Raw genomic sequence first — 46,530 nt, forward strand, 5'->3', positions numbered from 1 at the left:
AGCGGGGCGGCCACCGCGACGAGCGACGCGCATGCGAGCGCCGCCGCTAGGACGCGGGCGGGGCGGGACGGTCGGCGCATCGCCGCGGCCCCCTCAGCGGAGCGGGCCGACCACTTCGACGCGCCCGCTGTCGGAGCGCGCGCGGAGCTCCGGCCGGTACATGTCTTCGACATGCGCCGCCGGATGGGCGAAGACGCCCGGCGACACGGCGCGGACCACGTAGGCGAGCTGGAACCGGGTCGGCTCCTCCGGGCTCCTGTCGAGCGCGGCGGCGAAGCGGTCGGCGCGGAACTCGACGTGGCTCGTCTCGGCCGGCGCGTCGAAGGCCGCGAGATCCGGCACCTGGCCGGCGGCGAGGAGGTTCGGGTTGTCGATCTCGAACCCGCCGGGAAGCGGATCCTCGACGAGGAGGCGGCCGCCGCCGGCCTCGCTCGTCGTTACGGTGAGGATCGTCACCAGCCGAGTGCCCTGCGCCACGCTCGCCGGGTCGGCCGGCTCGCCCTCGAGCGTGAAATAGGCGCGGGCGATCTCGTAGCCGTTTCCCGAGGCCGGTTCGGGCGCCGACGGCACGCCGCGGATGGTGACGGCGAGGTCGGCCGGACGGCCGGACCGGTTCTCCAATTCGGGCGGACGGGAGAGCGCGGCCTCCGCCGGAATGCTGCGGAAGAGCGGACCGCCGATCTCCCGGCCGTCGAGAAGGAACCGCAGCGGCTCCGCCCGCTCCATCAGCGCGTGGGCCGCGAGCAGCGACCAGGCATCCTCCTGCGTGCTCGTATGCGCCGCCGCGGCGCGCTCCGCCCCGACCCGTTCGGCGAGCCGGCGGTACTCGACCGCATCGCTCCCGGTCTCGGAGGCGAGCGTCAGGATCGCCGCGCCGTCGCGCAGCCCTGTGCCGTAGTCGGAGCGCCAGCCGCCCGTATCGCCCGTCTGGTCGAGCAGCCCGAGCGCCGCGCGGAACGCCTCGTCGGCGCGGAGCCTGTCGCCGTAGAGCGCGAGCGCCGCGCCGATCTGGGCCTTGGCGAGCGGCGTGCCGAAATCCGCGAGCTTGGTGTCGGCGTAATAGCGGAGGTCCCCGATCGAGGCGCGGCCGTTCTTCGCGAGCACGTAGAGGCCGTAGGCCACGTCCTCGCCGCCGCTCTCGAAATCGGGGGCATAGGCGAGCCTGTTCCTGAGGTTGTCGAGCGCGAGGTCGAAGGCCGCGTCCGGGACCGCGAAGCCGGCCTCCCTGGCACGCGTCAGGAAGTCCGTCACGTAGGCGTCCAGCCAGAAATCGTCGCCGCCCGGCCCCCACAGCCCGAACCCGCCGGAGGCGGCCTGATTGCCGAGAATGCCGGCGACCGCCTTCTCGATGCGGGCGCGCGCATCGGGATCGTCCCCGAGCCCGACGGCGAGCGACACCGAATCGAGATAGAGGAGCGGCAGGGCCCGGCTCGCGAGCTGCTCGGTGCAGCCATAGGGATAGCGGTCGAGCCCGCGCACGATCGCCGGGACGTTGAGCGGGCCTGCGCCGCTCGCCGAGAGGAACAGCGATGCCGTTTCCGGCACGAGCCCCGAGAACGCGTCCGCCCCGATCGTGAACCGGCCGCCATCGGGCATCCGGACCTGGCTCACGCGCACGACCGGCGGCTCGCCATAGCGGACGGGAACCGTGAGGCGCTTGTCGAGCGTGCTGCCGTCGGGGAGCGTGAGCGTGACCGCGATCCCCGCATCGCCGGCAGAGCCGGCCTCGACGGGGACCAGGACCGTCCGGCGCGCCCCGGCCTCGACCGCGAGGTCGCGCCCGGCCTCCGCTTCGCCGATGCGGATCGCCGGCCCGTCCGAGGCGACGGCGAGGCGGACATTTCCCGCCACGTCCTCGACCGCGTGCAGGTCGAGCGCGATCCGGGACCGGTCTCCGGGCGCAAGGATCCGGGGCGCGCTCGCGGAGACGACGATCGGGTCGCGCAGGACGGCATCGCGCTCGGCATGGCCGACTCCGCTCTTCGTCCAGGCCATCGCCATCAGCCGGACGGTGCCGGTGAAGTCGGGGATCGGGATGGAGAAGCGGGCGCGGCCGTCGGGACCGGCACGAACGATGCCGGAATGCCAGGCAAGCAGCGCTTCCGTCGGCGGCGGACCCGCGAGCGCGAGCCCGCCGGCATCGCCGCCGGAGCGGACGATGCCGCGCACGCCCTGCATGCGGTCGATGAGCTGGTCGTAGAGGTCGCGGATGGCGACGCCGAGCTGGCGCTGGCCGAAATACCAGTCGTCCGGCGCCGGCGTCTCGTAGCGCGTGAGATTGAGGATGCCCACATCGACGGCGGCGAGCGTCACATAGGCCTCCTCGCCGGCCGCGAGATTGCCGATCGCGAGATCGACGTCGAGCGGCCCGCGCGGGCGCGAGACCGCCGGTGCGGAGAGGTCGAGGTCGAGCAGGCGGTCGCCCGGATCGACCGCCGCCCAGGCAAGGCCGAGCGCGCGCGCCGGCATGCGGCGCGCCGCGATGTCCATCGGCCGGTAGAGCGAGGCGGTCACATAGGCGCCCGGCCCCCAGTCGCGCGTGACGGGAAGCGTCACGTCGGTACCTTCGGCCGCGACCTCGACGGCCTTCGTCGCGATCAGCCGGTCGTCGGCGACCATCAGCAGCCCGACCCCGGGAAAGCGCGATTCGAGATGGATGGTGGCGGTTTCGCCGACCCGGTAGGACGGCTTGTCGAGCGAGACCTTCAGCCCTTCCGGCGTGTCGAGCGCCTTCGGCTCGACGTACCAGCCGGCCTCGAAGGAGACCGATGCCGGCAGCGCCTCCCCGGCCGCAGCCACCTCCAGCTCGTACTCGCCCCATTCGACGGGGGCCGAAATCCGCCCGGCCTCCTCGGCGCCGGCCGCGACCGTGCCGCTCGCCACGCGGTTGCGCGACCTCGTCGTCTCGTAGTCCCACCGGCCGTCGCTGCGGAACCACTGAAAGTCGGTCCGCACCTTGTAGAGCGACCAGGAAAGGTCGCCGGCGGCCCGGCTTCCGTCCGCGCCGACCAGGATCGCGTCGAACCGGGCGGTGCTGTTCTCGTCGACCGCATCCTCGAAGAGCGGGCGCAGGCCCGCCCGGCTCTCGCTGCCCGCGACCGGGAGCGTCAGCGAGCGCTCGACCGGGCGCCCGCCCGGATCGAGCACCCGGACGTTCACGATCGCCTCGAGCGGATGGCTCACCCGCGTGAGCGGAGGCATCTTCAGCGCGAGCGTCGCGCGGCCGTCCTCGTCGGTGCTGGTGCCGGCGAACGGCTCGCTCACCTGGTCGAACGGCTCGCTCGCCAGGCCGAACCGGTAGCCCGGGAAGGCGGCGAGCGCATCCGCCGATCTCACCTGCGTCTCGCCCTCGACGTCGAGGCCGCCCGCGGGGGCGCCGTAGAGGAAGCGCGCATCGACGGTGACGGCGGGCGGTGCCTCGGGATCGAGCGCCGCGGCGTCGCTCGCGAGGTCGAAGGTCAGGCGCTCCGGCTGGAAATCCTCGACGAGCAAGCTCTCCTCGGCGAGCGCCTTTCCTTTCGGATCGGCGTGGATGGCCGCGCGCCACGTGCCGCGCATGGCGTTCGGCGCGAGAGAGACCTCGGCGAGGAGACCGCCGAGGCCCTGGTCGGAGAGCCGGCGCCGCTCGCTCTCCTTGCCGTCGGGACGGGTGACGATCAGGGTGAGAGGCACGCCGGTCACCGCCTCGGCTCGCGGATCGCGGACGAGCGCGGTCGCGTGGACCGTCTCCCCCGGCCGGTAGACGCCGCGGTCGGTCGACAGGAACACGTCGAGCGGCCCGGGCGGCGGCCGCCCCTCCACGCCGCGGTCGGTGAGATCGAAGCCGGAGCGCGTGAGGTCGAGCACGCTGTAGTCGCCTGCGCCGGTCTCCGCCACGACGAGCGCGGGCGACATGCCGCCGGTGCCGCGCGTCAGCCCCGGCGCGAAGCGGGCATAGCCGCCGGCATCCGTCTCCGCCTCGCCCAGGATCTCGTTGTTGAGGGCGACGAGCCGGAGCTTCGCGCCGGCGACCGAAGCCGCCGAGCCGAGCGAGCGCACGAAGACGTGCAGGCCGTCATTGCCGTCGAGGGTGGCGATGCCGAGATCGGTGACGATGAACCATTGCGTCGCCTCCGGGCCCCATTCCTCCCGCGCGCCGGCGGCGCGGGCGACGAGCACGTAGGCGCCCTTGGCGAGCCGGGCCACCATCGCGCCGACCGGGATCGCGGTGGTCTCCTCGCGGTTCAGCTCGCGCCTCACCTCGACGCTGCCCTTCCACACCTCCTCGCCGGTCTGCGCCGCGATCTCCTCGCCCTCGTAGCTCGACAGCTGGCGGAGAAAGCTGCCGTCGCCGACGGTGCGGGCAAGCTGGCGGTCGCCGACCCGGTAGAGCGACGCCTCGATGCGGTCCGTGTTGACCGAGACGACCGGGATCGTGGGCTCGCCGCCGGCGGGAAGCACGTAGGCCGTGCCCGGAAACCGGACCGACGGCGCGCGGTCGCGGACATAGATGTCGAGATCCACCGTCCGGGCGAGCGTCTCGCCGTCGGCCGCCGGCAGGCCGGCGCGCAGCGAGACGCGGTAGCGCGCGCCGTGCTCGGCGCCGTCGACGCAGATCTGCCGGCTCTCGACCTCGACGGAGAGGCTGCCCGGCCCCTCCGCACGCACGAAATCGGCGAGGTCGGCGCGGCCGGCCGGCAGCGGATCGGAGAAGAGGACGCAGATCCGCGGGCTCGCGGCATCGGAATCGACCTGATGCTCGGTGATCCGGAAGCCGTGCTGGGCGACCATCTCGTCGAGCCGGGTCGCGAGCCCCGCATCCGCCCGGATCGCGAGGCTCGCACGCAGGGCGGCGATCGCCGGCCGCCAGGCCTCGCGGGCGGCGAGCGCATCGCTCAGGAGGACGAGGCTCCCGGCCCGGTCGGCGGCCGCGTCGGCACGGAGATAGGCGTTGATCGCACCGGCGGTCCGGTCCCTCAGGATCTTCTGCTGCGCCTCGTAGAAGCTGGAGGTCTCGCCGGCGGCCGCGCGCGTGAAGGCGAGCCAGAGATCGACCCGCTCGGGGCGGAGCCGGAGCGCGGTCCGGTAGAGCGCCGCGGCGCGCCCGTGGTCGCCCGCGGCGTCGGCGCGCCGGGCATCCGCCGCGATCGCCTCGGGCGAGCCCTCCATGGCCGGCTGGAACGCCTCGCCGGCGAAGCGGCGGGCTTCGTCGAGATAAGGCTGCGGCAGGAACCGGAGTTCGGCCGTCCTCACCGCCGCGCGGTCGACGGTGGAAGGCTGCGGCCCGGCTATCCGGCCCGACACCGCGCCGGCGACCGCCCTCAGTTCCCCGACCCCGTTCTTGAGGAAGCACCAGCCGGCCCTGGTGTTGAACGTGAAGGCCTGGCACTGGGCGTCGCCGACGCAGGCGGCCTCGCAGGCCTCGAGGTCTACGCCCTTCCGGACGTCGTAGTCCGAGCCGAAATAGTCCGCCCCCTCGGTCACGAGCAACCGGCGTTCCTGGGCGGAAGCCTGGAGGGAGAGCGCAAGGAGCAGCGCGACGGCCAGAGAGCCGCGCAGCGCGCGCGCAAGAGCGACCATGTTCTCCTCCCCTCGTCCCGCCGGGTTCGGGGGTCCCGCCGGGTTCGGGCGAGTCTATGCCCGGTCCGGAAGCCGGTAAAGCACGCAGCACGGCGGCCGGAAACGCGCCGCGGCGGGCACCGCCATTGCGAATTGCCGATTTTCGGTGTCGAATGGTCCGATCGCCGAAACACGTTGCAGCTCAAACCATCTCGTGCCTAAACGGGGACAGGGTTGGAGTCGGCGGCCGGGCGGCAGCGAAGGCGCTCGGAATGCCGGCGCGCCGGCCGGACGGATCCCGCTGGGGGGAAAACAATGATCGATCGCCGCAGATTCATGACGACGACGGCAGCGGCGCTTGCCGCGCCCGCTTTGTTGAAGGCGACGCGCGCCCGCGCGGCGGAGGTGACGCTGAAGCTGCACCATTTCCTGCCGCCCGTCTCGAACGTGCACAAGAACTTCCTGGTGCCGTGGTCGGAGCAGATCAAGAAGGACTCCGACGGCCAGCTCGAGATCCAGCTCTTCCCCGCGATGCAGCTCGGCGGCGCGCCCCCGCAGCTCTTCGACCAGGCGCGCGACGGCGTGGTCGACATGGTCTGGACCCTGCCCGGCTACACGCCCGGCCGCTTCCCCAAGCTCGAGACCTTCGACCTTCCCTTCGTGGCGGCGAAGCGCGGCATCGTGAATTCCCCGGCCATCCAGGAATTCGCCGACAACAATCTCGCCGAGGAACTTGGCGAGGTGCATCCCGTCGTCGTCTGGGCCCAGGACCACGGCGTCATCCATTGCAAGAAGGCGATAGAGAGCCTCTCGGACATGAGCGGGACCAAGCTCCGCTCCCCGACCCGGCTTGCCGCGGAGGCGCTGAGGGCGCTCGGCGCGACAGTCGTCTCGATGCCGGTCCCGCAGGTTCCGGAGGCGCTCGCCCAGGGCGTGATCGACGGCGCCGTGGTGCCGTGGGAGGTGGTGCCTTCGGTGAAGCTCCACGAGCTGACCAAGTTCCACACGCAGATCCCCGGCACGCCGACGCTCTATACGACCGCCTTCCTCGTCGCGATGAACAAGCCGAAATATGAGAGCCTTCCGGACGACCTGCGCAAGGTTCTCGACGCCCATTCCGGCCAAAGCGCATCCAAGCAGGCGGGGAAGACCTTCGACGACCTCAACGAGAGCGTCGTCGCGCTCGCCGAGAAGAGCGGCGGTCAGGTCCTCACGCTCGCGGAAGACGAGAAGGCCAAGTGGGTCGAGGCGACGCAGCCGGTGATCACCGCCTGGCTCGGCGCGATGAAGGACAAGGGCATCGACGGCCAGGCGCTCCTCGACGAGGCGCGCGCGCTCGTGGCGAAATACGACCAGGCCGCATGACGCAAGAAACGGGGGTCGGCCATCCGGCCCCGACGCGCCCCGGCCACGGGCCGGCCGAGCGCCTCGTCGAGGCGCTCGCTTATGCCGCCGCCGCAATCGGCGGTCTGTTCCTGGTCGGGGTTTCCCTGCTCGTGACGGCCAGCATCCTCGGGCGCTGGCTGTTCAGGTCTCCCATCAACGGCGATTACGAGCTGGTCCAGGTGGGGATCGCCATCGCGGCCTTCCTGTTCCTGCCGCTGTGCCAGCTGCACAACGAGAACATCATCGTCGACGCCTTCACCACCCGCGCGCCGAAATGGGCGGTCTCGGCCCTCGATGCGTTCTGGGCGCTCGTCTACGCGATGGTGGCCGCCTTCCTCGCCTGGCGGCTCGCGGTCGGCGCCGCCGACACGATGCGCTCCGGCATGACCACCCCGATGCTGCAGCTTCCCTATGCCTGGGCCATGGTGGTCGGAGCCGCGGCGCTCGGCTTCCTCGCGCTCGCCTCGCTGCTTGTCTCGATCCGCCACGCCAGGGACGCCGGCCGGTGAGCGGGCCAACCATCGCGGCGATCGGCTTCGCCGCCATGCTGGTGCTGATGGCGATCCGCATGCCGGTCGGGCTCGCCATGCTGGTCGTCGGCGCCGGCGGCTACGCCTGGCTCGCCGGGCCGCTGGCGCTCATGAATCTCGTCAAGACGACGCCCTACTACCTCTTCAGCAACTACACGCTCTCGGTCATCCCGCTCTTCATCCTGATGGGCGCCTTCGCGGAGCGCTCCGGCATGTCGCGCGCGCTCTTTTCGGCCGCCAACATGCTCGTCGGCCATTTCCGCGGCGGGATCGCGATGGCGACGATCGTCGCCTCGACCCTCTTCGGCGCGATCTGCGGCTCCTCGGTCGCGACCACCGCGACCATGAGCCGGGCCGCGCTGCCGGCCTTCAAGGAATACGGCTATGCGGATCGCCTCGCGACCGGCACCTGCGCGGTCGGCGGCACGCTCGGCATCCTCATCCCGCCCTCGGTGATCCTGGTCATCTATGCGATCTCGACCGAGCAGAACATCGCCAAGCTCTTCATGGCCGCGATGATCCCCGGCCTCATGGCGGCCGCCTTCTATCTCGTCACCATCAGGCTGCTCGTCGCGCGCGATCCGACGCTCGGCCCCGCCGCCGATCCGGTCGGGACGAAGGCGAAGCTCGAGGCGATCGCCGCGGTCTGGCCGGTGCTCCTCATCGCCGCCGCCGTGGTCGGCGGCATCTATGGCGGCATCTTCACGCCGACGGAGGGTGCCTCCGTCGGCGCCGCAGGCACGCTCCTCGTCGGGATCGTCCGCCGGACCCTCGGCTGGAAGGAGATCCGCGAGAGCCTGATCCAGACGGCCGGCACCTCGGGCATGATCTTCCTGATCCTGCTCGGGGCCGAGTTCTTCAACGGCTTTCTCGGGCTGTCGCAGCTGCCGACCGCGGCGGCGGAGTGGATCGCCGGCCTCGGCCTGCCGGCCTACGGCGTGCTTGCGGTGCTTCTCCTCTTCTACATCCTGCTCGGCGCGGTGATGGACGAGATGGCGATGATCCTGCTCACATTGCCCGTCTTCTTCCCGATCGTATCGGCCCTCGATTTCGGCCTCACCGGCGAGGAGACCGCGATCTGGTTCGGGATCCTCGTCCTCGTCGTGGTCGGCATCGGGCTGACGGCGCCCCCGGTCGGCCTCAACGTCTTCGTGGTGAGCGCCCTCGCCCGCGACGTCCCGATCACGCGGATCTATCGCGGCGCGCTGCCGTTCCTTGCGACCGACGTCGTCAGGCTCTCGGTGCTCGTCCTCTTTCCCGGGCTCTCGCTGGCGCTCGTCAGGCTCCTCAGCTGAGGGGCTGCGCGACGAGGATCGCCGCGGGAAAGCGGGCGAGCACCTCGCGGAGCGCGAGCGTGCCGGCCGAGCCGTGCTCCGCGCCCGTCACCGCGTCCCGCCAGGTCCGGCCGGCGAGCGCCGCCGGCAGCACGACCGCCGCGTCGCTCCAGGCCCCCGGAGGGACGAGCGGCAGATCCGCGCTCCCGACGAGCGCGGTGGCAAGGCGGCTCGCCACCACGATCACCGCGTCCTCGCCGTGGCGGCGGGCGAAGGCGAGGGCATGGCCCTCCGCGCGGCCGGCAAGATCGAGCGGAAAATATTCCCCCTTGCCGAAGAGGTCCGGCCGCTCCCGCCTCAGCGCGAGCCCGGACCGCATCAGGCGGAGCTTAGGTGCGCCGGAGCGCCAGTCGGCGAGCGGGTCGCCGCCCGGGGCCTCCGCGGCCGTCAGGAGCGCCTGCAGCGCGTCGTAGGCGACCGGGCGCCGGTTGTCGGGGTCGACCAGGCTCAGATCCCAGGTCTCGGTGCCCTGGTAGATGTCCGGCACGCCCGGCGCGCAGAGCTTGATCGCGAGCTGCGAAAGGCCGTTCAGCGCGCCGGCCGTCCAGATCGGCGCGCAGGTGGCCGCGAAATCGGCTGCGAACCAGTGGTCGGGCGCGAGCGCGCCCTTCACGAACCGGCTGACCGCATCCTCGTAGGTGGGCGACGGCGTCGTCCAGCTCGTGCGGAGCTTCGCCTCGCGGACGACCTTGGTCATGTAGGCGTCGAGCCGCTCGGCAAGGGCCGCCAGGCCGTCGCGGTCGCGCGGATCGAGATCCGCCGGCCAGGCGCCTGCGAGGGCCTGATAGAACAGCCATTCCATGGCGGGTTCGGGCGCCGTGCCGTCGTCGAGCTCGGTCCTGAGGCCCGAATTCACGACGCGCCAGCGCTCCGCGGCCGCCGCCCAGCGGCCCGGAACCTCGCCGAGCACGTAGAGCCGCGCACGCGCATCCTCGCCGCGCTTGGTGTCGTGCGTCGCGGTGGCGCTGAGGCCCCCGGGCTGGTCGCCGAGCCGCGTCCGCATCGCCTGATGGAAATCTTCGCGTGAGGCCCCGAAGCGATCGGGCTCGCCGCCGACCTCGTTCAGCGCGACGAGCCGGTTGAAGCGGTAGAAAAGCGTATCCTCCAGCGCCTTCGCCATGACCGGGCCGGTCGTCTGCTGGAACCGGGTTGCGAATTCCAGTGCGGTCGCCTGGCTTGCCGGATCGGCGAAATCGAGCCGCAGCATGCGGCCGACGAAGTCGATGGCGCTCTCGTCCTCCACCTCCCGGCCGGTCCTGGCCGCCGCCATCGCATTCTCGATGAGCGCGAGATCCTCCGCGGCCGGCCCCTCGACGTTCACGTAGGTGCGGTAGACCGGGAGCGCGGCCGCGATCTCCATGACGGCGCGGCGCAGGCTGTCCGCCCCGATGTCGCGCGTCATCGGATCGCCCGCGGAAAGCGTGCAGCCGAGCTGCTTCAGGAATTCGAGCTCGCCGGCAAGGTTTCGCGACAGGATGCGGCGCTTGGTGTCGAGCACCATCGCCTCGTAGTCGACCGCGCTGCCGATGAAGCGCTCGTACGCCGCCGTCGCCTCCGCCGCACGGGCGGGATCCATGAAGAGCCCGGCGAGCGCGGTGATGAACTCGTAGCCGGTGGTGCCGGCGATCGGCCAGTCGTCGCGGAGCGTCTCCCCCGGCCCGAGGATCTTCTCCACGAGCAGATAGAACGGCGCTTCGGACCCGATCGCGCCCTGCAGCCGGACGAGATAGGTCTTGGGATCGGCCAGGCCGTCTATGTGGTCGAGGCGGATGCCGTCGACCGCCCCCTCGGCGACGAGCCGGAGCAGCAGGGCATGAACGTCCTCGAACACCTTCGGCCGCTCCACCTTGATGCCGACGAGGTCGGCGATCTCGAAGAACCGGCGATAGGTGAGCGTCTCCCGCGCCGCGCGCCAGAAGGTGAGGCGCCAGAACTGGTCCTCGTGCAGGTCATGGAGCGCGGCGTGATCGGCGACGACGGCATCGATCGCGTGCCGGACCCGCTCGGCAACCGCCCGGTCGGAAACGAGCCGGGCAAGCTCCGCCTTCAGCTCCGGCGCCGTATCCGGGTCGGCGATCGCGAAGCGCCGCGCAAGCTCCGGGAACGACTCCTCCTCCAGCCTGCCGAGGATGCGCGCATAGGAGGGCGGCGCGATCGGCAGGCGGAGATCGCCATAGGAGAAGGAGACGCCGCCATCCGCCTCGTCGAGATCGAGGCCGAGCTTCCCGTCCGCGAGCGCCCGGCCATAGGCTTCCCCGAGCACCGGAACGATCAGCTTCGGCGCGCTCCAGTCGATGTCGAAATGGCCGGCGAACGGACTCGCCTGGCCCCATTCCAGGACGTCGCGCCACCACGGATTGAAGGGCGAGGCACCCATGTGGTTCGGCACGAAATCGAGGATCAGGCCGATGCCTGCGCTCCTCAGCGCCGCAGCGAAGGCGAGGAAGCCCTGTTCGCCGCCGATCGCGGGTTCGATCTCGCCGAAATCCGCGACGTCGTAGCCGTGGGTCGAGCCGGGCGCCGCCCGGAAGATCGGGGAAGCGTAGACGTGCGACACGCCGAGCCGGGCGAAATAGGGCGCGAGCGCGGCCGCCTTCCCGAAGTCGAAGCCGTTCCGGAACTGGAGCCGGTAGGTGGCGGTCGGGAGGGTCATGCCTGTTTCGGGCGCTCCTCGCGAACCGCGCGGCAGATCGCGCGGTAGAGCGCGGTCTCGACGAGGCGCTCGACCGGCACTTCGAGCTTCATCTGCCAGTTCGGATGCTCGTCGGTGGTGCCGGGTATGTTGACCTGCTCGATGGCGCCGACGAGGTCGTCGAGGGGGATCGCGAAGAGCCGCGACGGCGTGCGGGCCATGAACCGGTGGAGCGCGACCGCGACCTCGGGCGGCAGGGCGCAAGGCGCGTCGACGTCGCCCCGCATCATCGCCTCGGCCTCCGCCGGCAGGAGGCCGGCATCCGCGAGTGCGCCCAGCATGCGCCTGCGCTCGTGCGCCCGGCTCTCCTGCTGCGCGGGAAGGTCCTCCGGCGCGTTCATCCCGATCGCCGCGCGGGTCTCCAGATCGTGCCCGGCCCACCAGCCGGCGAGCGGGGGCAGGTCGTGGATCGAGATGCAGGCCATCGACGCATGCGGATAGGCGTCCGGGGGCAGGAAGAAATCGTCTCTCCGCTCGAAGAAGAAGACCCGGTACGAATGGATGTCCATCGCCGCCATCACGTCGCGGAACCCTTCCGGGACGACCCCGAGGTCCTCGCCGATGACGATCGCGTGGCGCGCCTGCGAGATCTCGGCGAGGCTCTGCAGCATGTCCTGGAACGGATAGCGGACATAGACGCCGTCGGCGGCGGAGAAGCCGGACGCGATCCAGTAGAGCCGGTAGAGGCTCATGGCGTGGTCGATGCGCACGGCCCCGGCGCGGCGCAGAACGTCGTCGAGCGCCGTGCGGTAGGGCTCGAAGCGCCGCTGCACCAGGGTCGCCGGCGAAAGCGGCGCAATGCCCCAGTCCTGGCCGGCGGCATTGAAAAAATCGGGCGGCGCGCCGATCCGGGCATCGGGCACGGTGAGCGCGGGGTCCGACCACGTCGCGGAGCCGTCGGATGCGACGCCGACCGCCAGGTCGACATAGAGGCCGATCCGCATTCCGGCCGCGATCGCCCGCCGCTGCGCCTCCGCCAGCTGCCGGTCGGCGATGAACTGCAGCCAGGCATGGAACGTGACCCTGTCCTCGTGCTCCTCGGCGAAGTTCCGCACCGCGAGGCTGCCGTGATCCTGGAACTCCGCGGGCCAGCCGTGCCAGCCGCTCCAGCGCCCGTCGGCCACCATCCGCTCGGAGATCGCCTCGAACAAGGCATGGAGATAGAGCGGCTGCCCGTGCTCGGCACAGAAGGCCTGGAAGGCGGATACGTTCGCCTCGTCGTCGCCGAAGGCTTCGAAGAGCGCCTCCAGCGCCCGCTTCTTCGCGAGCGCGACGAGCGGATAGAGAACCCGGTCGGACGCCCGCAGCTCGTCGAGCTCCGCGGCATCGAGGTCGAGCGCCGCGGCGCCCGGGACGCCGTCGACGGCGATGTAGAGCGGATTGAGGAATTGCCGGTTCGACGGCGAGAACGGGCTGAAGCGCCGGGCGTCCGCCAGGAAGAGCGCATGGAGCGGGTTGACGCCCACGAAATCGGCGCCCTCGGCGGCCGCGATCTCCGCAAGCCGGGCGAGATCCTCGAAATCGCCGATCCCCCAGTTGCGCCCGGAGCGGAGGGCGTAGACCTGGCACGTGACGCCCCAGGTCCGGCCGTCCTTCAGCCAGGGCGGCACGAAGCAGCGGATGCCGGCCGGGGCCTCCATCGCGCCGAAATCGATCGGCATGGCGCAGCGGGCCGCCTCCGCGATGTCCTGCTCGGTCTCCGTCCAGACGCCCATGGCGCGGAGGATCGCACGCTTCGCCTCGTCGCGGACGTCGCGGCGCTTGCCGTCTATCCCGACATAGGTGGATTCGATGCCGTAGAGACCGGCAAGCCGGTCGAGATCGGGGTTCATGCGTTGGGCAGGGCTTTCGCGCCCTGTTCCAGGTAGAAGGCGACCGAAAGAGGCGGCAGCTTTCCCTCGCGCAGCGCGGGATCGGCCCCCGGCCGCCAGTCGAAGATCAGACGGCCGTCGGGAACGTCCGGCACGGGGCAGACCTCTTGCTCGAAATTGGCGTAGAGCGACAGGCGCGAACCGTCCCCCAGGAGCCAGCGGACGAGGAAGGCGTCGCCGTCGAGCATCTTCCACGCGCCGGCGTTTCCGCCGATGCCGGCGAGCCGCGGCGCGATCTCGTCGCGCCTGAGCTTCAGAAGCCGCTTCACAAGGTCGAGCCGCCGGGCATGCGCGGTGTCGAACCTCAGGCTCCAGTCCATCCGCGACGACGTGAAGGTCGTTTCCGCGTTCGGATCGGGGATGCGCGCGCGGTTCTCCTCGCTCGCGAATTGCGGCCACTTGCGGAACTCGTTGCGGCGCCCTTCGCGGACCGCATCGCCGAGTTCTCCGTGGAAATCCGTGAAGAAGCCGAAGGAGCGCGTCTCCGCCCATTCCTCCCCCATGAAGAGGAGCGGGATCTGCGGGCTCAGAAGGAGGATCGCCGTCAGGAGCTCGAGCATCCGCCCGGGCGCGAGCATGGTGAGGCGCTCGTTGAAGGCGCGATTGCCGATCTGATCGTGGTTCTGGAGAAAGTTCACGAAGGCGGTCGGCGGCAGGATCGCGCTCGGCTCGCCGCGCGGCTCGTTGTCCCGGAAGACGGACGGCTCGCCCTGGAACACGAAGCCGGTGGCGAGCGCCTTGGCGAGCTTCGCGGCGTGCTCGCGCGTGTAGTCGGCGTAATAGCCTTCGCTCTCATGGGTCGCCATGACATGCGCCGCGTGGTGGAAGTCGTCGTTCCACTCGCCGTCGTAGAGCCGGATCCGGCCCGCCTCGTCGCGGACGTGGAGCCGGGTGATGTTGCGGTCGTCCTCGGTCGTCAGGTGGATCTCGCGATCGGTGATGCGGCTCCGCACGGTGAGCGCCAGCTCCTCCAGAAGCGGCTCCTCCGTGTCCTGGTCGATCTGGTCGATCGCATCGAGGCGGAGCCCGTCGAAGCGGAACTCCTCCAGCCAGTAGAGCGCGTTCTCGATGAAGAAGTCGCGGACCGGCGGCTTCTCGTAGGCGATGGCGCCGCCCCAGGGCGTCTGGCGCTCGGGGTGGAAGAAGTCCGGCGCGACGAGATGCAGGTAGCTGCCGTCCGGACCGAAATGGTTGTAGACGACGTCGAGGAACATCATGAGCCCGCGCTCGTGCGCGGCGTCGACGAGCGCCTTCAGCCGCTCCGGGCCGCCATAGGCGGGGTGCGGCGCATAGAGCAGGACCCCGTCATAGCCCCAGCCCCGGTTTCCGCCGAACTGGGCGACCGGCATCAGCTCGACCGCGGTCACGCCGAGCTCGGCCAGGTAGTCGAGCTTCTCGTTCACGCCGTCGAACGTACCCTTCCCGGTGAAGGTGCCGGTATGCAGCTCGTAGAAGACCGTCTCGCCCCAGGGACGTCCCTTCCAGTCGGCCGTCCTCCAGACATGGGCCTTCGGATCGACGAGACGGCTCGGGCCGTGGACGTCGCCGATCTGGGCCCGCGCCGCAGGGTCGGGAATGGCGAAGCCGTCGGGCAGGACGAAGCGGTAGCCGCCCCCGACCGGCACGGCATCGGTCTCGAGCTCGAACCAGCCGCCCTCCGCCTGGCGCATCGGGAGATCGCCGCGCCCTTCGGCCCGCAGCGTCATCGCGGAATGCGACGGAGCCCAGATCCGGAAGCGCGCTCCGCCGCCTTCGGTCGGAATCGCACCCCAGCTCGTCTCGAAGCGGAAGCGGGTCATTTCGGCTCCTGCCCGGATGTCGCCCCAGGGGCCTTTGCACCGAAGAGAAGAAGGCACCGCCCACCGAGCTCGATCTCCGTCTCCGCCGGGACCGGATCCGCCTCCGGCCGGACGAGACCCTCCGCCGTGTCGACGAGGAGCTGCCAGCTCTCCGCGGTCGCGGCCGAAGGCAGCTTGAACCCGATCGGCTCGTGATAGGCGTTCGACAGCAGCAGGAGGCGGTCGGCCTCGCCGCAGAGGAGCATTCCGACCACCTTGGCGAGCGGGTCCGACCAGGCGCCGGCATCCATCTCCTCGCCGTCGGGCCTCAGCCACACGACGTTGCGCGTCCCGTTATCGTCGATGGCCTGGCCGTGGACGTACCTGTTCTGCCGCAGCAGCGGTTCGGCGGCGCGCAGGCCGATCAGCCCGTGCGCGAAATCGAAGAAGGCCTGGTCGCGCGGCCCGATATCCTCCCATTTGAGCCAGGCGATCTCGTTGTCCTGGCAATAGGCGTTGTTGTTGCCGAACTGCGTCCGTCCCACCTCGTCGCCCATCAGGATCATCGGCGTGCCCTGCGACAGGATCAGCATGGCGAGGAGGTTGCGCCGCATGCGGTCGCGCAGGTCGAGAATCGCCTCGTCCTCCGTCGGGCCTTCCGCCCCGCAGTTCCAGCTGCGGTTGTCGTCGTGGCCATCGCGGTTGCCCTCCTCGTTCGCCTCGTTGTGCTTCTCGTTGTAGGAATAGAGGTCGAGAAGCGTGAAGCCGTCATGGGCGGTGACGAAGTTGACGCTGGCCCAGGGCTTCCGGCCGCGCTTCTCGAAAAGGTCCGAAGAGGCGAGGAGCGCCCGCGAGAAGGCCGGAAGCAGGCCGTCGTCGCCCTTGGCGTAGCTGCGCATCTCGTCGCGGTAGCGCCCGTTCCACTCCGCCCAGCCCGGGGGGAAGTTGCCGACCTGGTATCCGTTCGGACCGAGATCCCAGGGCTCCGCGATCATCTTCACCCGCGAGAGCACCGGGTCCTGCCGGACCACGTCGAAGAAGACCGCGTTCGGCTCGAAATTGTCGTACTCGCGCCCGAGCGAGCTCGCGAGGTCGAAGCGGAACCCGTCGACGTGGCACTCCTCCACCCAGTAGCGGAGCGAATCCATCACCATCTGGAGCACCCGGGGATGGCGGAGATTGACCGTGTTGCCGCAGCCGGTCGTGTCGAAATAGTAGCGGGGGTCCTGCGCCAGCAGGTAGTAGCTCGCATTGTCTATGCCGCGGAAGGAGAGCGTCGGGCCGAGATGGTTGCCTTCCGCGGTGTGGTTGTAGACCACGTCGAGGATGACCTCGATGCCGGCCGAATGCAGGCGGCGGACGGCGAGCTTGAACTCGTGGAGGTCGCCGCCCGGCGAGACGTAGCGCGGCGCCAGCGAGAAGTAGTTGACGGTGTTGTAGCCCCAGTAGTTGGTGAGTTTCTTCGCCACGAGGTAGCGGTCGTCGAAGAAGGCCTGCACGGGCATCAGCTCGATCGCCGTCACCCCGAGCTTCACGAGATGATCGACCACGCGCGGGTCGGCGAGGCCGGCGAGCGTGCCGCGGATCTGGTCGGGCAGCTCGGGATGGAGGGCCGTCAGCCCCTTCACGTGCGCCTCGTAGATGATGGTCTTCGACCACGGCGTACGGGGCCGCCGATCGTCTCCCCAGGTGACCGCCGTGTCGATGACGACGGATTTCGGCATGACGAATGCCGAATCGCGCTTGTCGAAGGAGAGGTCCTCGCGCGGCGAACCCACCCGGTAGCCGAAATGGGCGTCGTGCCAGCGGAGATCGCCATAGAGCTCCTTGGCATAGGGATCGATCAGGAGCTTGTTCGGATTGAAGCGGTGGCCCCGGCGCGGATCATAGGGACCGTAGACCCGGTAGCCGTAGAGCTGGCCCGGCCGTACGTCGGGAAGATAGCCGTGCCAGACCTCGTGCGTGTATTCGGGCAGCGCGATGCGCTCGAGCTCCCGCTTGCCCTTCGGATCGAACAGGCAGAGCTCGACCTTCTCGGCATTCGCGGAAAACAGCGCGAAGTTGACGCCGAACCCGTCCCAGGTCGCCCCGAGCGGATGGGGGGACCCGGGTTCGACACGAAAATTCGCCATGCAGATCGAACTCCTAGCGGGCGAGCTCGAAGACGAGTGTGCCGAGTGGAGGAAGCGTGAGGTCGAGGGAGACGGGGCGGCCGTGCCAGGGCACCGGCTCGGCGGAAACCGCCCCGCCATTGCCGACATTCGAGCCGCCATAGACCGCAGCGTCGGTGTTCAGCCGCTCGATCCAGGTGCCTGCGGCCGGCGCCCCGACGCGGTAATGGTGCCGGACGACCGGCGTGAAGTTGCAGATCACCAGGGCCGGCGGGTCCTCCGGCCCGCCCTTCCGCAGATAGGCGTAGACGCTTTGGTCGGCATCGCCCGCCTCGATCCACTCGAAGCCCTGCGGATCGGCGTCGCGCACATGGAGCGCACGGCAGCCGCGATAGAGGCGGTTCAGGTCGCGGACCAGGCTCTGCAGCCCGGAATTCTGCGGATCGGCCAGCAGGTGCCAGTCGAGGGAGCGGTCGTGGCTCCATTCGCGGTCCTGGCCGAACTCGCCGCCCATGAAGAGCAGCTTCTTGCCCGGATGCGTCCACATGAAGGCGTAGTAGGCGCGCAGATTGGCGAATTTCTGCCAGCGGTCCCCCGGCATCTTGCCGAGCAGCGAGCCCTTTCCGTGCACCACCTCGTCGTGGCTGAGCGGAAGAACGAAGTTCTCCGTGAAGGCGTAGAGCAGGCCGAAGGTCATCTCGTGGTGATGGTGCTTGCGGTGCACCGGCTCCTTGGACATGTAGTCCAGCGTGTCGTGCATCCAGCCCATGTTCCATTTGTAGCCGAAGCCGAGCCCGCCCATGTCGACCGGGCGGGACACCTGCGGCCAGGCCGTGGATTCCTCGGCCATCGTGGTGGCGCCGGGCGCATCCGCGAAGACCCGCGTGTTCATGGTCTTCAGGAACGCGATCGCCTCGAGGTTCTCGCGTCCGCCATGGACGTTCGGAATCCATTCGTCGGCGGGCCGGCTGTAGTCGAGATAGAGCATCGAGGCGACGGCATCGACCCGCAGGGCGTCGATGTGGAAGCGCTTCAGCCAGAAGAGCCCGTTGGCGAGCAGGAAGTTCGACACCTCGCGGCGCCCGAAATTGTAGATGAGCGTGTTCCAGTCGCGGTGGAAGCCGAGGCGCGGGTCCTCGTGCTCGTAGAGCGCCGTGCCGTCGAAGCGGGCGAGCCCGTGCGCGTCCGTGGGGAAATGGGCGGGCACCCAGTCGATGATGACGCCGATGCCCGCCTGGTGCAGCCGCTCCACGAAGCGGGCGAAGCCCTCCGGCGGGCCGTGGCGGCTCGTCGGCGCGAACAGGCCGATCGGCTGATAGCCCCAGGAGCCGGAGAACGGGTGCTCGCTCACCGGCATGCATTCGACATGGGTGAAGCCGAGATCGCAGAGATAGGGGACGAGTTCGTCGGCGATCTCGTCATAGCTCATCATCTGGTCGCCGTCCTTGCGGCGCCAGGATCCGAGATGCAGCTCGTAGATGGAGATCGGCGCGTCGAGGGCGTTCCGCCGCTGCCGGTTCGCCATCCATTCGTTGTCCTGCCAGTCGTGCTCCGGCAGGCCGTGGACGATGGAGGCGGTCGAAGGGGGCTGCTGCTGGGCGAAGGAGACCGGGTCCGCCTTGAGCGGCAGCAGCTGGCCCTGCGCGCCGAGGATCTCGAACTTGTAGAGCGCGCCCGGCCCGAGACCGGGGATGAACAGCTCCCAGAGGCCGGCCTCGATGCGCTTGCGCATCGGGTTCCGCCTCCCGTCCCAATAGTTGAAGTCGCCGACGACGCTGACGCGCTTCGCGTTCGGAGCCCACACCGCGAAGCTCACCCCCGCGACCCCGTCGATGGTGACGGGATGGGCTCCGAGCCGCTCGTACATCTCGCGGTGCGTGCCCTCGGCGAGCAGGTGGACGTCGAGGGCCCCGAGGACGGGCGGAAACCGGTAGGGATCCTCGGCCTCCCAGACGCGCTCGCCCGCCGTCATCCGCAGGCGGTAGCGAAACAGGCGGCGCCGGCGCGGGACCGGCCCGGCGAAGAATCCCGCCGGGTGCAGGAGCTCGAGCTCCGCGCACCGCTTGCCGGAATCCGCATCGACGACGCTGACGGTCTCCGCGCCCGGCCAGAAGACGCGGACGGTGATCGGCTCGTCCCCGCGGGCATGCATTCCGAGAAGCGCGAACGGATCGCCGTGGCGGCCCTGCACGAGCGCTTCGACGGCGCGCGGATCGGGCCTCCAGGCAATATCTGCCGACGCTTCCGCCACGTTCATCAGGCCACCTTCGTCTCAAGAATGTCGAGGACTCCCCTCACCGGAATGGTGAGCCAGGCCGGACGGTTCCCCGCCTCGTAGCCGATTTCGTAGAACCCTTTTTGAAGCAGGAAGAGCGCGAGCAGCCCGTCGCGCGTGGCGGCATCCTGGGGAACCGAGGCGACCCCCTCCACCGTCGCCCAATAGGCTGCGAGGAATTCCTCGACCGAGCGGTCGCGCCACGCGAAGGCCCTCGCCGTCACGGCCTCGCCCGGATCGCCGCGGCGGAGACGGAACCGGTCGAGCGCGGCCCAGGCCGCATAGTCGAACGAACGCAGCATGCCCGCAACGTCCCGGAGCGGCGAGGCCTTGGCCCGCCGTTCGGCGAGGCTGCGCTGCGGCTCGCCCTCGAAGTCGATGATCATCACGTCCGCCTGCGCGACGAGCACCTGGCCGAGATGGTAGTCGCCGTGGATGCGGATCTTCGCGCCCGACGGGGCCACCGCGCGGAGCGCGGTCAGCCGGTCGAGAACGTCCTGCCGTCCCTCGAGAAGCCGGTCGACCGATGCGAGGACGGCGTCGGGCAGGACGGAACGCGCGCGCTCCAGCGCCGCGATCGTCTCGCGCGCCTCGAGCGCCGCCTCCTCCGCCCAGCGCCCGATATCGGCCGCGGTGACGGGCTCCGGCGCGAAGGCCGGGTCGCCGGCCCCGGTGCTGAGCGCGGCATGCAGCTCGCCGGTCCGCCTCCCGAGCAGGCTCGCGAGGTCGAGCGGGAAGGAGAAGATCGCGGCCGGCGCCTCGCCGGCAGGCGCGAGCTCGGCGCCGAGCGCCAGGTCGTCGAGCTCGCGGTCGAGCGCGTCGATGATCACGCTCCAGGCGTCGCCCTGGTTGAGCACGAAGCCGAAGGCGGAGGCGAAGGCGACCGGCTCGCCGTCGTCCGGGACGTATTCGGCGGCGCCGAGATAGGCCGGGGTGTTCGGGTATCCGGCCCTTTCGGTCAGGAACCGCGCCATTTCGAGCTCGGGCTGCTCGCCCGGGCGGAGACGGCGGTAGACCTTCAGCATGATCTCCTCGCCGAGGATGATCGAGACGTTGCTCTGCTCGACGGCGACCGGCCGCACCGACTCGACGTTCTCGATCTCCCGCAGGCGGTCGGTGGCTTCGTAGCGCAGCCTGCCGCCCGGAGCGGCGGCGTCCGTGCCGGCCTTCATGGCCGCGACCACGCTGCGGGCGAAGTCCTCGTCCCCGGCGGCATCGACGAGCGCCCCGACCTTCGGGCCGGACCGGATCTTGGCGAGCGTGTAGGAGAGCTTCGGCGCGCCGAAGCGGAGATTGGCTTCGCCCCAGCTGACGCCGAGCGGCAGGAAATAGCACTGGCCGGCGCCGTCGCCGGTCGTCACGTCGGCGATGCCGAGCCGGTAGCCGGGCGCGAGGTCGCCAAGGCTGCGCAGCGCGACCGACTGGATCTTCTGGCTCTTGCCGGCGAACCAGCGCTGCCGGGCAAGGTATTCGGGCAGGGCATCGCGCTCGAGATTGCGCAGGTCGCGGCCGTCGAGCGCCCGCTCCAGGCTTCCGCCCGGCGCCGTCAGGGTGACGAATTCCGGCAGCGGATCGGGAGGCGCGGCATGCCATTGCGGCGCCGCTTCCTGGTCGGCCAGCACGAACCAGAAGAAGCCGTAGGCCGGCAGCGTCAGCATGTAGGGGAGATCGCCGACGGGCGGAAACGCGGCCCGGCCGGTGAGCTCGATCGGAACGGCGCCCCGCCAGGGCGAGAGGTCGAGCTCCACCGCCTGCGCGCTCCGCGCAAGGTTGGCGACGCAGAGGATGCGCTCGTCCTCGTGCTCCCGGATATAGGCGAGCACCTTCCTGTTGCGCGGATAGAGGAAGGTGAAGCTGCCCCGGCCGAACGCCTTGCGCTGCTTCCGGACCCCGATCAGGCGCCGCATCCAGTTGAGCAGGGAGGACGATTCGTTCTGCTGGGCTTCGACGTTCACCGCCTCGAAGCCGTAGACCGGGTCCATGATGGGGGGCAGGTAGAGCTGCTGCGGGTTCGCCCGCGAGAAGCCGCCGTTCCGGTCGCTCGACCATTGCATCGGCGTGCGCACGCCGTCGCGGTCGCCGAGATAGTAATTGTCGCCCATGCCGAGCTCGTCGCCGTAATAGATGATCGGCGTGCCCGGCATCGACATCAGCAGGGCGTTCATGAGCTCGATCTTGCGCCGGTCGTTCTCCAGGAGCGGCGCGAGCCGGCGGCGGATGCCGAGATTGATGCGGGCGCGGGCGTCGCGCGCATAGGTGCGCCAGAGATAGTCGCGCTCCTCCTCCGTCACCATCTCGAGCGTCAGCTCGTCATGGTTCCTGAGGAAGATCGCCCATTGGCAGGGATCGGGGATGTCCGGCGTCTGCCGGATGATGTCCGTGATCGGGTGCCGGTCCTCCTGGGCGAGCGCCATGTACATGCGCGGCATCAGCGGGAAGTGGAACGCCATGTGGCATTCGTCGCCCTCCCCGAAATAGGGCCGCGTGTCCTCCGGCCACTGGTTCGCCTCGGCGAGCAGCATGCGGTCGGGATATTTCGAATCGAGCTCGGCCCGGATGCGCTTCAGGACCTCGTGGGTCTCCGGCAGGTTCTCGTTGTTGGTGCCGTCCCGCTCGACGAGATAGGGGATGGCGTCGAGCCGCAGCCCGTCGACCCCCATGTCGAGCCAGAAGCGCATGACGCGCAGGACCTCCGCCAGAACGCGCGGATTGTCGAAGTTGAGATCGGGCTGGTGCGAATAGAAGCGGTGCCAGAAGAACTGCTGGGCGACGGGGTCCCAGGTCCAGTTCGAGGTCTCGGTGTCGAGGAAGATGATCCGCGTGCCCTGGTACCTGTCGTCCGTGTCGCTCCAGACATAATAGTTGCGGACCGCCGAGCCGCGCCGCGCCAGCCGGGCCCGCTGGAACCACGGATGCTGGTCGGAGGTGTGGTTGATGACGAGCTCGGTGATGACGCGGATGCCGCGCTTATGCGCCGCCGTGACGAAGCGCCGGAAGTCCCGCATGTCGCCATAGGCGGGGTTGATGGAGCGGTAGTCGGCGATGTCGTAGCCGTCGTCCCTCAGCGGCGACGGATAGAAGGGCAGCAGCCAGATCGTGTTGACGCCCAGGCTCTCCACGTAGTCGAGCTTCTGGAACAGGCCGTCGAAATCGCCCATCCCGTCATTGTTGCCGTCGAAGAACGCCTTGATGTGCAGCTGGTAGATGATGGCGTCCTTGTACCAGTAGGGGTCGTTCCGCGTGATTCCGCCATGCTGCTCCTCGCCCTCGTCCGGACCGGGCGCCACGCTGATCGTCTTCATGTCCATCAATAGGGCTCTCCCGGCCGAATGAGGCGCCAGATGGCGTAGGGACGCTCGCGCGGGTCGAGCCAGACATGCTGGACCTTGCCGCTCCAGGTGAAATACTGCCCCGTCACCAGGTCCTCGCCGTCGATCGAGGCATGGTCCGGAAGCCCGAACTCCCAGAGCGGAACCTCGAAATCGGCACCTTGCGGATTGTGCGGGTCGAGATTGACCGCGAACAGAAGGAAGTTGTCCTTCGCCTCGGTCATCTTCCCGTAATAGAGGATGTTGTCGTTCCAGGCGTTGTAGAAGACGAGATTGGCGAACTGCTGCAGCGCGGGATTGTTCCGCCGCAGCCGGTTCATCAGGTGGATGTCCTTCCGGATATGGCCGGGACGGTCCCAGTCCCAGGCGCGGATCTCGTACTTCTCGGAATTGAGGTACTCCTCCTTGCCGGGGATCGCTTCCGCCTCGCACAGCTCGAAGCCGTTATAGACGCCGTAATTGCCGGCGAGAGAGGCGGCGAGCACGAGCCGCGTCTGGAAGCCGGCGCGGCCGCTCGTCTGCAGGAAGAAGGGGTTTATGTCCGGCGTGTTGACGAAGAAGTTCGGCCTCATGACGTGCCGGGCGTCGGTCCGGGTCAGCTCGGTCATGTACTCCGTCAGCTCGGACTTCGTGTTGCGCCAGGTGAAGTAGGAATAGGACTGCGTGAACCCGACCTTGGCGAGCCGCTTCATCATCTTCGGCCGGGTGAACGCCTCGGCGAGGAAGATGGCGTCGGGATACTTGTCCTGGACCTCGCGGATCATCCACTCCCAGAACGGCACGGGCTTGGTGTGGGGATTGTCGACCCGGAAGATCCGCACGCCCTTCCCGGCCCAGAACAGCACGACGTCGCGGAGCGCGTACCAGAGCGAGGGCAGCGCGCCGCGATAGAAGTGGACGTTGACGATGTCCTCGTACTTCTTCGGCGGGTTCTCCGCGAACTTGATGGTGCCGTCCGGCCGCCAGTCGAACCATTCCGGATGCTCCTTGATCCAGGGATGGTCGGGAGAGCACTGGATTGCGAAGTCGAGCGCGACCTCGAGCCCGTGCTCGCGGGCCGCGTCGACGAGGCGTGCGAAATCGTCAAAGGTCCCGAGCTCCGGATGGATCGCGTCGTGCCCGCCCTCCTCCGAGCCGATCGCGTAGGGGCTGCCGGGGTCGGTGGCCGCGGCCGTCAGCGCGTTGTTGCGGCCCTTCCGGTTCTTGCGGCCGATCGGATGGATCGGCGGGAAATAGAGCACGTCGAAGCCGAGATCGCGCACGTAGGGAAGGCGCGCGATGACGTCGTCGAAGGTCCCGTGGCGCGCCGGATCGCCGGATTGCGAGCGCGGCATCACCTCGTACCAGGCGCTGAACACGGCGGCGCGCCGGTCGACGACGAGTTCGAGCTCCTTCGGATAACGGCTGAGATTCGTCCGCAGGCCGACCCGCTTCATCAGCGCGGCGGCCGCATCGCCGAGAAGGTCCGCCAGCAGGTCGGCATCGTCGAGCTCGTGCGTCAGGCGCTGGACCAGGCGCTCCATCACCAGCCGGTCGCCCTCGCCGATCCGGTCGCTCTCCTCGAGCGTACGCTCGATCAGCTCGCGTCCCTCGATCAGCTCGAGGCGCAGGTCCTGGCCGGCGGCATGCTTCTTCGTGGCGCCGTCGCGCCAGGAGGCGAAGAGGTCGCGCCAGGCGACGATGGTGTAGCGGTAGCGGGTGTTCGCCTCGACCGTCGTCTCCGCCCGCCAGCGGTCGTTCCCGAGCGGGGCCATCCGGACCTCGCTCCAGTCCTCCTGGTCCGCGCGCCACATGAGAAGCGCCGCGTCGATCTTGTCATGGCCGTCGCAGAAGATGTCCGCTTCCACGGCGAAGCGGTCGCCGACGGCGGCCTTCGCAGGGAAGCGCCCGCCATCGATCTCGGGCGAGACGCCCTCGATCACCACCCGGTCTGCGGCGAGCGCGAGGAGACGTTCGTCTTTGATGGCTGGGGAGCGGGATGCGGCGGGCTGGGTCGGCGTCCTAGATTGTTGCAGCGTCGGGCTTGTCTTCATAGCGGATCGTCTCGGTCCGTGTCGGAGGCTTCGGGCGCGGCACCAGCTCGCCGCTTATCGATACCGGCTGGGCGTGGCCCCTCCGTGACGCCCGCAGCGCCTCCAGGAAGCGGTTCCGCCACCAGGCGATGTTCTGCGTCGTCACATTGTCCCAGAGCGCCGCGTGGCGGGCGCGGCGCTCGCCGAGCGGCATTTCGAGCGCGCGGCGGATGGCGTTCGCCACGTCCTGCGCGTCGTGCGGATTGACGATGAGCGCCTCTTCGAGCTGCTCGGCGGCGCCCGCGAACTGCGAGAGGACGAGCACGCCCGGATTTTCCGGATCCTGCGCCGCGACATATTCCTTCGCGACGAGGTTCATCCCGTCGCGAAGCGGCGTCACCAGCCCGACCCGGCTGCGGCGGAACAGGCCGGCCAGCACCGGCCGCGGCACGGGCCGGTTGATGTAGCGCACCGGCGACCAGGCGAAATCGCCGAAGCGGCCGTTCACCTGGCCCGTCGCGCGCTCCAGCTCCTCCCGGATCGCGTCATAGGCCTCGACGCCCTCGCGCGTCGGCGGAGCGATCTGCACGAACTGGATCTTGCCGGAATATTGCGGATAGGATTCGAGCAGGGCCTCGATGCCGTAGACGCGCTCCGGCAGGCCCTTGGAATAGTCGAGACGGTCGACGCCGATGATCAGGTGCCGGGATTCGACGGACCGCGCGATCGGACGCAGGTCCGGGAGCCGCGCGTTCTTCTCCGCATCGGCCCGGAACTGGACGGCGTCGATGCCGATCGGGAAGGCCTCGATCGAGAGTACGCGGCCGAAGGCCTTGAGGCGGCCGTCGTCGAGCCGGCGGCACCCCAGGTGCTCCTCGGCGTAGCGGGCGAAGTTCTCCCGGTCGCGCACGGTCTGGAAGCCGACGAGGTCGTAGGCGAACAATGTCCGCATGAACTGCGTGTGATGCGGCAGCGCCGAGACGATCTCCGCGGGCGGGAACGGGATGTGGAGGAAGAAGCCGATCGGATTGTTGACCTGCTTCTGACGGAGATAGGCGGCGAAGGGGATCAGGTGATAATCGTGCACCCAGAGCAGGTCGTCGTCTCGCAGGAGGGGCCGGAGCTGCATCGCGAACCGCTTGTTCACCGCGAAATAGCAGGCTTCGAGCTGGCTGCTCATCTCCGCCAGGTCGAGCCGGTAATGCAGCAGCGGCCACAATGTCCGGTTGGCGAAGCCGAGATAGTATTTCTCGTGCTCGTCATGCGTCAGCGCGACGGTCGCGGTCCGCACGTCGCCGTAGCGGGTGACCTCCGGCTCGCGGCGGCGGGCGTCGTCGCTGCGCTCGCCGCTCCAGCCGAACCATACGCCGCCGGAGTCGCTCAGCGCCTCGCCGACGGCAACCGCCAGCCCGCCCGACTGAAAGCCGGACGACAGGTCCGCCACCCGGTTCGACACCACCACCAGCCGTCCGCGCGCGGCATGGCCCTTGCCGGATGAAGCCGCTGGTTCTGCTGATTGCCTGGTCGGCGACGACATTGACGCTCCCCCTCGCCCGCCGGCGGAGTTCTTAACCGTTGCACAAGGGAACTGGATCGGGCTCCCGTCAGTTCCCACGTCTGCCCCGGGCGGGCGCAAGATTCTGCCGCACCCCGCAGGGCCGGCGGATCCGCCCCCTGCCTGGCCCGAGATTTCGCGAGAGGCGGATAGGGGGCAGCATAACGTCACGAGCAGGTGGCGCAACCGCCAAGGGCCGATGGCGGAGATGGCATCGGGCGGCTCGGAACCCGCCGCGCGGAATTCCGTTAGCCATCTCCAAGATGCCGCGCTCTGAACCCAACCAGGGTCACGCGAATGAACGACAGAATCACGTTCGAACTGCTGCAGGCGGCCCGTGCGTACCGGGTCAGGTCGGCCAAACTACTGTCACGTGTCGGCCTTTATCCTGGGCAGGACAGTCTGTTGAAGCTCCTTCATGAGCGCGGCCCGCTCACGATGGGGGAGGCGGCCGCCGCGCTCTCCATCCAGCCGCCGACCGTAACGAAGATGGTCAACCGGCTGTCCGCGTCGGGCCTGATCCGGACCGACGGCGCCACCACCGACCGGCGCAAGACCTTCATCGCGCTCACGGAAGAGGCGAGGGCCAAGGTCGACGAGATCGAGCGCATCTGGAACCGGCTCGAGGCGGAAGCCCTCGAGGAGGTGGAACTCACCCGCGAGCTTTGCGACCAGCTGGCCACGATCACGCGCAATCTCTCGCGGTCCGGACCGGCCGGAACGAGAGAGCACGAGATCGCCCATTCCGACGCCGCCTGACGCGCAAGTCGTTCCGGCAAATAGACTTTGCCAGTCGCGGAACCGAGCCGCCGATCGGGTGTTGTGATCTCGAGGTCCGCAATTTGGGCGCGGACATGAAATGATCCGGGGAGTCGGACGTTGAACGCGATCATATACCTGATCGGCCTTGTGGTCGTGATCCTCTTCATCCTCCAGCTTCTTGGTTTGAGCTGATTCATCAGGCCTGGAGTCAAGAAATGGCATCGAACATGAGTGGCCCGGAGAGCCCCCGCGGGGCATCTTCGGCGGGGGGCTCAGGCTCGCAGAGCCCGTACGCACGCGGTTCCGAAAGCGAGATCTCGCAGGACCTCGACGCGCTGCAGAAGGACGCCCGCGAGCTGCGCGACAGGGCGCAGCGCGAGGGCGAGGCGCTCGGCGCGACGATGCGCCACGGGCGCGAGGCGGTCACGGAGGAGGCGATGGCCTTCGCCCGGAGCGCGAAGGACCGCGCCGCCGGCTTCGCCGAGGACCAGAAGAGCGCCGCCGCCGGCGCCCTCGGCGATTTCGCCAGGGCGGTGAAGCGCGCGAGCGACGAGCTCGAGAAGTCCGACCAGACCATGGCCGCCCGGCTCGTCCGCGAGGCGGCATCGAGCGTGGAAGGCCTGTCGGACTCGCTTTCGAGCCGGAACATCGACGGCATGATCGGCTCGCTGCGCGATTTCGGACGCCGCAATCCGGCCGCCTTCATCGGCGGCGCCGTGCTGGCCGGCGTTGCGCTCGGCCGGTTCGCGCGGAGCTCGAGCGAGCGCCGCAGGCTCTATGAGCGGCACGATTTCGACTATGGCGCGACGGGAAGCCGGATGGGCCAGGACACGCGGACGCCCGCGCCGATGCGGCACGGCGAGAGCGTCGGCGAGGCCGGCGGATCGGATGCCTCCGGGGCGCGGCCGCGCCATTACACGGAAGGCGCCGCCTATGCCGGCGCGACGAGCGCGGCCGGAATGCGTTCCGGCGGATCGGGCCCGGCGACGCCGCGGCCGTCGAGCACCGTCGGGTCCTCGGCGCCGACCTATGGCGCGGCGGGGTCGTCCTCCGCGGCATCCTCGCCGCTTTCGCCGTCGCCGACGGGGCTGGGTCCGGCGATGGGATCGGCCTCCGCTTCGGGGACGGGCAGCTCGTCCGGCTCCGGTTCCTCCGCCGCGTCGGGATCGCCGGCGGGGTCTGGGACCGGCGGCTTCCGCTCCGCCGGCTCGGCCGGCGGTTTCAGCACGGCCTCATCCGGCGGATCGGCCGGCGGGTCGGCCAAGGCCGGCGGCGCAGGCGCAAGAACGGCCGACGAGCCCGGCCTCAACGTGATGCCCGACAAGTCCGGCTCGGTCGGCAGCAGCTCGACCTGGGCCGGCACCAACGAGAGCGGAGGCGGCCATGGCGAATCCCGTTGACACGCAGCGCACGGCCGCGGCCGACCCGCGCAGCGTTCCGCAGCTCCTCGGCGAGCTCGCGCGCGACCTGACGACGCTCTTCCGCAAGGAAGGCCAGCTCGTCCGGGCGGAGCTTGCCGACAAGATCGCCCAGCTCGAAATCGGCGCGGGGTCGCTTGCGGCCGGCGCGGTCTGCCTGCTCGCGGCGCTCCTGGTGCTGCTGCAGGCGCTGGTGATCGCCCTCTCCAACGTGATGCCGCCCGGCTGGGCGTCTCTCGTCGTCGGCGTCGTCGTCGCCATCGTCGGCGTGGTCCTCCTGAAGGTCGGCGCGAACCAGATGAAGGCGGCCAATCTCGCACCGGAGCGCACGACGCATCAGTTGAACAAGGATGCCGAGCTGGTGAGGGAGCAGGTACGATGAGCACTGAGACAGACCGGATCGAGCGCGAGGTGGAGAACACGCGCGCGCAGGTCGAAGAGACGGTGGACGCGCTCCGGGAGAAGCTCTCGCTCGGCCAGATGGTCGACGAGGCCGCCCGCTACTTCCAGAGCAGCGGCGGCGGCGAGATGGTGAGCAATCTCGGGACGCAGGTCCGGGCCAACCCGATCCCGCTCCTCCTCGTCGGCGTCGGCCTGGCCTGGCTGATGTCCGGGCGCGGACAGCCGAACATGGAGATCCCGCATGTCGGCTTCCGGCACGACGGATCGCGCCACGAGCCGCGCTACGATCCGCGCTATCCGCCGGGCAGCGCCTACGGAAGCTCGGAGGCCGGCATCCGCGGCAACGGTCACGAGCGCCGCTCCTGGCCGGCGGGCGAAGGAAGCGCGATGGGCGGGACCGCGTCGGGAATGGCGTCCTCCGCGGAATCGGCCGCGCACCGCGCCGGCGAGGCGGCCCATTCGGCCGCGCAGCGGGCCGGCGAAGGCGCCTCCTCCGCGATGCATCGCGCCGGCGACGCCGCGTACCGGGTCGGCGAGGCGGTCTCTTCGGCCGCCGGTTCCGCCGCGGGCGGCGTCTACCACGCCGGCAGCGCGGCGGCGTCGGGCGCCCGCTCGATGGCGGAAGGCGCTCTTTCCGGCGGCCGCTATGCCGGCGAGGCCGCCTACGGCGCCTATGACTGGGGCAGCCGCAACGCCGCGTGGATCGGCGGCCGCGCCCGCCGCACCTTCGCGCGCATGCTCGACGAAGAGCCGCTGGCGATCGGCGCGCTGGGCCTAGCCGTCGGCGCGGCGATCGGAGCGATGCTCCCCCCGACCGAGATGGAAGACGAATATTTCGGCGAGACCCGCGACAGCTGGAAGCGCAGCGCCGAGGACTATGCCCGCGAGCAGCTGGACCATGGCGTCGAGATGGCCGAGGAGGCCTATGCGGCGGCCAAGGACGAGTTCCGGAGCGAGGACAGCGGAACGACCTTCGCCGAGCGTGCCGAGCACGCCGTGAAGGCCGCCGCCGAAAAGGTGAAGGGCGAAGATTCCGAAGCGGGCACCTCCTCTGCCGGCTCCACCCCGGGATCGGCATCGTCGGAAGGCTCGTCGGCGCCGGCGCGAAACGGGCTCGGAACCTCGTTCTGACCCGGCGCGGAACGGTCGCCTTCCCCAACCGGCATCCGGAGAGCGGCGCGATGGCGCCGCTCTTCCCGCTTGTGCCGCTGCTTTCGCAGCGGCCCTGCCGTCCTTCGTGCCCGGCCGGCGCTCTCGCGCCCGCGGACGTGAAATCACGGGCAGCTCCCGTCACGATCGTTCCGGTCTTCAGCACTCGTTAACCATAATGATGAGAAAATCAGGCTTCTGATTTCCGGAGAACACGGATGTTCGTGCGTCGCGCGGTGCGCAGGATGCTGAGCGAGATCGCGGCCGATTCGGGCGTGCTGGCCGTGGACGAGGTCGCCGACAGGCTGAGCCGGAGCGGCGCGTCCGGGATTGCCAGGCTGCCGCGGCGGCGGCTCGTCGAGCTGCTGATCCGCGAGGGGATGCGGGCACGGCTGGTGCTCGAGGTCTGACGGCAGGCCGCCGAGCCGAATGCGCTGTCATCGGGCGGCGCGCCGCCCTATCTGAGCGTGATGCGCTTCACCGACCTGGTCTGCCGGACCGAGAAGGGCATCTACTGCCCGCCCGGCGACTTCTATATCGACCCTGTTCGCCCCGTCGCCCGTGCTCTCGTCACGCACGGGCATTCCGACCACGCCCGCGCCGGACACGAGGCGGTTCTCGCGACCCCGGAAACGCTCGCGATCATGGCGGCGCGCTACGGCGAGGACTTTGCCGCCACGCGACAGGAGGCCGTGCTCGGGGAGGTGCTCGAGATCAACGGCGTGAGCGTCACCTTCCATCCCGCGGGCCATGTCCTCGGCTCCGCGCAGATCGCCGTCGAGAAGGCCGGCACCCGCATCGTCGCCTCGGGCGACTACAAGCGGCGGGCGGATCCGACCTGCACCCCGTTCGAGCCGGTACCGTGCGACGTCTTCATCACGGAGGCGACCTTCGCGCTGCCGGTCTTCCGCCATCCCGACGACAGGGCCGAGATCCGCAAGCTCGTCGCCTCGGTCGGGCAGTTTCCGGATCGGACCCATCTCGTCGGGGCCTACGCGCTCGGCAAGGCGCAGCGCGTCATCGCCCTCCTGCGGGAGGCCGGCTACGAGGAGACGATCTACATCCACGGCGCGCTGCAGCGGCTCTGCGACCTCTACGAGGAGGAGGGCATCCGGCTCGGCCCGCTCGCGCCGGCGACGGTCGAGAAGGGCGGGCGCAAGGACTTCGCCGGCGCGATCGTTCTCGGGCCGCCCTCCGCCTTCGCGGACCGCTGGGCGCGCCGCTTCGCCGACCCGGTCGCCGCCTTCGCCTCAGGCTGGATGCGGATCCGCCAGCGCGCGCGCCAGCGCGGCGTGGAATTGCCGCTCATCATCTCGGATCATTGCGACTGGGATGAGCTCACCCGGACGATCGGCGAGATCCGTCCCGCCGAGGTCTGGGTCACGCACGGCCGGGAAGAGGCGCTGGTCCGCTGGTGCGAGCTCAACGGAATCGCCGCGCGGCCGCTGCATCTGGCCGGCTACGAGGAAGAGCCGGATTAACCCGTTCCCCGGCCGATCCCGACATATTCCCTGTACGTTCCCGTCGGTGTAAACGGAAGCCGGCGAATTTGAACCTATCTCGCCTTTTTGCGTCAGGGTTAAGGGGCCGCGCGATCCGGTCGTCAGTCCGCGATGGCGGTCGGATCCTCGAGCGCCAGGCGCACGGCAGCCAGCGTGACGAGCGCGGCGTGGAGCGAAGCCGCCGCGAGCACGCCGGAGAGGGTCGCATCCCGGCCGAACACGGTCGCGGCGAGAATGGCGCACAGGAAGACGAGATGGACGCTGATGCCGCCCAGGAGCACGCCGGCGCTCCGGCGATTGACCTGGACGAGGGCCGGCGTGACCTTGTAGCGCCCATCGGCCGTGGTCGGCCCGAACAGGCGATGGAGAAGCGCCCGGTCGGAAATGCCGGTCAGGTCGCGGAGCATCGCATAGGAGGCGGAACCGCGCGTGACGCTCGCCCAGGCATGGCCGGTAATGAGCACGGCGCCCACGTAGAAGCCGGTCAGCAGGATCGCAATCCCGTCGACGACACCCATTCTCTTGCCCCCAGCTTCGTCCCGTCCCGCTCCCATCCTAACGGAGCGAGGTGATTCGCACCATTGATGGGAACCATGGCGGAGTGTGGGCGTTTGAATCGATTCGGGCTCCCGATCGAAACGCCTCGGCAGGCGGCTTATGCCGGAAGGGGTAAATGAAGCCTTTCGGCGGGGATCGTGGCAATTCGTCCGAACCCCGCGACGAGATGTCCGTGCGCGGTCTGGAAGCGGAAGATGCGGAAATCGCCGAAGCGCGCATAGCCCGCAGCCTCCGGATGGCTCGCCAGGAAACGCTCGCGCGCCGGCTCCTGGTGCGCGGCGGGAACGAGCCGCCCGACGAGGGACAGCCGGCTCTCCGCAAGCCGGTCCGGCTGGGCGGAGGGCTCGACCAGGAGAAGGGATGCCCGGGAATCTCGCTCGACGTTCTGCGTGTGCACGGCCAGCTTCGAGAGGAGGAGAAGCGGCGCCCCCTCCTCGTCGAACCCGACCGTCACGAGCGAGGCGAAGGGCGCCCCGTCCGGCAGCAGCGTCGCGAGCGTGCCGGCGCGGGCGCCCGCCAGCACCGCGCGTGCGAGTTGCGCATGGTCCGGCCCACCGGCCTTGTCTGACGCGTTCTCCTCACCCATGTCCGGGTCCTCTGCCACAATCCGTTCGCATTCTGTTACATAAGCAACCCGGCCCTGCGCCGAACAGACGAAAGGAGACCGGTCATGCCGACCATCGCGCTCGTCGACGACGATCGCAACATTCTCGCCTCGGTGTCGATGACGCTGGAAACGGAGGGATACAGGGTCCAGACCTACAATGACGGCGTCTCCGCGCTCGACGGTCTGTCGCAGAGCCCGCCCGATCTCGCGATCCTCGACATAAAGATGCCGCGCATGGACGGCATGGAGCTCCTGAGGAAGCTCAGGCAGGGATCCGACATGCCGGTCATCTTTCTCACGTCCAAGGACGACGAGATCGACGAGCTGTTCGGCCTGAAGATGGGTGCGGACGATTTCATCAAGAAGCCGTTCTCGCAGCGCCTGCTGGTGGAGCGCGTCAAGACAGTGCTGCGGCGTTCGCAGCCGCGCGACGGCCTGAGCCCGCGGACGAGCGAGCCGAGCCGGGCGCTGGAGCGCGGCGCGCTGGTGATGGACCAGGACAGGCACACCTGCACCTGGAAGGGCGAGAACGTCACCCTCACCGTCACGGAATTCCTGATCCTCTTCGCCCTCGCCCAGCGGCCGGGCGTCGTGAAGAGCCGGAACGCGCTGATGGATGCCGCCTATGACGACCAGGTCTATGTCGACGACCGCACGATCGACAGCCACATCAAGCGGCTCCGGAAGAAGTTCAAGGCCGTCGACGAAGACTTCAACATGATCGAGACGCTCTACGGGGTGGGATACCGATTCCGGGAATCCTGACAGTCCGAAACGGGTGACCGGCCTTGGTGGCGGAGACGCAAAGCACGGGTGAACGTGCGCGCGGGAGAAACCGGCCCGTCCGCGCCGGCTGGTCCGCCGTGCTCGTCCGGCCGTTCGCCCGAACCGTCGCCGGGATCGGCCGCATCGCCACATCGAGCCTGACCCGGCGCATCCTTCTCCTCAACCTGGCCGCCATGATCGCTCTCGCCGGCGGCATCCTCTACCTCAACAAGTTCCGCGCCGGCCTCATCGACGCGCGCGTCGAAAGCCTCCTCACCCAGGGCCAGATCATCGCCGCGGCGATCGCCGCGCAGGCGAGCGTCGAGACCGACGCGATCACCATCGACCCGGACAAGCTGCTGGAGCTCCAGGCCGGGCAGAGCGGATCGCCCTACGACGTCGGGGAGGGTGCGGCCGATTTTCCGATCAATCCCGAGCGCGTCGCACCGCTCCTCAAGCGCCTCATCTCGCCGACCAAGACGCGGGCGCGCATCTACGACCAGGAGGGCACGCTGCTCCTCGATTCGCGCGGCCTCTACTCGCGCGGACAGATCCTCCGCTACGATCTTCCGCCGCCGGCGCAGTCGAGCGACGGGTTCTTCGAGCACTGGTGGAAGAAGCTCAAGTTCTGGTACCGCTCCGGCGACCTGCCGCCCTACCGCGAACTGAGCGGGCAGAGCGGGCGGGACTATCCGGAGGTGGCGAGCGCGCTCAACGGCTCGTCCGCAAGCGTCGTGCGCGTCGACGAGGATGGCGGGCTGATCGTCTCCGTCGCCGTTCCCGTGCAGCGCTTCCGGGCCGTGCTCGGCTCGCTCCTGCTTTCGACCGAATCCGGCGACATCGATTCGATCGTCTCGGCCGAGCGCGCCGCGATCCTGCGGGTGCTGGTGGTGGCGGTCGCGGTCAGCGCGATCCTCTCGCTCCTTCTGGCGAGCACCATCGCCGGGCCGATGCGCCGGCTGGCCGCCGCCGCCGACCGCGTGCGCCGCGGCACGAAGCGGCGGGTCGAGATCCCGGATTTCGGCCATCGCAACGACGAGATCGGCCATCTCGCGCGCTCGTTCCGCGACATGACTCGCGCGCTCTACCGCCGGATGGAGGCGATCGAATCCTTCGCGGCCGACGTGGCGCACGAGCTCAAGAATCCGCTCACGTCGCTCCGGAGCGCGGTCGAAACGCTCCCGATCGCCCGCACCGACGAACAGCGCGACCGCCTGCTCGGGATCATCCAGCACGACGTGCGCAGGCTCGACCGCCTGATCACCGACATCTCGGACGCATCGCGGCTCGATGCCGAGCTCGCCCGCGAGGATACCGAGCCGGTCGACCTCGCGAACCTGCTCCGCACGGTGGTGACCGTTCTGCGCGAGACCCGGCTGGCGACCGACGACCGCATCCGCCTGAAGCTCGAGCCGGGCAAGTTCGGCAAGGACGCCTTCTACGTGCTCGGCCACGACAGCCGCCTCGGCCAGGTGTTCAACAATTTGATCGACAACGCGCTGTCCTTCTCGCCGCCGGACGGCTCGGTGCGGATCACCGCGGCGCGATATCCCGACCGGATCGAGATCCACGTCGACGACGACGGTCCGGGCATCCGCGCGGAGAACGTCGAGAACATCTTCGAGCGGTTCTATACGGACCGGCCGGGGATCGACGATTTCGGCCAGAACTCGGGTCTCGGGCTCGCCATCACGCGCCAGATCGTGGAAGCGCATCGCGGCACGATCACGGCGGAGAACCGCACCGCCCCGGACGGCACCGTCGCCGGCGCCCGCTTCGTCGTTTCGATCCCGGCGCCGAGCGAGCGCTCCGAATGAGCGAGACGGTCCACGGGACGGCGGTTCTGATGGGTGCCTCCGGCATCCTGATCCGCGGGCCCTCGGGCTCCGGCAAGTCCCGCCTGGCGGCGGCCATCGTCGAGCGCGGCGGCCGGCTGGTGGGCGACGACCGTGTCCACCTCTCCGCCCGGGCCGGGCGGCTGGTCGCGGTTCCGCACGGGGCGCTCGCCGGGCTCATCGAGCTGCGCGGCCGGGGCCTCCTGCGGCTCCCTTACGAACCCGCCTGCGTCGTGTCCCTGGTGGCCGACATCGAGCCCGAGGAGACGCTCGCCCGGCTGCCCGAGCCGGGCGCGCTCGTCACCGCCATCCTCGGCGTCGCGCTGCCGCGCCAGCCCGTGCCCGGCCGCCCCGGTCAGGCGATCCGCCTCCTCCGCGTCGCGCTCGGCGCGACATTCGGGGCTTGCGATCGGACCGCGAATGGCCAAGATGGCGGCCCTTCAGGAATCCAGACGGTTCGATGATCGGTCTCGTGCTTGTCACCCACGGCCAGCTGGCGGCGGAATTCCGGGCCGCGTTGGAGCATGTCGTCGGACCGCAGGAAAGCTGCGAGACGATTTCGATCGGCCCGGACGACGACATGGAGGAAAGGCGGCGCGACATCATCGCCGCGGTGGCGCGGGTCGATCGCGGCGCCGGCGTGATCCTCCTCACCGACATGTTCGGCGGCACGCCCTCCAATCTGGCGATATCGGTGATGGAGCCCGGCAAGGTGGAGGTCGTCGCCGGCGTGAACCTTCCCATGCTCATCAAGCTTGCCCGCATCCGCGCGGAGAGCAGCCTCGAGGATGCGGCCCTGGCCGCGCAGGAGGCCGGCCGGAAGTACATCAACGTCGCCAGCCGGATTCTCGCCGCGAAATGACGGACGGCCGGGCCCGGCAGGTCACGATTCTCAACAAGCGGGGTCTCCACGCGCGCGCATCGGCGAAGTTCGTGCGCTGCGCGGAGAGCTTCGACGCCGATGTCAGGGTCACCAAGGACGGCCAGACGGTCGCGGGGACCTCGATCATGGGCCTGATGACGCTTGCCGCCCTGCCCGGCTGCTGCATCGAGATCGCGGCGAGCGGCCCCGATGCCTCGGCCGCCCTCGATGCGCTGGAGGCGCTCGTCGCGGAGCGCTTCGGCGAGGAAGAGTAGCCCCCCTCTGCGATCCGCGGCGCCGGGTCTATATAGAGGCCATGAGAGCCGATCCACCCGCCATCGCCGTCGTCGATCTCGTGAAGAAGTACCGCGGCAGCACGGCCGTGGACGGCATCAGCTTCGAGGTGCCGCGCGGGTCGATCACCGGTCTCCTCGGCGGCAACGGCGCCGGAAAGACCACGACGATCGCCATGATCATGGGCCTCGTCACGCCCACCTCCGGGACCGCCTCCGTGCTCGGCGTCGACATGGCGCGCGACCGCCACCGCGTGCTCCACCGGATGAACTTCGAGAGCCCCTATGTCGAGATGCCGATGCGGCTCACCGTCCGGCAGAACCTCAAAGTGTTCGCCGCCCTCTACGGCGTCCGCGGGGCCACCGCCCGCATCGCCGAGCTCGCGCGCGACCTCGCGCTCGAGGACTTTCTCGACCGGCCGTCCGGGCAGCTTTCCGCGGGCCAGAAGACGCGCGTCGCGCTCGCCAAGGCGCTCGTCAACGCGCCCGACGTGCTCCTCCTCGACGAGCCGACCGCCTCGCTCGATCCCGACACGGCGGACTGGGTGCGCAGCCGCCTCGAGGCCTACCGCGCCGGACGGAACGCCACGATCCTCCTCGCCTCCCACAACATGCCGGAGGTCGAGCGGCTCTGCGACGACGTCGTCATGCTCCGCCGCGGCCGGATCGTGGACCGCGGCGCGCCGGCGGAGCTGATCGCGCGCCACGGGCGGAGCACCATGGAGGAGGTCTTCCTCGATATCGCGCGGGCGCGCGAAGGCGGCGAGCGGACGGCGGCGGCATGAGTACCGGTCTCCTTCCGGAATACGAGCGCTTCTCGCCCCGCCGCGTCGCGGCCATGGTGATGCGCTACTGGTACCTGCTGCGCTCGTCCTGGCCGCGCATCCTCGACCTCGTCTACTGGCCGGCCGTCCAGATGCTCACCTGGGGCTTCCTCCAGCTCTATCTGAAGGACGTCTCGAGCCCGGCCGGCCGGGCGGGCGGCGCCCTGATCGGCTCGGTCCTGCTTTGGGACGTGCTCTTCCGGGGCCAGATCGGGTTCTCGATGTCCTTCCTCGAGGAGATGTGGTCGCGCAATCTCGGCAACCTGCTGATGACGCCGCTGCGGCCGGGCGAGCTGATCCTCGCGCAGATGGTGATGAGCATCGTGCGGGTCTCGATCGGCATGCTGCCCGTCAGCATCCTCGCCATGGTCTTCTTCGGCTTCAACATCTGGGCGCTCGGCTTCATGGTGGCGCTGTTCTTCGCCAACCTGCTCCTGACGAGCTGGACCGTGGGGCTCCTCGCCTGCGGCATGGTGCTGAGGAAGGGGCTCGGCGCGGAGGGGCTCGCCTGGAGCATCGGCTTCCTGCTGCTGCCGCTCTGCGCCGTCTACTACCCGGTCTCCACCTACCCGGAATGGCTGCGCTGGGTCGCGCTCGCGCTGCCGCCGACCCACGTCTTCGAAGGCCTGCGCGCCGCAATCTTCGACCATGCGTTCGACGGGCGCGCCATGCTCCTCGCGGCGGGCCTCAACGCCTTCTACTTCGCCATCGCCGCGGGCGCCTTCGTGCTGCTCCTGCGCTCGGCCCGCAGGAGCGGATCGCTGCTCCAGACGGGCGAGTGAGCGGGCCGGACGGCCGCGCCCGCTCCGGCGATCCCGGGGAGGATGCATCTTCCGGGTTGTCTCGCGCCCGATAAAGTCTACATTTTGCAATGCGGGACGTGTCTGTGCGTCGCACAAGCATGGTCCTCCTGCCTTGTGAGCATCGGCCAGCCACGTGTCCTTCTATCAGCTTTACGAAATGAACCACGCCGCCCTGGCGCCCTGGCGCGCCGTAGCGGACGTGACCCGGCTCGCTTTCCAGAACCCGTTCAATCCCTGGTCCGAGACCACGTTCGGCCGCTCGGTCGCCGCCGCTGCCGAGCTCTTCGAGCGGACCACGCGCCGCTACGGCAAGCCGGCCTTCGGGCTCGACGCGACCGAGGTCGACGGCCGGAATGTGGCGGTGACCGAGCATGTCGTCTGGGAGCGCCCGTTCTGCTCGCTCCTCCATTTCGCGCGCGACCTGCCGGCCGACCGTCCGCGCGATCCGAAGCTCCTGATCGTCGCGCCGCTCTCCGGGCATTACGCGACGCTCCTGCGCGGCACCGTGGAAGCCATGCTGCCGGCGCACGAGGTGTTCGTCACGGACTGGAGCGACGCCCGCATGGTGCCGCTCGCCGAGGGGCGCTTCGATCTCGACGATTACATCGACTACGTGATGGCGATGCTCCGCCATCTCGGGCCCGGCACCCATGTCATGGCGGTCTGCCAGCCCTCCGTGCCCGTGCTCGCGGCGGTGGCGCTGATGGAGGAGGAAGGCGACCCCTCCGCGCCCGCCACGATGACGCTGATGGGCGGCCCGATCGACACCCGGCGCGGGCCCACCGCCGTCAACTGCCTCGCGGAGGAGAAGGGCACCGACTGGTTCCGCCGCCACGTCGTCATGAAGGTGCCGTTCCCGCATCCCGGCTTCATGCGCACCGTCTATCCGGGCTTCCTCCAGCTCACCGGCTTCATGAGCATGAATCTCGACCGCCACATGACGGCGCACCAGGAGCTCTTCCTCCATCTCGTGCAGGGCGACGGCGATTCCGCCGACAAGCACCGCGAGTTCTACGACGAGTACATGGCGGTCATGGACCTGACGGCCGAGTTCTACCTCCAGACGGTCGACACCGTGTTCGTCCGCCATCTCCTGCCCAAGGGCGAGATGACCCATCGCGGCCGCCCGGTCCGGCCGCAGGCGATCCGCAACACGGCCCTCCTCACCGTCGAGGGCGAGCGCGACGACATATCAGGCGTCGGCCAGACCGAGGCGGCGCACGACCTCTGCTCGGGCCTGCCGGCGGAGAAGAAGGTCCACCACCTCCAAAAGAGGGTCGGCCATTACGGCGTCTTCAACGGCTCGCGCTACCGGGCCGAGATCCAGCCGCGGATCGCGGCCTTCATCCGCGCCCATGCGGCCGGCGAAGCCGCCGCAGTCAACGGCGCGGCGCGGCCGATCCGGACCCGGCGCAAGGGGGCGCAGCGGGTTCTCGCCGACGGCTTCGGCATGACCGCGCTCGAGCCGAAGAACCTGCCCGCCCTCGCCGGCGGCCTCGGCGCGGTGCCCGGGATCGGCCCGGACCTCGTCCCGGCCCTCAACGCGGCCGGCATCTTCGAGGTGAGCCAGCTCGCCGAGATGGGGGCGGACGGGCTGCGCGAGCTCGAGGCGCAGATCGGGACGGAGAGCGCGGTCATCAGGGGCTGGATCGACGAGGCGCGGCGCATCGTCGTCGGCGCCGGCGGAAAGCACTGACCGGGAGCGGGCGCTTTCGATTCCGGACCTCGTTCCTTGATATGCCCCCGAGGGGTCCCCATCTCATTTTGGTCGCTAACCAACGGGGATTAGGATGACCCACACTGCAGATGCCGTCCGCTCGTGCTCCTCGCGGGGCCGCTGGTCGGCACTGAACATCGTTCTGATGATCGTCGGTTTCGCCGTGTTCTGGCCGCTCGGGCTGGCCATGCTGGCGTGGATCATCTGGGGAGACGAGATCGCCCGGAAGACGGACGACCTGAAGGCTCAGTTCCGTTCGAAGGCGCGCGCCGCCCCGTTCCGTCCCGCCTCCGGCTGGGGCGAGACCGGCAATGCCGCCTTCGACGACTACCGCGCGCAGGAGCTGAAGCGGCTCGAGGAAGAGCGCCGCAAGCTCGACGAGATGCGGGCGGAGTTCGAGACCTTCCTGAAGGAGCTGCGTCGCGTGAAGGACCAGCAGGAGTTCGACAGGTTCATGGACTCCTTCCGGAACCGCACGATGGGCGAAGGCGCCTGACCCGCGCCGCAATCGCAATGCGCTGCGAGCGGGGCCCACCGGCCCCGCTTTTTTTGGCGATGTTGCAGTATCGGTACCTACCGGACATGCAGAGATGACAAAGGCCGCTCAACCCGAGGGGAGCGGCCTAGACAAATCCCAGCGTCCTAAGCGTTGGACGACTCACCAATTGGTCGGGGACACCGGGCTCGAACCGGCATCTCTGGAGTGTTCGGGATTAAAAGCCGAGGGTGGGCGGGCTCGAACCGCCGACCCCTCGCTTGCGATGCGAGTGCGCTACCGACTGCGCTACACCCTGATGAACGGTTTCCCGTTCGACTTCCCTCACCTGGTGTCGCTCCGCTTCTTCTTCAAGTCTTAACGCCCCGGCGTTTCCTCACCCCTCCATCTTCAATGCGGCGATGAAGGCCTCCTGCGGGATATATCTTCATCGCCACAAATCTTATTGTACCCTCAAGAATTGATTCAGGTACTCTGTGGCTCGCGGGGTCAACTCTCGATTCTTCAGATCGTAGTAGGTGACTCCCAACCTGTTCGCACACTGTTCTGGGTTTAGGTAATAAAACCTACCTTCCAATCTGAGGATTCCATCGCCAATCAGCTGATGAAGAAGCCTTTTCCCCAACGCTCCCCTGCTCACTCGAGAACTCTCTATCTTGTCTCTGAATCGCGCAAGCGATCCTCGGCTATGTGACCGAAACGCAGTAACAATCCTCCGCAAAATACGCTCTGCTCGCTCATAGTCGTCCCCTTCGTCACCAGTATCCGGAAGCGAGCTTTTAAATTTGCCCCAAGGATAACGTTCCGCCCCCGGGAAGTCCACCTGCAACGTACCAAATACTTTTGGCGGGCGGCTAACGCCGTCCTGCACGTTGATGCCGTGAATAGAAGTGGTCGTTTGCCTCGCGTCTTCAGTCGGTCGCTCCGGCCTACGGGGCCGTATTACTATAGATTCAACATCAAACACCAAATCTCTCGCACTTATCCACACATCTCCAACAAACTCAAACTCCTTGGAGGGGGACGAAAACTTAATACACCCGTCTATATCAATATCAGCATGCGAAAGGATCCTGCTAAAAACAAGACAACTAACCACTGTGGTACTAAATTGCACAACTCTTGGCTCTATGATCGTCTCGCGCGCCTCGTCAGTAAAAAACTCAAAACTTCCTTCCAATTCGCTACTCGACGAATCGCCTGATTCTAGGGACAACTGGACATTTCTGTCTATCGTCTCAGACGCCAATGCAGATTCGTACAACATCCCCATATGAGTTGCGTCGATTCGATGAACGACATCTCTACCTCCTTCCCCAAAGAAGAACTCAAACAACAATGGAGATGGTCGTCCGGAAAGCCGCGAATGATCCGATATTATGTCAGCACTCAGGGCATCATTCTCCTTAAGCATCAGCGCATAGAGGTAATCCCGAAAAACTACATTCGCCGCAACTCTGCTGCCTTCTAGCAAAAATGGGTGCTCACGCAGAAATTCCTCGATACTTTCTTCGTACAAATCAGCCGCATGATCCGGCAACCGAGACGACAGTTGGCGAGAACGATCATCTTTATCATGCATATAGAATAAGACTCTGTATGCCTGCTCTCTACTTCCATATAGCCCCTCCATGACGCTCGGGCTTACCATAGCCTTAAGTGCTTCAGGAGCATTATCTTGATACTTACGCTGCTCTCTTTGAAGTATTTCTTCTATCAAACTCCTCACTATCGCTATAGCGCCGCTGTCAAGCTCTTCCGGAGCCGCAGCCCATCGCTGAGCCACGGCATAAAAATTCCTTTCTTCGCTCAGCGCACGCGCGATTGCCATAAGCACCGGTGCATATCCTATGAAGTCTGATACGTTTTCCTCCGGAACGGATTTCTCGATCGCTGATATGATGGAGTTACGAGCATTCTCATAAGGAACGCGAAAACCCGACCGCACTTGTTCCTGCTCAGGCGCAAATTTGACGACATAGCGATCCAGGAACTCGATAGACTTATTCTTATCAAAATATGATATTTCATATATAGGAGCTGATATTTCGTGGCTCGATATATACAGCCATGCATCCTCTATAACCTGCTTCCTCCCTAATATTATGAAACTAAGCCCCCTAGCGTTCCTGGCCATATCGGCGATACTCTTAAGAAAATCTGAAAACGTTGATTCTGTAATACGAATTCTTGCCTCATCCAACGCATCTATTATTATACATCCACGTCCATTTTCGACATCGTTCAAGAATTTAGCCGCAATATCTCGCCCGAAATTCATGTTCATCTGGCCGTCAAGCGCACCGGCACCTATGCTGGGAGCTCTAGCGAGGTCCCAAATAGGAGACTTAAGGAGATAGGCCAATTGAGAGGCGAATGTGCTCTTCCCTACAGCCGCGGGCGCTGTAATCAACACTATCTGGCCTTGCTCTTCAGGAGCTATATCTGACCTGTGTCGCAGGTCCGGGGCGACGAACTCGGCAAGCGTCGCATTTACAACCCGAAAGCTGGAGGTGAGAGGTGTCTTCAACTCGATCTCGGCTCTAGGCAATCTCCTGACGAACTGTTCGAAGCTGATCACCGCCATTCTCCCCCTGTGCGATGAAATTATTACGAACTCCGAACTCAGCCTGTCAAACGTCACCCCTCCATCTTCAATGCGGCGATGAAGGCCTCCTGCGGGATCTCGACCTTGCCGAACTGGCGCATGCGCTTCTTGCCCTCCTTCTGCTTGTCGAGGAGCTTGCGCTTGCGGGTGATGTCGCCGCCATAGCACTTCGCCGTCACGTCCTTCCTGAGCGCGCGCACCGTCTCGCGCGCGATGATGCGCCCGCCGATCGCCGCCTGGATCGGGATCTGGAAGAGGTGCTGCGGGATGAGCTCCTTCAGCTTCTCGCACATCGCCCGGCCGCGCCGCTCGGCCTGGGAGCGGTGGACCAGCACGGAGAGCGCGTCGACCGGCTCGGCGTTCACCAGGATCTGCATCTTCACGAGGTCGCCGGCGCGGTAGCCGGTGATCTGGTAGTCGAACGAGGCGTAGCCCTTCGAGATCGACTTCAGCCGGTCGTAGAAGTCGAACACCACCTCGTTGAGCGGCAGGTCGTATTGCAGCATGGCGCGGGAGCCGACATAGGAGAGGTCGACCTGGATGCCGCGCCGCTCCTGGCAGAGCTTCAGGATGCCGCCGAGATAATCGTCCGGCGTCATGATCGTGGCGCGGATCCAGGGCTCGCGGATCTCGGCGATCTTCACCGGATCGGGCATGTCGGCGGGGTTGTGGAGCTCGATCTCCGTGCCGTCGGTGAGGCTCAGCTGGTAGACGACCGAGGGCGCGGTCGCGATGAGGTCGAGGTTGAACTCGCGCTCCAGCCGCTCCTGCACGATCTCGAGGTGGAGGAGCCCGAGAAAGCCGCAGCGGAAGCCGAAGCCGAGCGCGGCGGAGGTCTCCATCTCGAAGCTGAACGAGGCGTCGTTGAGCCGGAGCTTGCCCATCGCGGAGCGGAGATCCTCGAAATCCGCGGCGTCGACCGGGAAGAGGCCGCAGAAGACCACCGGCTGGGCCGGGCGGAAGCCCGGCAGCGGGTTGGCCGTCGGCCGGCGGTCGTCGGTGATCGTGTCGCCGACGGCGGTATCCGCCACCTCCTTGATCGAGGCGGTGAAGACGCCGATCTCGCCGGCGCCGAGCACGTCCGTCACGAGGAGGCCCGGCGTCATCACGCCGACGCGCTCCACCTCGTAGACGGCGCCGGTCCGCATCATGCGGATCTTCTGGCCCTTCTTCAGCGCGCCGTCGACGATCCGCACGAGCACCATGACGCCGAGATAGGCGTCGTACCAGGAATCGACGAGCATCGCCTTGAGCGGCCCGGCGGGGTCGCCCTTCGGCGGCGGCAGGCGGTGGACGATCGCCTCCAGCACCGCGTCGACGCCGAGGCCCGTCTTCGCCGAGATCATGACGGCGTCGGAGGCGTCGAGCCCGATCACGTCCTCGATCTGCTGCTTGACCCGGTCCGGTTCGGCCGCCGGCAGGTCGATCTTGTTGAGGACCGGCACGATCTCGTGATTGTTGTCGATCGCCTGGTAGACGTTGGCGAGCGTCTGCGCCTCCACGCCCTGGCTCGCATCGACGACGAGGAGCGAGCCCTCGCAGGCGGCGAGCGAACGGGACACCTCGTAGGCGAAGTCGACATGGCCCGGCGTGTCGATGAGGTTGAGCCGGTACTGCTCGCCGTTCCGCGCATTGTAGATCAGGCGCACGGTCTGCGCCTTGATGGTGATGCCGCGCTCGCGCTCGATGTCCATCGAATCGAGCACCTGCTCCTTCATCTCGCGCTCGGTGAGCGTGCCGGTCATCTGGATCAGGCGATCGGCGAGCGTCGACTTTCCGTGGTCGATATGCGCGATGATCGAGAAGTTGCGGATATGGTCGAGGGGCGTCGTCATCCGCGGCATGTAGCACTCGCCCGACGGGGGGCAAAGGGCGGAGGCGCCTGAGCGTCCGGCTCTTCGCCCGCGGCCGGCATGCCGCGCATCGCCCCGGCCGCTTCGATGAGGGGCGCGCAGTCGAAGGCCGCGTTGAGATCGCGGCGAGGCGCGCCGCGATGCAGGCGCGCTTCTCGGCATGTTCCGCCTCTGTATGGTAGGCGGGATTCTGGTGTACCGCCGACGCAGGAGGAGGACCGGCGATGCCGCAACACGTTCGGGGCGACGCGCCCCTCCTGGTCCGCGCCGCGACCGAGGCCGATCTCCCCGGCGTGCTGGCGATCTACAACCATGCCGTCGCCCATACGACGGCGATCTGGAACGACGTCCTCGTCGACCTCGACAATCGCCGGGCATGGTGGCGGGGGCGGGTCGAGGCGGGCTTCCCCGTGCTCGTGGCGGTGGCAGGTGGCGCGGACCGCGCGGCGGATCGCGCGGAGCCCGTGCTCGGCTATGCGAGCTACGGCCCGTTCCGCGCCTTCGACGGGTACCGGCTCACGGTGGAGCACTCCGTCTATGTCGCGGAGGGCGCGCGCCGCCGCGGCGTGGCGACGGCGCTCCTTCGCGCGCTCGAGAGGGAGGCGCGCTCGGCCGGCCTCCACGTGATGGTCGGCGGCGTCGCGGCCGACAACGAGCCGTCGCTCCGGCTCCACGCCCGCCTCGGCTTCGTCGAGACCGGCCGCATGCCTGAAGTCGGCACCAAGTTCGGACGCTGGCTCGACCTCGTGCTGATGCAGAAGGTGCTCTGACCGGACCTCTTCACCGTCGGCCCCGCCGCGCGTGCCGCCGCCAGCGCGTACTGGCAGACCGGCGAGGAGCTTGTCGCCAAGCGGCGCAAGGACAAGCGGATGAACGACCCCTATCTGCAGCCCTGACCGGGGGCCGGCCGGCCCGCCGAGGCCGGCTTGGGCCGGGCGGCCGGCCTCTGCGGCGCCCGGCGCTCAGCGCCTCAGGATGACCCAGACGGCGTGGATGATGCCGGGAATGTAGCCGAGCAGCGTCAGGAGGATGTTGATCCAGAACTGCAGGCCGATGCCGACCTGCAGGAACACGCCGAGCGGCGGCAGCAGGATCGCGAGCAGGATCCGGATGACGTCGCCGCCGGTGGCGGTGCGCCGGGACACCGGATTGCGGTACGGATCGTTCGTGCGGGTATCGTAGGCCACGGATGTGCTCTCCCTGCGTCGGGGAGACAACGCTTGGGCCCGTGGGCCCGTTCCGGGCTTGGGCCCGTGGGCCCGTTCCGGCTGCCCGGGCCTCAGGGCCCCATGCGCAACGATGCGGCCTCCGCGACCGCCTGCGCCGGGAAGGCGGTCTCCGCTTCGCCGGGGCCGTCCTCCGCCCGTGACGGGGCGGCGGACGTGCCGGCCGGAAGCCGGAACGCGGCGGGTATGATCCCTTGCGCGCCGGGCAGGACGGGGGCGTAAGCGGACCAGAGCAGCCGCGGCGCGGGTGTCGGCGCGGCCGAAGCCGGGGCCTCCCGTGCAGGCCGCGGAACCGGAAGCGCGGCGATCACGACATTCTCGGCCCCGCTCGCCCATCGCGGCTCTGCCGGCGCCGGCGCCTCGGTCTTCGACGACGCCGCGACGGGCGGGGCGGCAGCCTCGGCCGCCTCCGCCGCGGCGAGAAGCGCCGGCGTCGGGC

General features: G+C 68.6%; 33 protein-coding genes, 1 tRNA gene and 1 pseudogene. 19 read left to right on the plus strand and 16 right to left on the minus strand.

The features are described from left to right. Window positions 1-93 precede the first annotated feature (93 nt). Window positions 94-5,559, minus strand: coding sequence for an alpha-2-macroglobulin family protein (locus tag E4O86_RS09470; RefSeq protein WP_161140292.1), 5,466 nt, complete (start codon window positions 5,557-5,559; stop codon window positions 94-96). Between the two features lie 315 nt (window positions 5,560-5,874). Here E4O86_RS09470 and E4O86_RS09475 point away from each other — a divergent pair, with 315 nt between their 5' ends. Genes E4O86_RS09475 through E4O86_RS09485 form a run of 3 tightly spaced genes read left to right on the plus strand, consistent with a single transcriptional unit; the run spans window position 5,875 to window position 8,749 of the window. Beyond that, window positions 5,875-6,903, plus strand: coding sequence for a TRAP transporter substrate-binding protein (locus E4O86_RS09475; RefSeq protein WP_246206319.1), 1,029 nt, complete (start codon window positions 5,875-5,877; stop codon window positions 6,901-6,903). Continuing rightward, entirely contained in the window at window positions 6,900-7,433 is a 534-nt protein-coding gene (locus E4O86_RS09480; RefSeq protein ID WP_161140294.1) for a TRAP transporter small permease, read from the plus strand. Before E4O86_RS09475 ends, E4O86_RS09480 begins: the two co-directional genes overlap by 4 nt. Then, a complete protein-coding gene (locus E4O86_RS09485; RefSeq protein WP_343039135.1) occupies window positions 7,430-8,749 on the plus strand; it encodes a TRAP transporter large permease in 1,320 nt (439 codons plus the stop codon). Before E4O86_RS09480 ends, E4O86_RS09485 begins: the two co-directional genes overlap by 4 nt. Here E4O86_RS09485 and treY read toward each other — a convergent pair. From treY to E4O86_RS09525, 8 genes are read right to left on the minus strand one after another with little or no spacing between them, the layout of a single operon-like run. Next, window positions 8,742-11,441: a malto-oligosyltrehalose synthase gene (treY, locus tag E4O86_RS09490; protein WP_161140295.1), complete on the minus strand. Its 2,700-nt coding sequence runs from the start codon at window positions 11,439-11,441 to the stop codon at window positions 8,742-8,744. The genes E4O86_RS09485 and treY overlap by 8 nt on opposite strands. Next, window positions 11,438-13,312 carry a 4-alpha-glucanotransferase gene (malQ, locus tag E4O86_RS09495; RefSeq protein ID WP_161140296.1) on the minus strand — a complete coding sequence of 625 codons (1,875 nt, stop codon included), beginning with the start codon at window positions 13,310-13,312 and terminating at the stop codon, window positions 11,438-11,440. Before malQ ends, treY begins: the two co-directional genes overlap by 4 nt. Next, complete coding sequence (gene treZ, locus E4O86_RS09500; protein WP_161140297.1) at window positions 13,309-15,150, minus strand: malto-oligosyltrehalose trehalohydrolase; 1,842 nt, start codon at window positions 15,148-15,150, stop codon at window positions 13,309-13,311. The genes malQ and treZ overlap by 4 nt, the downstream gene beginning before the upstream one ends. After that, window positions 15,147-17,261, minus strand: coding sequence for a glycogen debranching protein GlgX (glgX, locus tag E4O86_RS09505; RefSeq protein ID WP_161140298.1), 2,115 nt, complete (start codon window positions 17,259-17,261; stop codon window positions 15,147-15,149). Before glgX ends, treZ begins: the two co-directional genes overlap by 4 nt. Before the next feature lie 13 nt (window positions 17,262-17,274). Continuing rightward, window positions 17,275-19,497 carry a 1,4-alpha-glucan branching protein GlgB gene (glgB, locus tag E4O86_RS09510; RefSeq protein ID WP_161140299.1) on the minus strand — a complete coding sequence of 741 codons (2,223 nt, stop codon included), beginning with the start codon at window positions 19,495-19,497 and terminating at the stop codon, window positions 17,275-17,277. Further along, a complete protein-coding gene (gene treS, locus E4O86_RS09515) occupies window positions 19,497-22,823 on the minus strand; it encodes a maltose alpha-D-glucosyltransferase (protein WP_425500118.1) in 3,327 nt (1,108 codons plus the stop codon). The genes glgB and treS overlap by 1 nt, the downstream gene beginning before the upstream one ends. Continuing rightward, window positions 22,823-24,877 carry an alpha-1,4-glucan--maltose-1-phosphate maltosyltransferase gene (locus E4O86_RS09520; RefSeq protein WP_161140300.1) on the minus strand — a complete coding sequence of 685 codons (2,055 nt, stop codon included), beginning with the start codon at window positions 24,875-24,877 and terminating at the stop codon, window positions 22,823-22,825. The genes treS and E4O86_RS09520 overlap by 1 nt, the downstream gene beginning before the upstream one ends. Continuing rightward, the gene (locus E4O86_RS09525) at window positions 24,846-26,393 is read right to left on the minus strand and encodes an alpha,alpha-trehalose-phosphate synthase (UDP-forming) (protein ID WP_161140301.1); all 1,548 of its coding nucleotides are present in this window, start codon (window positions 26,391-26,393) and stop codon (window positions 24,846-24,848) included. Before E4O86_RS09525 ends, E4O86_RS09520 begins: the two co-directional genes overlap by 32 nt. 315 nt (window positions 26,394-26,708) lie before the next feature. On the opposite strand from E4O86_RS09525, the gene E4O86_RS09530 reads away from it, so the two are divergent. The 6 genes from E4O86_RS09530 (at window position 26,709) to E4O86_RS09555 (ending at window position 31,623) form a co-directional block, all read left to right on the plus strand. Continuing rightward, on the plus strand, window positions 26,709-27,170 hold the full coding sequence (locus E4O86_RS09530) for a MarR family winged helix-turn-helix transcriptional regulator (RefSeq protein ID WP_281351592.1): 462 nt from the start codon (window positions 26,709-26,711) through the stop codon (window positions 27,168-27,170). 218 nt (window positions 27,171-27,388) lie between these two features. After that, window positions 27,389-28,573 carry an apolipoprotein A1/A4/E family protein gene (locus E4O86_RS09535; protein ID WP_161140303.1) on the plus strand — a complete coding sequence of 395 codons (1,185 nt, stop codon included), beginning with the start codon at window positions 27,389-27,391 and terminating at the stop codon, window positions 28,571-28,573. Beyond that, window positions 28,557-28,973 (plus strand): phage holin family protein, encoded by a 417-nt coding sequence (locus tag E4O86_RS09540; RefSeq protein ID WP_161140304.1) that lies wholly within the window; start codon window positions 28,557-28,559, stop codon window positions 28,971-28,973. The genes E4O86_RS09535 and E4O86_RS09540 overlap by 17 nt, the downstream gene beginning before the upstream one ends. Continuing rightward, the gene (locus tag E4O86_RS09545; protein WP_161140305.1) at window positions 28,970-30,124 is read left to right on the plus strand and encodes a DUF3618 domain-containing protein; all 1,155 of its coding nucleotides are present in this window, start codon (window positions 28,970-28,972) and stop codon (window positions 30,122-30,124) included. The genes E4O86_RS09540 and E4O86_RS09545 overlap by 4 nt, the downstream gene beginning before the upstream one ends. A gap of 236 nt (window positions 30,125-30,360) precedes the next feature. Beyond that, entirely contained in the window at window positions 30,361-30,552 is a 192-nt protein-coding gene (locus E4O86_RS09550; protein ID WP_161140306.1) for a hypothetical protein, read from the plus strand. A gap of 60 nt (window positions 30,553-30,612) precedes the next feature. Beyond that, window positions 30,613-31,623, plus strand: coding sequence for a ligase-associated DNA damage response exonuclease (locus tag E4O86_RS09555; RefSeq protein ID WP_161140307.1), 1,011 nt, complete (start codon window positions 30,613-30,615; stop codon window positions 31,621-31,623). 122 nt (window positions 31,624-31,745) lie between these two features. Here E4O86_RS09555 and E4O86_RS09560 read toward each other — a convergent pair whose 3' ends face one another. Then, window positions 31,746-32,162 (minus strand): hypothetical protein, encoded by a 417-nt coding sequence (locus E4O86_RS09560; RefSeq protein WP_161140308.1) that lies wholly within the window; start codon window positions 32,160-32,162, stop codon window positions 31,746-31,748. Between the two features lie 137 nt (window positions 32,163-32,299). Beyond that, window positions 32,300-32,788 carry a HugZ family pyridoxamine 5'-phosphate oxidase gene (locus E4O86_RS09565; RefSeq protein ID WP_161140309.1) on the minus strand — a complete coding sequence of 163 codons (489 nt, stop codon included), beginning with the start codon at window positions 32,786-32,788 and terminating at the stop codon, window positions 32,300-32,302. Between the two features lie 84 nt (window positions 32,789-32,872). Here E4O86_RS09565 and E4O86_RS09570 point away from each other — a divergent pair, with 84 nt between their 5' ends. The 9 genes from E4O86_RS09570 (at window position 32,873) to E4O86_RS09610 (ending at window position 40,404) form a co-directional block, all read left to right on the plus strand. Then, window positions 32,873-33,574, plus strand: a complete 702-nt coding sequence (locus E4O86_RS09570) for a response regulator transcription factor (protein ID WP_161140310.1) — start codon at window positions 32,873-32,875, stop codon at window positions 33,572-33,574. Window positions 33,575-33,672: 98 nt separating this feature from the next. Then, a complete protein-coding gene (locus E4O86_RS09575) occupies window positions 33,673-35,391 on the plus strand; it encodes a stimulus-sensing domain-containing protein (RefSeq protein WP_343039136.1) in 1,719 nt (572 codons plus the stop codon). After that, window positions 35,388-35,873: an HPr kinase/phosphorylase gene (locus E4O86_RS09580; protein ID WP_161140311.1), complete on the plus strand. Its 486-nt coding sequence runs from the start codon at window positions 35,388-35,390 to the stop codon at window positions 35,871-35,873. The genes E4O86_RS09575 and E4O86_RS09580 overlap by 4 nt, the downstream gene beginning before the upstream one ends. After that, complete coding sequence (locus E4O86_RS09585) at window positions 35,870-36,271, plus strand: PTS sugar transporter subunit IIA (RefSeq protein ID WP_161140312.1); 402 nt, start codon at window positions 35,870-35,872, stop codon at window positions 36,269-36,271. The genes E4O86_RS09580 and E4O86_RS09585 overlap by 4 nt, the downstream gene beginning before the upstream one ends. Further along, a complete protein-coding gene (locus E4O86_RS09590) occupies window positions 36,268-36,546 on the plus strand; it encodes an HPr family phosphocarrier protein (RefSeq protein ID WP_161140313.1) in 279 nt (92 codons plus the stop codon). Before E4O86_RS09585 ends, E4O86_RS09590 begins: the two co-directional genes overlap by 4 nt. Before the next feature lie 41 nt (window positions 36,547-36,587). Further along, window positions 36,588-37,349 carry an ABC transporter ATP-binding protein gene (locus tag E4O86_RS09595; protein WP_161140314.1) on the plus strand — a complete coding sequence of 254 codons (762 nt, stop codon included), beginning with the start codon at window positions 36,588-36,590 and terminating at the stop codon, window positions 37,347-37,349. Further along, entirely contained in the window at window positions 37,346-38,170 is an 825-nt protein-coding gene (locus tag E4O86_RS09600; protein ID WP_161140315.1) for an ABC transporter permease, read from the plus strand. The genes E4O86_RS09595 and E4O86_RS09600 overlap by 4 nt, the downstream gene beginning before the upstream one ends. 178 nt (window positions 38,171-38,348) lie before the next feature. Continuing rightward, window positions 38,349-39,887, plus strand: coding sequence for a polyhydroxyalkanoate depolymerase (gene phaZ / locus E4O86_RS09605; RefSeq protein WP_205520807.1), 1,539 nt, complete (start codon window positions 38,349-38,351; stop codon window positions 39,885-39,887). A 94-nt stretch (window positions 39,888-39,981) separates the two neighbouring features. After that, window positions 39,982-40,404: a DUF2852 domain-containing protein gene (locus E4O86_RS09610; RefSeq protein WP_161140317.1), complete on the plus strand. Its 423-nt coding sequence runs from the start codon at window positions 39,982-39,984 to the stop codon at window positions 40,402-40,404. Between the two features lie 225 nt (window positions 40,405-40,629). Here E4O86_RS09610 and E4O86_RS09615 read toward each other — a convergent pair. From E4O86_RS09615 to lepA, 3 genes are all read right to left on the minus strand, one after another. After that, window positions 40,630-40,701 (minus strand) — tRNA-Ala (locus E4O86_RS09615). Between the two features lie 145 nt (window positions 40,702-40,846). Then, on the minus strand, window positions 40,847-42,985 hold the full coding sequence (locus E4O86_RS09620) for a hypothetical protein (protein WP_161140318.1): 2,139 nt from the start codon (window positions 42,983-42,985) through the stop codon (window positions 40,847-40,849). Window positions 42,986-43,044: 59 nt separating this feature from the next. Further along, window positions 43,045-44,856 (minus strand): translation elongation factor 4, encoded by a 1,812-nt coding sequence (gene lepA, locus E4O86_RS09625; protein ID WP_425500119.1) that lies wholly within the window; start codon window positions 44,854-44,856, stop codon window positions 43,045-43,047. Window positions 44,857-45,089: 233 nt separating this feature from the next. Here lepA and E4O86_RS09630 point away from each other — a divergent pair, with 233 nt between their 5' ends. Further along, window positions 45,090-45,635 (plus strand): GNAT family N-acetyltransferase, encoded by a 546-nt coding sequence (locus E4O86_RS09630; RefSeq protein ID WP_161140319.1) that lies wholly within the window; start codon window positions 45,090-45,092, stop codon window positions 45,633-45,635. 192 nt (window positions 45,636-45,827) lie between these two features. On the opposite strand, the gene E4O86_RS09635 is transcribed toward E4O86_RS09630, so the two are convergent. Beyond that, complete coding sequence (locus tag E4O86_RS09635; protein WP_161140323.1) at window positions 45,828-46,010, minus strand: YqaE/Pmp3 family membrane protein; 183 nt, start codon at window positions 46,008-46,010, stop codon at window positions 45,828-45,830. Window positions 46,011-46,144: 134 nt separating this feature from the next. Beyond that, a pseudogene (locus E4O86_RS23185) lies at window positions 46,145-46,530 on the minus strand (hypothetical protein); the annotation flags it as partial.

Origin of the sequence: Propylenella binzhouense (genome assembly GCF_009866965.1) — a bacterium.
GTDB lineage: Bacteria > Pseudomonadota > Alphaproteobacteria > Rhizobiales > Afifellaceae > Propylenella > Propylenella binzhouense.

What these genes read in the sequence shown, in the direction of transcription:
- E4O86_RS09470 (WP_161140292.1), bottom strand. Translation starts at nt 5,559, where the DNA reads ATGGTCGCTCTTGCGCGCGCGCTGCGCGGCTCTCTGGCCGTCGCGCTG.
- E4O86_RS09475 (WP_246206319.1), top strand. Translation starts at nt 5,875, where the DNA reads ATGACGACGACGGCAGCGGCGCTTGCCGCGCCCGCTTTGTTGAAGGCG.
- E4O86_RS09480 (WP_161140294.1), top strand. Translation starts at nt 6,900, where the DNA reads ATGACGCAAGAAACGGGGGTCGGCCATCCGGCCCCGACGCGCCCCGGC.
- treY (WP_161140295.1), bottom strand. Translation starts at nt 11,441, where the DNA reads ATGACCCTCCCGACCGCCACCTACCGGCTCCAGTTCCGGAACGGCTTC.
- malQ (WP_161140296.1), bottom strand. Translation starts at nt 13,312, where the DNA reads ATGAACCCCGATCTCGACCGGCTTGCCGGTCTCTACGGCATCGAATCC.
- treZ (WP_161140297.1), bottom strand. Translation starts at nt 15,150, where the DNA reads ATGACCCGCTTCCGCTTCGAGACGAGCTGGGGTGCGATTCCGACCGAA.
- glgX (WP_161140298.1), bottom strand. Translation starts at nt 17,261, where the DNA reads ATGGCGAATTTTCGTGTCGAACCCGGGTCCCCCCATCCGCTCGGGGCG.
- glgB (WP_161140299.1), bottom strand. Translation starts at nt 19,497, where the DNA reads ATGAACGTGGCGGAAGCGTCGGCAGATATTGCCTGGAGGCCCGATCCG.
- treS (WP_425500118.1), bottom strand. Translation starts at nt 22,823, where the DNA reads ATGGACATGAAGACGATCAGCGTGGCGCCCGGTCCGGACGAGGGCGAG.
- E4O86_RS09520 (WP_161140300.1), bottom strand. Translation starts at nt 24,877, where the DNA reads ATGAAGACAAGCCCGACGCTGCAACAATCTAGGACGCCGACCCAGCCC.
- E4O86_RS09525 (WP_161140301.1), bottom strand. Translation starts at nt 26,393, where the DNA reads ATGTCGTCGCCGACCAGGCAATCAGCAGAACCAGCGGCTTCATCCGGC.
- E4O86_RS09530 (WP_281351592.1), top strand. Translation starts at nt 26,709, where the DNA reads ATGAACGACAGAATCACGTTCGAACTGCTGCAGGCGGCCCGTGCGTAC.
- E4O86_RS09535 (WP_161140303.1), top strand. Translation starts at nt 27,389, where the DNA reads ATGGCATCGAACATGAGTGGCCCGGAGAGCCCCCGCGGGGCATCTTCG.
- E4O86_RS09540 (WP_161140304.1), top strand. Translation starts at nt 28,557, where the DNA reads ATGGCGAATCCCGTTGACACGCAGCGCACGGCCGCGGCCGACCCGCGC.
- E4O86_RS09545 (WP_161140305.1), top strand. Translation starts at nt 28,970, where the DNA reads ATGAGCACTGAGACAGACCGGATCGAGCGCGAGGTGGAGAACACGCGC.
- E4O86_RS09550 (WP_161140306.1), top strand. Translation starts at nt 30,361, where the DNA reads ATGTTCGTGCGTCGCGCGGTGCGCAGGATGCTGAGCGAGATCGCGGCC.
- E4O86_RS09555 (WP_161140307.1), top strand. Translation starts at nt 30,613, where the DNA reads ATGCGCTTCACCGACCTGGTCTGCCGGACCGAGAAGGGCATCTACTGC.
- E4O86_RS09560 (WP_161140308.1), bottom strand. Translation starts at nt 32,162, where the DNA reads ATGGGTGTCGTCGACGGGATTGCGATCCTGCTGACCGGCTTCTACGTG.
- E4O86_RS09565 (WP_161140309.1), bottom strand. Translation starts at nt 32,788, where the DNA reads ATGGGTGAGGAGAACGCGTCAGACAAGGCCGGTGGGCCGGACCATGCG.
- E4O86_RS09570 (WP_161140310.1), top strand. Translation starts at nt 32,873, where the DNA reads ATGCCGACCATCGCGCTCGTCGACGACGATCGCAACATTCTCGCCTCG.
- E4O86_RS09580 (WP_161140311.1), top strand. Translation starts at nt 35,388, where the DNA reads ATGAGCGAGACGGTCCACGGGACGGCGGTTCTGATGGGTGCCTCCGGC.
- E4O86_RS09585 (WP_161140312.1), top strand. Translation starts at nt 35,870, where the DNA reads ATGATCGGTCTCGTGCTTGTCACCCACGGCCAGCTGGCGGCGGAATTC.
- E4O86_RS09590 (WP_161140313.1), top strand. Translation starts at nt 36,268, where the DNA reads ATGACGGACGGCCGGGCCCGGCAGGTCACGATTCTCAACAAGCGGGGT.
- E4O86_RS09595 (WP_161140314.1), top strand. Translation starts at nt 36,588, where the DNA reads ATGAGAGCCGATCCACCCGCCATCGCCGTCGTCGATCTCGTGAAGAAG.
- E4O86_RS09600 (WP_161140315.1), top strand. Translation starts at nt 37,346, where the DNA reads ATGAGTACCGGTCTCCTTCCGGAATACGAGCGCTTCTCGCCCCGCCGC.
- phaZ (WP_205520807.1), top strand. Translation starts at nt 38,349, where the DNA reads ATGAACCACGCCGCCCTGGCGCCCTGGCGCGCCGTAGCGGACGTGACC.
- E4O86_RS09610 (WP_161140317.1), top strand. Translation starts at nt 39,982, where the DNA reads ATGACCCACACTGCAGATGCCGTCCGCTCGTGCTCCTCGCGGGGCCGC.
- lepA (WP_425500119.1), bottom strand. Translation starts at nt 44,856, where the DNA reads ATGCCGCGGATGACGACGCCCCTCGACCATATCCGCAACTTCTCGATC.
- E4O86_RS09630 (WP_161140319.1), top strand. Translation starts at nt 45,090, where the DNA reads ATGCCGCAACACGTTCGGGGCGACGCGCCCCTCCTGGTCCGCGCCGCG.